28 protein-coding genes (2 of these 28 running past the window's edge) are annotated in these 57671 nt (G+C 63.2%); 20 read left to right on the forward strand and 8 right to left on the reverse strand.

Annotated features, from left to right (window positions below; translation table 11 throughout):
* Together ACOY6C_RS03915 and ACOY6C_RS03920 are read right to left on the reverse strand one after the other, a co-directional pair.
* Window positions 1–4846: the 5' portion of an SDR family NAD(P)-dependent oxidoreductase gene (locus tag ACOY6C_RS03915; RefSeq protein WP_420904168.1), read on the reverse strand. The gene continues 1709 nt to the left of window position 1, outside the view; the window shows 4846 of its 6555 coding nt (coding positions 1–4846); it begins with the start codon at window positions 4844–4846; its stop codon lies off the left edge, out of view.
* A 67-nt stretch (window positions 4847–4913) separates the two neighbouring features.
* On the reverse strand, window positions 4914–5990 hold the full coding sequence (locus tag ACOY6C_RS03920; RefSeq protein WP_420904169.1) for a KamA family radical SAM protein: 1077 nt from the start codon (window positions 5988–5990) through the stop codon (window positions 4914–4916).
* Between the two features lie 293 nt (window positions 5991–6283).
* Between ACOY6C_RS03920 and ACOY6C_RS03925 the strand changes: the two genes are divergently transcribed.
* Window positions 6284–6592, forward strand: a complete 309-nt coding sequence (locus tag ACOY6C_RS03925) for a hypothetical protein (RefSeq protein WP_420904170.1) — start codon at window positions 6284–6286, stop codon at window positions 6590–6592.
* Between the two features lie 41 nt (window positions 6593–6633).
* Here the strand turns inward: ACOY6C_RS03925 and ACOY6C_RS03930 are convergent, their stop codons facing one another.
* From ACOY6C_RS03930 to ACOY6C_RS03945, 4 genes are all read right to left on the reverse strand, one after another.
* Window positions 6634–8724: a hypothetical protein gene (locus tag ACOY6C_RS03930; RefSeq protein ID WP_420904171.1), complete on the reverse strand. Its 2091-nt coding sequence runs from the start codon at window positions 8722–8724 to the stop codon at window positions 6634–6636.
* Window positions 8725–8808: 84 nt separating this feature from the next.
* Window positions 8809–10575 carry a carbamoyltransferase family protein gene (locus ACOY6C_RS03935; RefSeq protein WP_420904172.1) on the reverse strand — a complete coding sequence of 589 codons (1767 nt, stop codon included), beginning with the start codon at window positions 10573–10575 and terminating at the stop codon, window positions 8809–8811.
* A 343-nt stretch (window positions 10576–10918) separates the two neighbouring features.
* Window positions 10919–12976, reverse strand: coding sequence for a serine hydrolase domain-containing protein (locus tag ACOY6C_RS03940; RefSeq protein ID WP_420904173.1), 2058 nt, complete (start codon window positions 12974–12976; stop codon window positions 10919–10921).
* A gap of 22 nt (window positions 12977–12998) precedes the next feature.
* Window positions 12999–21035 (reverse strand): amino acid adenylation domain-containing protein, encoded by an 8037-nt coding sequence (locus ACOY6C_RS03945; protein ID WP_420904174.1) that lies wholly within the window; start codon window positions 21033–21035, stop codon window positions 12999–13001.
* A 596-nt stretch (window positions 21036–21631) separates the two neighbouring features.
* Between ACOY6C_RS03945 and ACOY6C_RS03950 the strand changes: the two genes are divergently transcribed.
* From ACOY6C_RS03950 to ACOY6C_RS03990, 9 genes are all read left to right on the forward strand, one after another.
* Window positions 21632–22189 (forward strand): YcjF family protein, encoded by a 558-nt coding sequence (locus tag ACOY6C_RS03950; protein WP_420904175.1) that lies wholly within the window; start codon window positions 21632–21634, stop codon window positions 22187–22189.
* A 319-nt stretch (window positions 22190–22508) separates the two neighbouring features.
* On the forward strand, window positions 22509–23249 hold the full coding sequence (locus ACOY6C_RS03955) for a prohibitin family protein (RefSeq protein ID WP_420904176.1): 741 nt from the start codon (window positions 22509–22511) through the stop codon (window positions 23247–23249).
* Between the two features lie 23 nt (window positions 23250–23272).
* The gene (locus tag ACOY6C_RS03960) at window positions 23273–24616 is read left to right on the forward strand and encodes an ABC transporter substrate-binding protein (protein ID WP_420904177.1); all 1344 of its coding nucleotides are present in this window, start codon (window positions 23273–23275) and stop codon (window positions 24614–24616) included.
* Between the two features lie 64 nt (window positions 24617–24680).
* Window positions 24681–25853: an acyl-CoA dehydrogenase family protein gene (locus tag ACOY6C_RS03965; protein ID WP_420904178.1), complete on the forward strand. Its 1173-nt coding sequence runs from the start codon at window positions 24681–24683 to the stop codon at window positions 25851–25853.
* 3 nt (window positions 25854–25856) lie between these two features.
* On the forward strand, window positions 25857–26900 hold the full coding sequence (locus ACOY6C_RS03970; protein WP_420904179.1) for an HAD-IIIC family phosphatase: 1044 nt from the start codon (window positions 25857–25859) through the stop codon (window positions 26898–26900).
* Between the two features lie 88 nt (window positions 26901–26988).
* Complete coding sequence (locus ACOY6C_RS03975; protein WP_420904259.1) at window positions 26989–27849, forward strand: 3-hydroxyacyl-CoA dehydrogenase family protein; 861 nt, start codon at window positions 26989–26991, stop codon at window positions 27847–27849.
* A gap of 51 nt (window positions 27850–27900) precedes the next feature.
* On the forward strand, window positions 27901–28140 hold the full coding sequence (locus ACOY6C_RS03980) for an acyl carrier protein (RefSeq protein ID WP_420904180.1): 240 nt from the start codon (window positions 27901–27903) through the stop codon (window positions 28138–28140).
* An 89-nt stretch (window positions 28141–28229) separates the two neighbouring features.
* Window positions 28230–38015 carry a tandem-95 repeat protein gene (locus tag ACOY6C_RS03985; RefSeq protein WP_420904181.1) on the forward strand — a complete coding sequence of 3262 codons (9786 nt, stop codon included), beginning with the start codon at window positions 28230–28232 and terminating at the stop codon, window positions 38013–38015.
* 315 nt (window positions 38016–38330) lie between these two features.
* Window positions 38331–41405 (forward strand): bacteriohemerythrin, encoded by a 3075-nt coding sequence (locus tag ACOY6C_RS03990; RefSeq protein ID WP_420904182.1) that lies wholly within the window; start codon window positions 38331–38333, stop codon window positions 41403–41405.
* Between the two features lie 167 nt (window positions 41406–41572).
* On the opposite strand, the gene ACOY6C_RS03995 is transcribed toward ACOY6C_RS03990, so the two are convergent.
* Complete coding sequence (locus tag ACOY6C_RS03995; protein WP_420904183.1) at window positions 41573–43279, reverse strand: hypothetical protein; 1707 nt, start codon at window positions 43277–43279, stop codon at window positions 41573–41575.
* A gap of 233 nt (window positions 43280–43512) precedes the next feature.
* Between ACOY6C_RS03995 and ACOY6C_RS04000 the strand changes: the two genes are divergently transcribed.
* The 10 genes from ACOY6C_RS04000 to ACOY6C_RS04045 all read left to right on the forward strand — a co-directional run bounded on the left by ACOY6C_RS04000 (window position 43513) and on the right by ACOY6C_RS04045 (window position 57432).
* The gene (locus tag ACOY6C_RS04000) at window positions 43513–43803 is read left to right on the forward strand and encodes a DUF2312 domain-containing protein (RefSeq protein ID WP_420904184.1); all 291 of its coding nucleotides are present in this window, start codon (window positions 43513–43515) and stop codon (window positions 43801–43803) included.
* Window positions 43804–43819: 16 nt separating this feature from the next.
* The gene (gene rlmKL, locus ACOY6C_RS04005; RefSeq protein ID WP_420904185.1) at window positions 43820–46036 is read left to right on the forward strand and encodes a bifunctional 23S rRNA (guanine(2069)-N(7))-methyltransferase RlmK/23S rRNA (guanine(2445)-N(2))-methyltransferase RlmL; all 2217 of its coding nucleotides are present in this window, start codon (window positions 43820–43822) and stop codon (window positions 46034–46036) included.
* A 184-nt stretch (window positions 46037–46220) separates the two neighbouring features.
* Window positions 46221–47159 (forward strand): exopolyphosphatase, encoded by a 939-nt coding sequence (locus ACOY6C_RS04010; protein WP_420904186.1) that lies wholly within the window; start codon window positions 46221–46223, stop codon window positions 47157–47159.
* A gap of 180 nt (window positions 47160–47339) precedes the next feature.
* Window positions 47340–47654 (forward strand): hypothetical protein, encoded by a 315-nt coding sequence (locus ACOY6C_RS04015; protein WP_420904187.1) that lies wholly within the window; start codon window positions 47340–47342, stop codon window positions 47652–47654.
* A 217-nt stretch (window positions 47655–47871) separates the two neighbouring features.
* Window positions 47872–48639: a DUF3108 domain-containing protein gene (locus tag ACOY6C_RS04020; RefSeq protein ID WP_420904188.1), complete on the forward strand. Its 768-nt coding sequence runs from the start codon at window positions 47872–47874 to the stop codon at window positions 48637–48639.
* A gap of 9 nt (window positions 48640–48648) precedes the next feature.
* Window positions 48649–49479: a 3-deoxy-manno-octulosonate cytidylyltransferase gene (gene kdsB, locus ACOY6C_RS04025; protein WP_420904189.1), complete on the forward strand. Its 831-nt coding sequence runs from the start codon at window positions 48649–48651 to the stop codon at window positions 49477–49479.
* Window positions 49476–50546, forward strand: a complete 1071-nt coding sequence (queA, locus tag ACOY6C_RS04030) for a tRNA preQ1(34) S-adenosylmethionine ribosyltransferase-isomerase QueA (RefSeq protein WP_420904190.1) — start codon at window positions 49476–49478, stop codon at window positions 50544–50546. Before kdsB ends, queA begins: the two co-directional genes overlap by 4 nt.
* Before the next feature lie 10 nt (window positions 50547–50556).
* Window positions 50557–51696, forward strand: coding sequence for a tRNA guanosine(34) transglycosylase Tgt (gene tgt / locus ACOY6C_RS04035; protein ID WP_420904191.1), 1140 nt, complete (start codon window positions 50557–50559; stop codon window positions 51694–51696).
* Window positions 51687–53939, forward strand: coding sequence for a CHASE4 domain-containing protein (locus ACOY6C_RS04040; RefSeq protein WP_420904192.1), 2253 nt, complete (start codon window positions 51687–51689; stop codon window positions 53937–53939). The genes tgt and ACOY6C_RS04040 overlap by 10 nt, the downstream gene beginning before the upstream one ends.
* Before the next feature lie 280 nt (window positions 53940–54219).
* Window positions 54220–57432, forward strand: coding sequence for a PAS domain S-box protein (locus tag ACOY6C_RS04045; protein ID WP_420904193.1), 3213 nt, complete (start codon window positions 54220–54222; stop codon window positions 57430–57432).
* Between the two features lie 7 nt (window positions 57433–57439).
* On the opposite strand, the gene ACOY6C_RS04050 is transcribed toward ACOY6C_RS04045, so the two are convergent.
* A protein-coding gene (locus tag ACOY6C_RS04050; RefSeq protein ID WP_420904194.1) for an MBL fold metallo-hydrolase crosses the window boundary here: on the reverse strand, window positions 57440–57671 show its end. The gene runs 656 nt beyond the window's last position; 232 of the gene's 888 nt are visible here — the last part of the coding sequence; its start codon lies off the right edge, out of view — the gene reads right to left on this strand; its stop codon occupies window positions 57440–57442.

Raw genomic sequence — 57671 nt, forward strand, 5'->3', positions numbered from 1 at the left:
CGGCGGTGACGAAGAGCTCCGCGCCGCGCCACTGGGCCACCTGGATGGCGGCCAGTCCCATGTCTCCATGGGCGCCATGGATCAGAACCTTTTCCCCCGAGCCGGAATAGGAGCGGAACAGGCCGAAATAGGCGGTCAGAAAGGCCATCGGCAGCCCGCCGCACGCCGCGTCGCCGATTCCGGCGGGTCGCGGCATGGTCCAGATCGACTTGACCGGCAAGGTGACATGCGACCGGAATCCACCCGGCAGGATCGCCAGGACCGCCTCGCCGCGTTTGGGCGCGGTGACGCCGGGACCGGTGCGGGCCACCACGCCGGAGATCTCCATGCCGATGCCATCGCCGAAGAAACTCTTCGCCGAGCCGCTCTCCGGATCGCGTTGGGTCAGGCGCAACACGTCACGCATGCCGATGCCGGCGGCATGCACCTCGATTTCGATCTCGCCTGGACCGGGCGGACGCCGTTCGCAGGCGCGCAGCCGCAGCGAGGAGAGCGCTCCCGGACGTCCGATCTCCAGCGCGAAGGGGGGGCGCATGGTGGGATCGTCCGTGACCGGCTGGGTGTTCTGGGTGAGGACCGCCGACGCCTCGCGCACCATCCGGTTGACCAGCCGTTCGCCGTCGCGCCAGGCCACTTCGCTCTCCGCCGAGTCGGCCAGAACCTCTACGGCGATGGCCGCCAGGGAGCCGGTTTCCTCCCGGGGATCCAGATCGAGCACCGTGGCGCGCAGATTGGGCTGTTCGCTCAAACTCACCCGCGCCAGACCCACCAGCGCGGCTTGATGCAGACCGGAGAGGGGTGCACCGTCATGGACCGGTTGGGCTCCGCGCGTCACCACATAGAGACGCGGCGGGGGCAGGGCGCGTCCGGTCGGGTTCTCACCCTTGGTCAGGGTTTGGATCAGGCTCAACGTGTCGTTGACCGACCGGATGCCGACCGGATCGGTCGTCTGGGTCGCGTCGAAGTCGCTCCACAGGGCGATCACCGCCCGACATGGGCCGGTTTGATGGAACACCGCTTCCAGGTGGTGATTCGGGATGCGGATCAGATCCGGATGGGGGGAGTCGAGTTGGGCGAGGGTCTTATCGCGCACCACCCGCACCACCCGCGCCGCGCCGCGTCCGGTCAACTCCCTGGCCAACGCGTCGCCGGTCTGGCCGGCATCCTCCAGCACCAGAATCGGCAGATCACGCGACTCCGGCGCGAGCAGCCCCGAAGGGAGCGGTTCGGCCTGGGGCTCCCAGGCGAGCCCATGGAGCCAGGCATCCAGATGGGCGGCATCGTCCTCCTCTTGTCCTTTGGGCAGCGCCTTGCAGCGCAGCTTCTCCAGCGCCACGAAGATCCGGCCATCCCGGTCGCACAGGGTCAGGTCACACTCGATGAAACGGTCGTTGGTCTCCGTGACCAGCAAATGGCACCAGAAGGGGGTGGTCGGCGTGGCGTAAAAACGCAGACGCTGGATCCCGACCGGCAGATAGAGCCCGGCATCGGCCTTCATGGTCACCATCAATGCCTGGAAGCAGGCGTCCAGCAACGATGGATGCAACCGGTAGGCGTCATCCGCCGCGCTCCAGGCGTCGTGGGCCGCCACCTCGACCAGCACCGCGTTTTCGCAGCGCATCAATTGCTTCAATCCCCGGAACCAGGGTCCGTAATGGAGTCCCATGCCATCCAGTTGCGCGTACACCGTGTCGATGTCCACCTTCTCGGCGCAGAATCGACGAATGGCGCCCAGATCCAGATGACCGGCCTCGCCGATCCCCTCCGAGGAGATCACCCCCGAGGCGTGCAGCGACCAGCGATCCGATTGATCCTGTCGCTGTCCGTGCACGGTGTAGCGGTGCTGACCCGGATCAAAGGCGATGTGCAACTGCACGTCGCCGCTCGTCCCCAGGACCATGGCCTGATGAAAACGGAGCGACTCCAACAGGCAGGGGGCATCGTCGTTCAAGGCGCGGTGGATCGCCAGTCCGATCTCCACATACCCCGCGCCCGGAAAGACCACCGACCCTTCCACCTGGTGATCGCGCACGAAGGGCACCAGGTCGATGTTGATCTGGCTCTCCCAGGCCGGCGAGGGGGTGTTGACCCGTTGGGCCAACAGGGCATGCTCCACCTGGTAGAGCCGGTCGAACAGCGCCGCCTGGCTCTCCGGCCAGTAGCGTTCCCGCTGCCACGGATAAAGAGGCAGTTCCAGATGCTGCTCGAAAGATTCGGGATAGAGCCGGCTCCAGTCGAGGGGATAGCCGAAGGTGTGGAGCTTGCCCAGACAGTCGAGCACCGTGGCCCGCTCGGGCTTGCCGCGATTCAACGTGAACAACGTTTCGCCCGGGGCGCCGGCGTGTGTCAGACACTCCTTGATCGAGGTGCCCAGCACCGGATGCGGGCCGATCTCGATGAACAGACCGTACCCATCGGCGATCAGGGATTGAATCGCCGCCGCGAAGAGCACCGGTTCGCGCAGGTTGTCGCACCAGTAATCGGCGTTCCAGTTGGCTTGCGTCACCTGTTTGCCCGTCACCGTGGAGTAGAGCGGCAGGGTGGGCACGCGGGGATTCAGAGGCTGCAACGCGGTGCGCAGTTCCGGTTTCAAGGGGTCCATGGCCGGGCTGTGATAGGGGATATCCACCCGCAGGAAGCGGTTGAAGACCCCTCGCTCCGTAAGCTCGCTGGCGATCGCTTCGAGTGCCTCGGCATCGCCGGCCAGATTGGTGGCGTTGGGGCTGTTGATCGCCGCCACCACCACCTTGCCGCCGTGGGGGGCCAGGACCGTCGGACACTCGTCGGGTTTCAGCCCCACCGCCAGCATCCGTCCCGCGCCCACCGCCCGTTGTTGCAGGTGGCTGCGATGATAGCTCACCAGCACCGCGTCCTCCAGGCTCAAGACGCCGGCGAGATAGGCTGCCGACACCTCGCCGAGGCTGTGACCGACGATGGCCGCCGGTTCCACCCCCCAGGCGCGCAGCATGGCCACCAGACCCAGTTGCACCACGAAGTTGCCCGGTTGGGCAAACTGGGTTTCGGTAATGCGTGATTCCGCCTCCGGACGGCTCATCTCTTCCAGGATCGACCAGCCGCAGACCTTTTGCAACAACCGGTCGATGGTCTCGGCGGTCTGCCGGAAGATTGGCTCTTCGGCCAGCAGTTGCCGCCCCATGGCCCACCATTGGGGACCCATGCCGGTGAGCACGTAGACCGGGCGCCGGACCTGCCCGGCGTTGAGTTTGGTGGCGGACAGGGGCAGGGCGTCCGGAGCGGAGAACGCCTTGAGTTGCTCGATCAGGCTCGCCTTGGAGTCGGCCACGATGGCCAGGCGGCGATCCAGATGGGTGCGGTGGACGCCGGCGGCCCGTCCCAGGTGGGGCAGGGCGGGGGTGTTTTCCTGCTCCAACAGCGCGAGCCAGCGTTTGGCCAGGGCCTTAAGCCCCCCCTCGCAGCCTGCCGAAAGGGGGATCAGCCAGGGTTTGCCGTCTTCGGCGACCGTTGGACGGGCCGGAATCTCCGGGGCCTGGGAGAGGATCGCGTGGGCATTGGTGCCGCCGTAGCCAAAGGAGTTGACCCCGACGAAGGCCGGTCCGTCGCCCTCGGGAAGGGGTTGGGCGGTGCGAGCCACCTTCAGGCGCAGCTCGTTGAAGGGGATGCGCGGATTGAACTCCTGGAGGTTGGCCTGGGGCGGGATTTGACCATGGGCCAGGGTGAGGGTGGCCTTGATGAGTCCGGCGACGCCGGCGGCGGCTTCCAGGTGACCGATGCTGGATTTGACCGAACCGACGAAACAGGGTTGATCCGCCGGGCGACCCTGGCCATAGACCGCGCCCAGGGCCTTGCACTCCGTGGGATCGCCCAGGGCGGTGCCGGTGCCGTGGGCCTCGATGTAGCGAATGCGTTTCGGATCGATCCGGCCATCCGCGCACACCTTTTCGATCAACGCCTGTTGGGCCGGACCGCTCGGCACGGTGATGCCGTTGGTGTGACCATCCTGGTTGGCGCCGGTGGCATGCACCAGGGCGTAGATGTGGTTGCCGTCGCGCTGGGCCGCGGAGAGCGGTTTCACCAGCACGATGCCGGCCCCCTCGCCGCGTCCATAGCCATCCCCTCGGGCGTCGAAGCTCTTGCTGCGTCCGTCGGCGGCCAGGAACTGCCCCTTGTGCAAGGCGATGTTGTACTCCGGTCGGATCATCAGGTTGACCCCGCCGGTCACGGCCATGGAACACTCGCCGTTCCACACCGCCTGGCAGGCCTGATGGAAGCTCACCAGCGACGAGGAGCAGGCGGTATCCATGGCGATGCTCGGGCCGAGCAGATTGAAGGCGTGGGAGATGCGGTTGGCCAGCATGGCCAGGTTCACGCCGATGGCCGAGCTGTTGTTGAGCTGGAGCCGGTTCAGGGGGCTCAAGGTGATGGCGGTGAAATCCTGCATGAAGCCGCCGATGTAGACCCCGGTATTCGAGCCGTTGAGCCGCTCCATGTCCAGACCCGCGTCCTCGCATGCCTCCCACGTCACCTCCAGCAGCAGCCGTTGTTGCGGATCCATGGCCTGGGCATCGCGGGGCGAGATGCCGAAGAAGAGCGGATCGAAGCCGTCGATGTTGGTTTGCAGAAACCCTCCGTGGCGTACCGGCATTTTTCCGGGACGGTTGGGATCCGTATCCGCGAAGCGACCCAGATTCCAGCGTTCCGGCGGGGTTTCGATCACCCCGTCGCGCCCTTCGATGAGCATGCGCCAGTATTCGGCCCGGCTGTGGGATCCGCCGGGGAAGCGGCAGCCGATGCCGATGATGGCCAGAGGCTCGCGCGGCGGGCGGCGGGTGGAGGGGGTTTGGGCGGTTTGATGAGCGTTATCCATGAGCTTCCATCTCGTGCAATCGAAATTCATTCAGCGCGATGTTCCAGCATTGGTGCGCGCGGGTCTGTCACTCCGGGATCACCGGCATCTCGGTGAAGCGTCCGTCGTGGTTCTTGAGCAGATAGCGGGTCTCGTTTTTGTCCACGATCGCATCGTTGGTCAGAAGGGAGATCTTGCCGATGTTGGTGGCGATCACGTAGAGCGGCTGGGCCAGTCCGGTGGTGTGACCGCGCAGGGCATCGCGGATCAGTTCCGAGCCTTTTTCCAGCGGGGTGCGGAAGTGATCGATGCCCGGTGCCGCCTCGCAATAGAAAAGATAATAGGGACGCACGCGGATGCTCAAGAGTTTTTGATGCAGCTCGCGGAAAACCGGCACCGTGTCGTTGATCCCCTTGAGCAGCACCGCCTGATTGCCGACGTTGATCCCGCAGGTGGTCAGGTCATAGACCGCGCGGGCGGTGAGTTCGGTGATCTCGCGCGGGTGGTTGATCTGGGTGTTGACCCAGATGGGAACCTTGTGATATCCGGACAATTTTTTCATCAGCGAGGCATCGATGCGTTGCGGCAGCACCACCGGCAGGCGCGAACCGAAGCGGATCATCTCGATGTGTGGGATCTCCCGCAGCCGGCGGAGGATGTATTCGATCTCGTCGTCGTTGAGCAGCAGGGGATCGCCGCCGGTGATCAGCACGTCGCGGACCTCCGGGTGGTCGGCGATCCAGTTGAGGCCCTCGTCCACGTCCAGGCGCAGTTTGAGCACCTTGTCGATGGTCACCTCGCGCCGGAAGCAGTGGCGACAGTAGATGCCGCAGGTTTGGGTCACCGCGAAGGCCACCCGGTCGCGATACTGGCGGGCGATCGAATCGGGACGCTTCTCCTCGGTGCTCCGGTTCTCTTTCCAGACCAGATACCCTTCCATGCCCAACTCGTTCTGGAACTCGAGCATGGAGGGGATCACCTGCTTGCGGATCGGGCAGTTGGGGTCATCCTTGTCCATCAGGCTGGCGAAATAGGGGGTAGTCCCCCAGCGGGTGTGTTTGTGGGCGAGAATGGCTTCCCGTTCCGCAGGGGTGACGTTGATGAATTTTTCGAGCTTTTCCAGTGTGTTGACGTGATTTTTGAGTTGCTCTCGCCATGCGTTCATTGCGTGATTACCGCTCGTTTTTTGGGGGGGCTGGGGCGGGTGTTCGATCTGTTGGAAGGGGTTGAATGATCAAGTGTTCCCTTGCCTATTTATATTCCATGATAGACCCTTTTGCGAGGGAATTGAATCTTTTTTTTGCCATGGGTCGGGAATTGTCAATGATTATAATACTGATTCTCAATCCTTGTCGGATGGATTGTTTATCGATTACACACCAGTATTGTCAGAGCTGTCCGCCATCCAAGCAGAAGATTGGACCCATCCGTGGTCAGGGAGGGTTCAAGGGATTTGGGTTGAATGGGTTCTACCGCCAGATGGGTCTTGATCTGGCGTTCGGACAATTCGTTGCGTTTCTGTTCTGCCAACAGGTCATCGTTGAAGGTCAGGGCGCGGACCGGGTTGTCTTGCCGGATGAAAGCGCAATTTTGCCGGAGATCGGCCTTGGCTGCGTCGGCAATGACGACATCCATGTCAGCAGGTATTGCCGCATCTCTTCACGCACCTGCTCCGGCGCGGACCTGACTGGCCCTGTCGGATGGGAGCGTGATGGAGCGTTCGGCGTCTGGCATGGGCGGGTTCTGGAACACGATCATGGAAGGTGAACGCAGGTCCGATTCTAGACAACCTCAGAAAGTTTGTCCATTCATTCCACCTCCAGCGTATGGATCTCCCCCCAGGGTTGAAACAGCGAGGGGCGCAAACCCGATTCGAGGCGGTCGGCGAGCTGGTTCCAGTTGGTGGGCACGGCGGGCGGGAACGGCCAGATCACGGTGATGAGGTTCTTGCCGGGACGCAGGTGTTCGACCGGAAGCGCGATGTGCCGGGTGGTCCAGGCGGAGAGCACCGGGGTGTGGGCCACATGGGTGCCGTTGAGGGTGATCTCCACGGTGGCACCCATGGCGATCCCCTCGGCCATGCGGCAGGTGAGGGTGAGCTGGAGCGGAGCGGAGACCGCGCCCAGATAGAGCACGAATTCGCTCTCTTCGGTATGGCTGGTGAAGAAACTGGATGATTTATGCCACTCCCCACCCGGTTGGCACCAGTTGTTGATGTGCCGGTAGGGTTCGAGCAGATCCACCGGCCCGGCACCCATGCCGTGGTTGGCGATCAACCGCTCCTGGAGTTGTCCGGCCAGCTGGGGATCGTGTTTCGTGAAGGCCAGGCTCAACGCCTCGATCACCAGATCGTGGCGCCGTTCGCCCATGTCGGCCATGCGGAACACCGCCAGAGGATCGTCGAGGGCCAACACGTCCGGGAAGATGTCGCACAACGCGCCCGGCAGACAGCGACAGGCCAGATCCCCCATGAGGGTGGCCAGTTTTAACATTTCGGGGCTTTGGGCGGCCTTTTCGGCGTGATGACGCACGATCTCCCGTGACTGACCCCACGAGGCGTTGTGCAGGGCGGCGAACAGATGGGCGCGACTGATGATGGCCGCATCTGGACGCGGCGAGCGCGCCATCAGGGTTGTCCAGTCGGCATCGACCCCATCCAGGATCTTCCGCACCTCCCGCGCCATCTCTGCGGCCACCATGGAGATCCCCTCGAAGCTCAGGTGGCAGTAATCGAAAAAGATCTCCCGATCCGGCAGCGCCCCATCCCGCCAGACGGTCAACCGTTCCGCCAGATCGATCAACGTCACCTGGGGGGCGATCCGCTCCCGTTCGGCCAGCATGGCCTCCCGCACCGCATGCGGACGGCGCGGGGTCAGAAGCGGCCAGCTCCAGAGCATGGCGTCGCGGGCCTGCTCCAGACTGGCGCGCGCGCCGTGAACATCCCCGCGCGCCATCTGACAGCGGGCGGTGAGATTCCAGGCATGCGCCGTGGTGCCGTCATCAAGCTCCCGCAGCCGCGCGGCGATCGTCTCGCCCGCGACCCAATCCTGCTGTTGCAGGCGCGTTTGTGCCTCGTCCCACACCTGTTGCCACAGGGTATGGGCCTCCGGGGTGCGCATCAGCGGCGCGCCGGCCACCGCATCCGAGCCGAAATCCACCAGATTGAACTCCGGAATCACCAACAGCACCGGCACCCCTTGGGATTCGGTCAGCTTCACCAACTGGTCGAGCGTTCCCCGCACCCGTTGCCCCAGCCAGGTCTCGATCACCCGGTTGATCCCGGCCACCCCTTCGCCACGGCGCAGCGCATGGGCCATGTTGGGGCCCATCTCCTGCCACAGGGCGTTGGGTTCGAGCAGGTTGTTGCCCGCGAAGACGATGAAGAGATCCGGTTCCAGGGCCAGCGCATCGTGGGCGAGCTTGAGAAGAGCCGGCATGAACAGGCCGTTGCAGGCCAGATCGATCACTTCGTGGCCGGTTGCGCTCTCCTCGCCGGCCAGCATCGCCTCCAGGGCGAGGGCCGGGGTGAAGTGCGGTTCGAAGAAGAATCCGCGCGCCACCGACTCCCCCAGATAGACGATCCGCTTTTTGTCGCTCTTGGCCGGAATGGTTTCGGTCGTCGCCCAGCGCGAAGCGGTGAACGGATCGACTTCGCCGCGCCGGTAGTGACGTTTGCCATCCACCACGACCGGTTCCCAGATGCCGATGGGCTGGCTGTCATCCTTGACCGTCGGTTCGGGTGGGGGGCTGGCCTGTTCGGCGGGCAGATCCAGGCGTCCGTTGAAAAAACCGAGCTGACGCATGGTGTCGAGCAGACGGGGCAGATCCGCCACCTGCATGAGTCGGGTGGCGAGTTGATTGGCCAGGAGTTTGGCGGAGTCGGGCGGCGGTGTGGTCATGGTGGCCAGATTGCAGTGGAATGGAAGGGGGTCCGTGAGGTTGGGGGCATGCCCCCAACCTCTCCGCGAGCGTGAGGACAACGGTTAAAAGAACGTATAGACCCGATGGGTGATGGCCGAGGCGGACTGATTCCCTTCGACGATCTCGAGCGCCTGTTTCCAGTAAGATGGAATGGTGTTCTTGTCGATGAGAAAATCCTCCAGCACCAACAGGTCGATCCCGGCGCGCACGAAACAGGAGAGGGCGTTCTTCGGCGAACAGACGATCGGTTCGCTGCGCATGTTGAACGAGGTGTTCAAGACCAGGGGGCAACCGGTGCGCCGGTGGAAGGCGCTCAACAACGCATGGTAGCGTGGATTCTCCTCGGCATGGACGGTCTGGACCCGCGCGGAGTTGTCCACATGGGTGATGGCCGGAAGGTCGAGGGTGGAGTGGACCGGGCAGGTTTGCAACATGAACGGCGAGGTGGATTGCAACTGGAAGTGATCCCCCATTCGCTCCTCGAGCACCGACGGCGCGAAGGGACGGAACGCCTCGCGTTTTTTCACCAGGGCGTTGATGTGGTCGCGCATCAGCGGGCTGCGCGGATCGGCCAGGATGGAACGGCCACCCAGGGCGCGGGGCCCGAACTCCATGCGCCCCTGGAACCAGCCGATCACCTTGCCGTTGTCCATCGCCTCGGCCACCCGGTCGAACAGTTCCTCGGAGCGGCCACGGAAATCCTCGTATTCCAACGGGGTGGTGGCGAGCATGCGGGCGATTTCGTCGTTGGAATAGGAGGGGCCGAGAAAGACATCGCGCAGCCGGGCACGGGGCAAAGGATCCTCGCAGCGCCGGACGTGGGCGATGGCCGCCGCGCCCAGGGCGCCGCCGGCGTCGTTGGAGGCCGGTTGCACGAAGAGGTTCTTGAACGGCCCCCGGGTCAACACCTGACCGTTGGCGACACAGTTCAAGGCGACCCCTCCGGCCATGCAGAGGTTTTCCGATGGAACCCGTTCGTGCAGCCAGGTCGCCTTGGCGATCATGAGTTCGTTCAACACCACCTGGAGGCTGTGGGCGATATCCATGTGGAACGGGCCCATGTCCGATTCCGGCGCGCGCGGCGGGGCGCCGAGGGTTTCGATCAGTTTGTCCGAATACATGCGGTCGGATTTCAGGAAATCGAAATAGGACATATCCAGACGATACTGGCCGCCCTCGCCCGGCAGGATCATCGCGCGGATGGCATCCACATGCACCGGCTTGCCGTAGGGGGCCAGTCCCATCACCTTGTATTCGCCGCCATTGACCTTGAAGCCGAGATAGCTGGTGAGGGTGCTGTACAAAAGGCCGATCGAGTTGGGGAACTCCACCTGTTCGAACAGGGTCAGGGATTGGCCCGCGCCGTGGCCATAGCTGGTGGTGGCCCACTCGCCGACCCCATCCACGGTGAGGACCGCCGCCTCCTCGAAGCCGGAGAAGTGGAAGGCGCTGGCGGCGTGGGCCAGATGGTGCTCGACCCATTCGATGGGACCGTCGAAGCCCAGAATGGTGCGGATCTCCCGTTCGGCCCGTTTCGGATCCATGCGGGCCAACTCGTCGGAGCGGCGATCGCAGCCGGGCAGACCCATCCAGAGCTGACGTCCGAGTTTCTTTTCCGGCAGTTCGTAGTAGGCCACGCAATCGATGTCGGCCATGGTGAGGCCGGCCTGGCGCAGGCAGAAGCGGGTGGCTCCCTTGGGCATCGAGGGGTCGTGCTTGATGCGCGAGAAGCGCTCCTCCTCGGCGGCGGCGACAAGCTTTCCATCCCGCAACAGGCAGACCGCAGCGTTGTGATAGTGGGCGGAGATGCCCAGGACGTTGTATGACATGGCGTGCGCTCGCTGCTGGAAGGATATAAGGCGGAATCCTCGCGGAAGAATGATTGTACGTCCGCCTTCTGTCAACAAAAAAATCCCCCGGCAAGGATTTGCCGGGGGAGGGACGATACGGTTGGGATGTGGCAAGGGAACAGGATTATCGGAAGTTGTCCGGTGAGGATGGACGCACACTTCCCTTTTTTTTAAGATTACCTTGGAACTCACGTCCGGGAGGTCCAAGGTCGGGGGTGAGGGGGGATCCCCTCCCCCCCATCATGTCAAGTTGCCTTGGAACGCCCATCCGGGAGGTCCAAGGTTGGGGGGTGAGGGGGGTCTCCCCCCCCATTATGTCAAGTTATAGCGCGGTTTTGCCGTCGATCATATCCATCACCGAGTTGAGCAGCAGGGCCTGGATCTTGCCGCCGTCGTTGATGGTGGTGTTGGCGCACGCGGCGATCGGTTCCTTGACGTTGTAGCGATAGCCTACATAGCAGTCATACCCCTGCACCTGACCCGGATGGCCCACCAGTTTGCGGTCCAGGTTCTTGAAGACCGCCGGTCCCATCTGCAACACGTTCGGGATCACCTTGAAGTAGGTCTGGGTCACCATGCCGATCGGATGGGTCGGATCTTCGTATTTGCTGCCCAGATATTTGGCCCAGGTGAAGAGATCATGGACCGTGCCGGTCATGCCGCCCGCCGCGCCGTAGAAGCTGGGATGGATCTTGACCGGGTATCTGGTGTTCTGTGCGCACTTGGCGTCCACGGTTTTGCAGGCGCCGGCGAAGTTGCTGTACCAGTCGATGTAGCCCGTGGCGCCGACGGTGTTTCCGCCCGGCAGGTTGGGAGGAATGGTCGTGCCATCGAAGTTATCCAGATTTGCCAGGGCTTGCGTCGTGCCCGCGGGGCCGAACTTGGCCTTGACCGCATCCTGCCATTTGGTTCCGGCGGGTGAGAGCTTTTCGATGACCATGCCCAGCAGGACGTAGTTGGCGTTGGAGTAGTGCCACCCCTTGCCCGGTTCCTCGACGCCCAGGTCGTAGCTGATGTTGATCAGATCCTGAGCGGTGAACGGGGTTCCCTTGGTGGTCAGTTCGCTGTCGAGATAGCCTTGCAGGGCCCAGACGTTGTTGTAGTCATAATAGCCCAGCTTGTCTTCCATCTGTTGGGAAGAGGTCTGCTTGAGACCGCTCAGGTGGGTCAGCAGCTGGTAGACGGTGATCTCCTTGAAGAGGGCCAGTTTGGCGTCGGAGAGCTTGTTGTTGGGATCCACGGCGGCCTTGAAGGTGGCGGCGTTGTAGGCGCCCAGGGTTTTGGCCGTGGTATCGACCGTGAGCGCGCCCAACAGGTCGCCCAGGGTGGCGGTGGTGATGTTTTTGGTGGCGGTGTTGTAGCCATATTCGGCCACCAGATCCATGACCGTCAAGCCGGTCAGGGTCTTGGTGATGCTGCCGAGACGGAAGTGATGGGTGTCGGTCATCTTGGTGTCGTTGGTGGAGATCGACGACGTGCTCGCCCCCATGTCGGCGTAGCCGCTGGCATAGACCGTGCCCGTTTGGGTGGTGTCGTTCGGCAGGGTGACCTTGATCACCACGCCCGGCAGGGTGCCGTGGGTGGAGCCATCGCTGCTTTCGGTCATGGTTTTGAGTTTGGCCTTGATGGCCGCATCCAGGGCGTTGATACGGCTTTGGGGCCACAGATCGCTCCACATCTGCGTGCCGGTCTTGCCATCGACGGTGAGGTTCAGTCTTTGGGCCAGGCGGGTGAATTGGGTCTGTCTGATCGGCTTGCCGCTGGCGTCGAGCTTCTTGAGTTCGGTCATGAAGTGCTTGGTGGCATTGGCCACGCTGACCGGCGTGGTCAGGGCGGTATCGACGTTCAGGGTGTCGATGGAGCCGATGTTGGTCAGCGCCCCGGCGGTCAGGGTGATGCCGTTGGAAGGATCCTTGTCGCTATCCAGGGTTTGCAGAAGGCGCAGGATCTTGATGACGCGATCCGTGCTGTCCGGATCCTGCACGTTCGCCAGCGCGGTGGTGGAATCCGCCGCGAGATCCAGGGGGGTGATCTGGGTGCCGATGGCGCTTTCACCAAGGCTCAGATTGTCCACGAAGAAGCGGATGCGGGTGTCGGAGGCGGCATTGTATTGGAATTGTCCACCATTGCTGGTTTTCTTTGTGGTGGAGGCGTTGGTTTCGATGTAGGTGCCCTGGCTGTTGACCGTATAGGTCTTGTAAATCAGGCCATCGACCGGGGCGTCGGTGAAGGTGCCGGTCGTGAAGGCGGGATTGAGCGCCAGGGAGGTGTTGCTGCCGTCGCTGCCGCCGCCGCCCCCCCCGCCGCATGCCGCGCTGGTCAGACCCAAACCAATCGCGGCCAGGGCACTGAATTTTTCATTGAGCCATATCTTTTTCATCGTCACGACACCTTATGATTATTTATGAAAGAGGGGCAAGCCCGGCATGGGTTGATTGGACAAGGTTGAGCAAAAAGGATCGCATCGGGTCGAGCAGGGCCCGAATGGTCGCGGGCGGGAAGGCGCGGATGTCATGGGCCACGAAAATCTGCAATTGACCGCCCTCCACGATGGCATTGAACATCAGGTCATACAGGGCCGAGGCCCGATCGCTGGCGCGATGGGGCGCCAGATCGCCGCGTACCTTTTCGGTCAGCGCGCCGCCATCCAGGCGGTACTCCCCCAGGAAGTTGAAGCTGATCCGGGGTTTTTGGGAAAGGGTCACGCCAGGGGTCAGGTAGCGCAGAATCCCGTAACCGATGCCCTGATGCGGGATTTTCGCCAACGCCTCGCGTTGGTTCCGACACAGATCCAAGGGCGATGTCCCGGCCTCGCAGCTTGGGACGAACGGAAAGACGCTGGTGAACCATCCCACGGTGCGGCTGATATCCAGACCCGCGACCAGCGGTTCCCGGCCATGGCTTTCGAGCATGATGGGGGTCCGCGTGGTTTGTGTTAATTCACGCAAAGAGTGCGCCAAAGATGCAAGAAGCACATCGATCATTCGAAACTCCGCCCCGGCACGTCGGGTCACCGCCAGCAACGCCTCGGTCTGATCGACCGTCAGGGTGATGTTTTCGTCCACGATTTCCACCCCATACGTCGGATCCGGTTCGATGAAGCCCGGAATCGGTGGGGTGGGGAGTTCGTCCACCGCCCGCCAATGGTTCAATTCGGCCAACAGCGCCGCGCTTCGGCTGTATTCGTCAATCCCGAACGCCCACCTTTGGAACGATCCGCCCTTGGGCGGCAACACGATCGCCTGGCCGGCCACCACCTGCTCGTAGCCGCGCAGGATGTCGTCGAGCAGGAATCGCCAGGAAACGGCGTCAATAATCAGATGGTGGATGACGAAAAGCAGACGCTCCTCCCCATCCAGCCGGAACAGGCGCGTCTTGAACAGCGGCCCGCTCGACAAATTAATGCCACTTTGCAGCGACTTTGTCAATTGATCCACCCGTGCATCGACCCCATCCATTCCGCGCAGGTCGATCCGTTCGAAATCGACCGGGAGATCGACATCCTGAATCGTTTGGACAATCCTGTTGTCATCGACCCGGAAGCAGGCGCGCAGCATGTCGTGATGGCGCTGCACGGCGGTCAGCGAGGCCAGAAGCGCCCGTTCGTCCAGGGGGGTGTCGAAAAAGAGATACTCCCCGTGGTTGAAGTGGTGGTGATCGATCGGATAGTCCTGAAAGAACCACGCCTGGATCGCGGTCAGGGGGAGAACGCCCGTGACCGGTCTTTCGCTGGCCGGGTCTGTCGTCGGCGTGGGCGCGCGCGTTCCGATGGCGCGGGCCAGTGCGGCGATGCTGGGATAGAGGAACAGATCCTTGGTCTCGACGCCAAGATCGCGCAGGGCCGCCACCACCTGAATGGCCTTGATCGAATCGCCACCCAAGGTGAAAAAATCCTCTGTGATGCCGATGAGCTCCCGTCCGAGAATTCTCTGCCACACGCCGGCGATGCGCCGTTCCAGCGGCGTCGCGGGCGGGGTGATGACGCCGGACTCCCGGCACGCCTCCCGCGCCAGGCGACGCAACGCCTGCCGATCCACCTTGCCGTTGATCGACAGGGGGAGTTTTTCCAGGGTGACCCAGCGGTTCGGGATCATGTAGGCGGGCAGGCGCGGCTCCAGCCAGGCGCGCGGACTCTCGGCGGCGAGCGTCGCCGGGGTCACGAAGGCCACCAGTTCGGCGTTGCCGTCTCCATTCCGCTCCACCAGTACGGCGGCCTCTTCGACCAGCGGGTGTTGCAGCAACTGATGCACCACCTCTCCCGGCTCGACCCGGTTGCCGCGGATCTTCACCTGGTCGTCGCCCCTGCCGAGCAGTTCCAGGGAGCCATCCTCCAGCCAGCGTCCGAGATCGCCGGTGGCATAGTTTTTTTCGACGGTTTGGCCGTCTTGAATGCCGAATCGTTCGGCGGTCAGTTCCGGGCGGTTCAGATACCCCCGCGCCACCCCGATTCCGGCCACCCGGATCTCCCCCGGCACCCCGACCGGCGCCAACTCGCCGGAGCCATCCACCAGATGGATCGTCAGGTTCTCCAACGGCGGGCCGATCGGGATCTGCCCGTGCGGATAGCGCGCCGGATCCGGGAACACGCGCTGCATGCTGGCGCACACCGAGGTCTCGGTGGGTCCATAGGCATTGAAATAGTTCATCCGTCCCGCCAGTCGCAGGGCGTCTTCCAGGATGGGCGGTTCTCCGGCGGTGATCAGGGTTTTGAGAGCCAGGATCGCGGGTGGATCCCCTCCGGCGCACAGCGAATGCAGATAAACCGGCGGCAGGGTGGCCACATTCACGCCGGTGGTCTGGAAGTGGTTCAGCAACCGCGCCGGGTCGTGGATGGTGGCCAGGCACACCGGCACCAGGGCGGCGCCGGATAACAGGGCCATGAAGATCTCGGAGAGGCTGGCGTCAAAGGAGGGGGAGGCGAACTGCGCCACCCGATCCCCGGCCACCACCTCGAAGGCGCGAATCTGCGCCAGGGTCATGTTGACGAAGCCGCCGTGTTCCACCAGAACCCCCTTGGGTTGGCCGGTGGAACCCGAGGTGTAGATCACATAGGCCAGGTTGTTCGGGGCGCGTGGTGGACGGGCCACGGCAACCGGTTCTCCGTTTCTCGACGACTCGACCGCGAGCAGGGGCAGAGGCGGATTTTCGAACGATCGTTCGACCAGCAGACGCCGCGCGCCACAGTCCTGGAGCATGAAGTCGAGTCGGGCCCCAGGGGTGGCCACATCGATCGGCAGGACCGCCCCTCCGGCCTTCATGATCCCCAGCAGGCCGGCGTAAAAGGCGGCGCAGCGATCGACCAGCAGCGGGACGATCTCTTCGCTGGCCAGCCCCTCGGCCAGAAGATGGGCGGCGATCCGGTCGCTCCAGGCATCCAGCATGCGATAATCGATGCAGACGCCACACTCCTCCACGATGGCGATCGCCTCTGGGGTGGCGGCCACCTGGGCGGCGAACAGCGCGACCAGGGTGGTGCGCGGGCAGGGGGTAGTGCGCTGGTTGAACGAATCGAGCAGCTTGCGTTCCGCCTCGGGCAGGATCGGCACGCGCCCGATGGGCATCTCCGGGTGGGCCGCGACCTGGCGGATCATTTCGTTCAACTGTCCCACCAGCCGTTCGATGCGTCCTGGGCGGAACAGATCGGTGTTGTAGGTCACCGCCAGGCGCAGGGCGTCGTCCCGCTCGAAGAGATCGAACACCAGATCGAAGCGGCTGATCTGGGCATCGACCTCATAGGCCGAGATGGTCAACCCGTCGGGTTGCGGTCGTTCGGGCATCGCATCCTGCATCACCACCATGATGTCGAAAAGCGGCGAGCGGCTCATGTCCCGTTCCGGGTTCAGTTCCTCGATCAGCCGGTCGAAGGGGTAGAACTGGTGGGTGAAGGCTTCGGTGACGCTGGTTCGCACCTTGCCCAGCAGGGTCGAAAACCCTTCCGCCGGATCGATGGTGTCGTGCAGGGCCAGGGTGTTGAGATAGAGGCCGATCTGCTCTTCCAGTTCCGGGCGGTCGCGACCGGCCACCGGGGTGCCGACGATCACCGCACGCGGGTCTCGGACGCCGGCGTGGCGCCAGATGAGCCCCTTGACCAGGGCGGTGAGCACCATGAACAGGGTTGCCTGATGGGTGGCGCCGAGTTGCAGGAGTCGTTCGCGTTGTTCCGGGGCGAAGTCGTGGATGTGGATGCGTCCCTGGAAGGTCTGCACCGGCGGACGGGGGAAATCGGTGGGCAGATGGAGCGGCGGTTCGGTTGTGTCGATTTTTTCCAGCCAGTAACGGCGGGCGGCTTCGGCCTCGGAGCCGGCGAGCCGGGCGTTCTGGTGGGCGGCGAACTCCTTGTAGTGGATCGGCAAGGGGGGCAGGGCGGCGGATTGTCCGGCCATCCGTGCCGAATACAGGGTGATGGTCTCGTTTTGCAGGATCTCCAGCGACCAGCCGTCGCTGATGATGTGGTGCATGTTCAGAAGCAGCAGATGTCGCTCCGGGGCGAGCCGCAACAATCCGATCCGGTAGAGCGGACCGGTCGCCAGATCGAACGGGGTGCGCGCCTCCTCCAGGGCCAGGGCGCGGGCCGCAGCCTCGGGATCCGGGCGGTCGGAAAGATCGACCCGCATCAGTCGGGTCAGGGGTTCGGGGTGGATCTTCTGCCTGGGCAGGACGAACGGCTCTCCACCCTCGGAATCCTGGACAAAGGTGGTGCGCAGGGTTTCGTGGCGCCTGGCCACCGCATCCAGCGCGTCGGCCAGGATCTCCCCATCCAGGTGGCCCCGGAAATCGAACCACGAGGTGGTGTTGTAGGCAATGGCCGCGCTCTCCATCTGCTGGAGGATCCACAGCCGCAACTGCGCCGGGGAGACCGGATAATCGGGCTGTTCGGGCAAGAGCGGGATCGGGTCGAGGTCGGTTGTCGCGCGGCGACGGATCAGGGCGGTGAGCGTGGCGATGGTCGGGTGGGCGAAGATTTCGGTGAGGCTCACCGCGACATTGAACTGCTTCTGGATGCGCGCCACCAGGCGTACCGCCTTGAGGCTGTGTCCTCCCAGTTCGAAGAAGGAGTCGTGGCGTCCGGGATCTCCGGTTCCCAGGATCTCTTCCCAGAGTTTGGCCATCGCCCGCTCCTCGGCGCCGCGCGGCGGGGCGAAGGGGGCGGTGAGCCGTTCGCGCCGGATCGGTTCGTCCACCGGCAGGGCCTGTTTCTTCTCGCCGGTCGCATGGATCAAGGGCAGGTAGTGGGCCTGGTGTTTCAACCGGTTCTCGGGGGTGGCGCCGGGATCCCAGTCGAGCGTCCGGACTGGCCGTCCGGTGGCGCGGGTGGCGGGGCGCGCCACGGACGCGGGGGCCGGCTGGCCGGTTGGCGCGGAGGCCGGTTTCGGGGCGGCGGGCGCCTGGGTCGGCGGGGCGGCGAGAAACAGGGTGGCATGGGTCGGGGTTTCCGGCAGATTCGCCAGCGGCGCGCCGAAGACAACCTCCTCGGGGCTCTCCCGGAGAGGGTGCAACAGGGAGTCGGTGGACAGGAACTCGCGTACCGGCGCGTTCTTGGCGCTCGGACGGAACGTCGCCTCCAGGGTGTTGAGCCCCTGTTCCAGGCCGTGATGGCGCAGCGCGGAAAGAATCGCCCGTTCCACCCCGCGACCGAGCACCCGGCAGCTCAACAGGAACGTGTCAAGATGCAGGCACCCCGCCTGCCGTTCGGCCAGCACCACCCCCACCAGACCGTAATCCCCGAACCGATCGGTCACATGCACGCACCATCCGGACCATGCCGGCTGCTCCAGCAGGGCGGCGATCTCGGTTTCGCTCCGGCGGATGGTGCTCAGGTTGAACTGATTGGTGCGCTGGGTCAGTTGCGACACCCGCGCCAGATGTTCCGGGCGGATCGGCTCCAGATAGACCTTGATCTCCAGGGTCTTGAGGAAATCCTCCAGCGAGCCGGTCTGCTCCTGATGCTGGCGGCGCTTCACCTCCTCCATGTACATGGCCGCCCGTTTCTGATCCTCGGCGGTCACCTGGTGGCGGTCGAAGGCCCAGATCAGGCTCAGGAACAGCGGCAGGTCGTCGGGATCCTCCGGCAGACGCAGGGTCAACACCTCCGGGGCGTTGCGCATCATCTCCGCGCACTCCACCCCGGAGTCATCCAGGAACAGGAAACTGTCGCTCCCCAGATTCAGCTCCCTGGCCATGGCGCGCAGGTTTTCGGACTTGGGACGCCAGTTGATGCGTTCGGTCACGATGTGTTCGCGCTTCAACACCATCTCTGGGTAGTTGGCGAACACCTCCCAGACATCTTCCGGGTTGTTTTTGCTGTTCAAGACGAGCAGGAACCCTTCGTTCAACCGTTCGAGCATGAAACGCTGCAAGGCGGCGTGCCCAGGGGTGACCACCACCCCGGCGCTGCCGCCCTCGCCGCAGATCCCCTGCCACAAGGTGTTGTCGCAGTCGAGCGCGATCACCTTGAAGGGGGAGGCCTTGAGGGCATGCACCCGCCGGGCGATGGCCGCGCCCATGGCGGCCAGATGTTCGTCCGTGAAGGGGATGTGTCCGATCCGCTCCTGGCTTGGATCGAAGATTTCGGCGATGGCCTCCCGGGCGGCCAGGGTTTCGTCGAGAGGGAGCGGTTTCAGGGTGGGATGGGCGGCGAGCCAGGCGCGCAGACGGTCGTGCAGCCCGGCGATCAGGGGGAGCGCTTCGGGCATCTCCGGGATGGCGGATGCGCGTGGCAACAGTCCGATCCAAAGCGGAGCCGGATTGACGCGTCCATTCAACGCGCCGAGCAAACGGTCGAAATAGCTGTCGAGATGGGCGCGACAGGCGTCGATGCCGCTGCCGGTCAGATCGCGGATCCAGTCCTCGAAACGGACCAGAAGCAGCGCGGGTCCGGCATGGGTGGAGAGCAGAGAACGGGGGTCGAGCAGCTCCTGGAACACCTGGTTGTAACCGGCGAAGCGGGGCTCGATGGGCAGGCCGAAGGCCCGACCCCACCAGCGGATGTGCGGGGCGAGCGGCTCGGCGGTGAAGGTGGCGGCGATCGCCAGGGTGATGGCGTGGGGATCGGCTGGCGGCGCGAGGGTTTCGGGGGATGCGGCGGGGGCGGCATCCAGGGTGGGCACGCCCGGCAGGGCGATGGCGCCAAAGGGGATGGTCTCATCCGCGCTCACCTGCTCCAGGATCGCCCACAGCTCCGCCACCAGACGGTCCACCCGCTCCGGGGCGATGGCGGCACGGTTGAGGATCATGGTGATCCCCAGGCTTTCGCCGGGGACGAACTGCACGGTGAGCGGATAGTTGGAGTGGTCGCTCTGCTTGTACCCCTCCACCACGAGTTGTCCACCCCGGCCATCGTCGAGGGCGAAGTGGGACAGTTCGGCGGCGGCGTAGTTCTCGAAGACCAGGATGTGGTCGAGGGGGGCGTCGCGCAGGGGGGTGGCGGCCTGAATCTCGGCCAGGGAGTGGTGGTGGTGCTCCTGGCTGGCCAGCCCATCGTCGCCCACCTGCCGCAGCAGATTCTTGAAAGGCAGGGTGGCGGCTCCGCGTACCCGGACCGGCACGGCGTTGATGAACAGCCCCACCATCCGCTCCACGTTGGGGATCTCCGGCGGACGTCCCGAAACCGTTGCGATGAAAACCACGTCTCTGGTATGGTTATGCAGGGCCAGCAGCGTCCCCCAGGCGGTCTGGATCACGGTGTTCAGGGTCACCCGACAGCGGGCGGCCAACTGTTTGAGGCGTGTGAACCGTTCGGCGGGCAGGGCGTAGTGGCGCTCCTCGGGATCGAAGGGGGCCTCGGGCGCGGGGTGACAGTCGGGCAGGGCGACGCGACCCGTGTAGCCGGTGAGCCGCATCTTCCAGAACCGGGCCGAGGCGGCCTGATCGACCCGTTCCAGCCATTCGAGATAGCGGGCGAAGGAGACCGGCGCCGGCAGGCGTGGCGGTTGGCCGGTGAGCAGTCCGGCATAGAGGGCCAGGGCCTCCTCGTGGAGGATGCCGACGCTCCAGCCGTCGAGGATGATGTGATGAAAGCTGTGCAGCACCTCGAAGCCGTCCGCGTCCAGACGGAAGAGGGCCATGCGCATCAGACCGTCACGGGTGAGATCGAAGCCGCGTCGCCAGTCGGCTTCCATGTGGTCGCGAATGGTTTTTTCCCGCGCTTCGGGGGAGAACGAGGTCAGATCCTCGAGCAGAAACTCCAGTTTTTGCGTCTTGAGAATCACCTGACGCGGTTGGGCGACGCTTTTGTGGACGAAGCGGGCGCGCAGGATGTCGTGGCGGGCCAGAACTTGGTTCCAGGCGGCCTCGAACCGGGCTGGATCGAGATCGCCTCGCAACCGGAAGCGACACTGCTCGAAATAGGGGTTGGAGTCCTGGTCGTGCAGGGCGTGGAAAAGCATCCCTTCCTGCATGGGGGTGAGGGCAAGGATCTTGAGGATCTCTTCTTTTTTCATGATGGGAAAGAACCGTCTTGCGTCTGATTTCTGGTTCCCGTGGAACTTCCTTCAGGGAAGTCCGCGGTCGGGGGGTCAGGGGGATCTCTCCCCATCGTGCCGGTTGGTGGAAAACCTATTCCGCACGAGTATAGCCAACATGTGGAGAGAGGCAAATTTTTTTGACGATTTTGAGTTTTTCTTTGACATTTTCGTTCGATCGGCTGATACTAAGCTATGATTAAAAAGCGGTTTGTTATTTTAATCTTTATATTTTGTTGAGGTTAAATATAATGGTGTTAAAAAGAGGTCGCAGGTATGCCAATTTTCTGGCGGCCCAGGCGGAAGTCTCCACCTCGGAGGAGATCGCCCCTGATTCAGATCATCACCCCGACACGCAACATTCCGATTCAACCGCCTCGGCGCCCCCATCTTTGCCTGGGGAGCGGGGGCATGAATCCGAGGCGCAGCCGGTGGCGTCGAGTCCTGTCATGCCTGTTCCGGTTGCCGATGGGCATGCCGGTCCCATTCCATCCAGTCCCAACAATCCAGAAGCCGGCCAGGATCCGGAACGACCGGATGTAGCCCCGTCCAGCCACTCAAAGGAGTCTATTCAAATGAGCGAAACCGAAACCGTCACCGAAACCGAAACCGTTGTCGAGACCGAAGCTGTCCCCGAACCGGTCGCCAAAACCGACGCGGAGATCGAAGCCCGCCTGAAAGAGGCCCAGAACATGACCAAAAATTACATGTTCGCTTCGCTGGGCACCGGACTCGTCCCGGTTCCGACCGTTGATGTCGGCATCCTGATCGGCATCCAGACGCGCCTGCTCTACAAACTGGCCAAACTCTACGATCTCAAGTTCACCGAGGATATCGGCAAGAAACTGCTCATGTCGCTTCTGGGCGGCACTCTGCCGGTGGCCGGTGGCATGGGCGTGGCCACCATGCTCAAGGCTTTCCCCGGTGTCGGCAGTTGGCTCGGCATGACCAGCATGGCCATCTTCGGCGCTGCCTCCACCTATGCCGTCGGTCGGGTGTTTATCCAACACTTCGAATCGGGTGGAAACTTCTTTAATTTTGATCCGGCCAAAACCCGTGCTTATTTCCGCGAGGAGTTCGAGGCCGGCAAGAAGGTGGCCGAAGAGATGCGCTCCGAGCAGAGCGCGGCCTGATTCTGGAGGCGCTTCTGGTGGGTTGGTACGGCCCTGGGAATGATCAAACGTTCGTTGACTGATGCGGATTTTTGCTGATTTCTCGTTTTATGGCAAGCCTTTAGACCTTCCGCGAAGCGGCGCCTTTGTTGACTTGACCGACCTCTTGTTCCGCCCTGTTTTGGCGGGGCAAGAGGTCTTTTCATGTGAGACGACTCGGATGATGACCAAATTGTCCGCCTATTGGGGCAGTGTCCGCGATGGGGTGCGCAATGCTGGCATGACGCTGGCAGTTTATTCTTTAATATTCATTATCATCTTGATTTTCTTGTGGCCACGCATGGTGATCACCATCCAGGCGGGCGAGGGCGGGGTGATGTACAAGCGGTTCTTTGGCGGAACCGTGGTGGACAACGTTTTCACCGAAGGATTGTACGTGATCTGGCCGTGGGACAAACTCACCCCCTATGACCTGCGGTTGCAGGCCCTGGTGCGCGATTTCACGGTGCTCACCGCGGTGGGATTGCCGGTCACCTTGAAAATGTCGATCCGTTTCAAGCCGGAACAGAGCATGCTCGGCTACCTGCATCAGCGGGTGGGACCGGGCTACATCGATTCGGTGGTGATCCCGGAGGTGGAGGCCGCCTTGCGGCGCGCCATCGGTGGGTACTCTCCGGAGGCGATCTACACCACCCGCAAGGGGATGTTGCAGGAGATCATCGGCGAGGCCCTGGAGCCGGCCAGTCAGAAGTTCGTGATCATCGACGACGTGATCATCCGTTCGGTCACGCTGCCGGATCCGATCCAGCGCGCCATCGAGGAGAAGCTGGTCCACGAGCAGCAGATGCAGGCCTATGTCTACCGCCTCGACAAGGAGTTGAAGGAGGTGGAACGCAAACGTCACGAGGCTCAGGGTATCTACGAGTATCAGAAAAAGGTGGGGGAATCCCTCAAGGATCCCGAGATTCTCAAGTGGTTGGGAATCCAGGCCACCGAGAAGTTGGCTGAGTCCAACAACGCCAAGGTGGTGGTCGTGGGTGCCGGCAAGGATGGTCTGCCGTTGATCCTGGGCGGCAATTGACACGGGTGTGAATCCTTAAAGCCATGAAACGTTCGCATCTGTTCATCCTGATCGGTCTGGTGCTGCTGTTCGGAGCGGCGCAACTCTATTTCCTCGCCCCGGACAAGACCCTGGAGGTGTTGCGTCCGCTGGTCGAAAAGGTCAAGGGCGGGACGACTTCGGCCAAATCCAAACCCACCGACGAGGATATGGGGCCGATCCGCATCGGTTATGGCTACTACACCGCCAACAAGCGCGAGGCCTTCACCAACGGCATTCTCATGGCGGTCGATCAAATCAACGCCCATCCCAAGGGGGTGTTCAAAGGGCGCAAGATCGAGGCGGTCGAGGTGGATCTGCCCACCACCTCCAATCCGAACGACATGTGGGACTATGCCAAGGATATCGCCGACCAGAACTTCGTGGCCACGATCCTGGCCGCGGGCGGTGGCGGCGAGAACGCCATCATCGCGTCGGCGGTGTTCGAGAAGTATCGCATCATCAATCTCTGGCCCACCACCACCACCACCAAGCTCACGCAGCACAATTTCAAATACACCTTCCGCAACATCGCCAACAACAACGTCCAGGCTCAGGTGATGGCCAAGGTGTGCGAGGATACGGGGTGCAAGAATGTCGGCATCGTCTACGTGCGCAGCTCCACCGGCGAAGAGTTGGCCGCGCTCCTCAACAAGCACATCAACCACCTGGATGACGCGGTGGTGGCTTTCTATCAGTCCATCTATCCGGAACAGAAAGACTATTTTCCCATCGTGACCCGTCTTTTGACCAAACATCAGGCCAAGCGACTCGATGCGATCTTTTTTTCCGGCTCCACCCGCGAGGCGATCCCGTTCATCAAGATGTTGCGAGACTTCAAGCTCGACATGCCGGTGGTGCTGGGGGTTTCGCAGAACGATCCGAAGTTTCTGGAAGTGGATGTCAATGGTTTTTCTCCGGTCTACGGCTCGGTGGTGGTGGGGATTTTCGACGAGAATGAGCCGGACAACAAGCTGTTCATCAAGGAATACAGGCAGAAATTCCAAAAGAAACTCGCCTCCTACACCACCGCGGCCCAGGCGTATGACTCGGTGATGCTGCTCGTGGAGGCGATGCGTTATGCCAAGTCCACGGATCCGGACAGCATGGTCTCCTATTTGCGATACGGCGGGGCGCTGGCCATGGACAAGAAGAAAAATGCCCGCCATCACTACCAGAACGGCGAGATCATCAGCCAGGATTATTTCATGCAGATCGTCCGTCACCGCGAGGGCAAGAACGGCAAGCAGGTCTACTATTTCGATACCTATCGCAAGGATGACGAATGCATCTTCCATGTGGGGATTTCCTGTCTGGGGTGCAGGGAGTCGTCGGACGCCGCCAACTGAAGGCGGGGCCCACGGGATGTGGCTCGGATGGCGATGACGGATCATGACAAACTAAGGTGCGACCATGACGTGGACTCCGGAGCAGTTGAACGCCCAAGAGGGTTTCAGGAACTTCGTGGACGAGGCGATCGTCCCTTTCGCGGATCTGTGGGATCGCGACGAGCGTCTTCCCGAGGGGATCGTGCGCGCCCTGGCGGAACGGGGGTATCTGGGCGCGACCATTCCGACCAGACTGGGGGGGGGCGGTTACGACAGCGCCACCTTCGGCCTGTTTTGTGAAGAGATCGGACGCGGCAGCGCGTCGTTGTTGAGCCTGTTGACCGTGCATGGCATGGTGTGTCAGGCCTTGACGATCTGGGGGAGCGACGAGCAACAACAAAAATGGCTCCCGCGTCTGGCCACGGGCGCGACTTTGGGCGCCTTTGCCCTGACCGAACCCAACATCGGCAGTGACGCCAAGAACGTCGAAACCGTGGTGACCCGTCTGGAGGACGGCACCTATCGGTTGGATGGTCGCAAGAAGTGGATCTCCTGCGGTCAGATCGCGGATCTGTTCCTGGTGTTCGGACAGCTGGACAACAAGCCGGTGGCCTTTCTGGTGGAGAAGGACCGACCGGGTTTCTCGCGTGCGCCGCTTTCGGGACTGTTGGGTTTTCGCGCTGCGATGCTGGCCGAATTGACCCTGGATGGCTGCGTGGTGCCGGAAGGGAACATGGTGGGTCGTCCGGGTTTCGGCTTCACCCATGTGGCGGGCGCGGCCCTCGATCACGGGCGGTTCTGCGTGGGGTGTGGCTGCGTGGGATTGGCGCGGGGGTGTCTGGAGGCCTGTCTGGATTACACCAGCGAGCGCAAGCAGTTCGGCGTTCATCTGCGCGAACACCCGCTCATCCAACGCATGCTCACCGACATGATCACCCACATCGAGGCGGCCCGTCTGCTTTGCGTCGAGGCCGGGAGCATGAAGGATGCCCGCGATCCCCGCTCGATCATGGCCACCTCCACCGCCAAGTATTTCGCCTCGACCATGGCCGCCCGCATCTCCTCGGACGCGGTGCAGATCCACGGCGCCAACGGCTGTGGTCCGGAGTATCCGGTGCAACGTCATTTCCGTGATGCCAAGATCATGGAGATCATCGAGGGGAGCAATCAGATCCAACAGACCATCATCGCCAAGTTCGGCCATCTGGATCACGTCCGGGATCAGCGCGTCCGGTCGCGCAAGGGCGCGCGGAGTTGAACCATGGCCAAGGAACACAAGATCAAGTGCGTGGTTTGGGATCTGGACAACACGCTCTGGGAGGGGATTCTGTCCGAGAACGACCAACTGGTGCTGCGCGAGAATGTGGTGCGGGTGATCCGGATCCTGGACGAGCGCGGCATCCTGCAATCCATCGCCAGCCGCAACGACGCGGATGCCGCCCTGGCGAGGCTTGAAACGTTCGGACTGGAAGAATTTTTTCTCTATCCGCAGATCCATTGGGACTCCAAGGCCGACTCGATCGAACGGATCGCCAAGACCCTGAACATCGGTATCAACACCTTCGCCTTCGTGGACGATCAACCCTTCGAGCGCGACGAGGTGCGTTTCGCCCATCCGGAGGTGTTGTGCATCGATGCTGCGGACGTGGACGGGATCCCGGATCTGCCGGCCATGATGCCCCGGTTCATCACCGACGATTCGCGCAAGCGCAGGGCGATGTATCGCAGTGACCAGTTGCGCAACGAACGGGAGGCGGAGTTCAGCGGTCCCAAGGAGTCGTTCCTGGCCACCCTCGAGATGGTGGTGACCATCGCGCCGGCGGTGGAGGAGGATCTCAAGCGCGCCGAGGAGTTGACGGTACGCACCAATCAGCTCAACGCCACCGGCTATACCTACGGTTACGAGGAGTTGCGCGCCTTCAGCCAATCGCCGGACCATCGCCTGTGGATCGCCGGGTTGGATGACAAATACGGCACCTACGGCAAGATCGGGCTGGTGCTCATGGAGACCAGCGCCGACACCTGGGTGATCAAGCTGTTGTTGATGTCCTGCCGGGTGATGGCGCGTGGCGTGGGGTCGATTCTGATCTCTCTGATCCGTCAGCAGGCCAGCAAACACGGGGTGCGTCTGTTGGCCGAGTTCGTGCCCACGGATCGCAACCGCATGATGTACATCACCTACAAATTCGCGGGTTTCAGGGAGATCGGCGAGGATGCACGCGGGGTGACCCTGTTGGAGAACGATTTGACCCGGATTCCGCCGTTTCCGGAGTATGTGCGGATGCGGCTGACCGGGATGGCATAGAGGGCGTGGCGCGGAATCCTGGGCGTAACGGGGGTCCGGGCGGCGTGACGGAACAATCAATCTTCATGAACGCGGATCGAAGATGACGATGGACATTCAAACGGCAGGCGTGGTGGGCGCGGGGGTGATGGGCGTGGGCGTGGCCCAGAACCTGGCCCAGTGTGGCATGGATGTGGTGCTGGTCGATATCGCGGAGGCGGTCCTGGAGCGCGCCCGTATCGAGATCGGCAACAACGTGCGCTTTCAGGGGTTCTTCGCCAAGGAGAAGAACGGTCCGACACCCGAGGAGGTGCTGGGTCGGATCACCTTCACCATCGAGCCGGAAAAACTGGCCGACGTGGACTACCTGGTCGAGAACGTGGTGGAGAAATGGCCGGTCAAGGAGGAGGTCTACCGCCGCATCGACGCCATTTGCAAACCTTCGTGCGTCTTCGCGGCCAACACCTCGGCCATCTCCATCACCCGCATCGCCTCGGTGACCCGACGTCCGGACCGGGTGATCGGCATGCACTTCATGAATCCGGTGCCGATGAAACCCCTGGTCGAGGTGATTCGTGGCTTTCACACCTCGGAGGAGACCATCGAGTTCTCGAAGTTCTTCTTGAAGAAAATGGGCAAGAGCTGCGTGGTGGTCAACGACTCGCCAGGTTTCGTCTCCAACCGGGTGTTGATGCTTACCGTCAACGAGGCGGTGTTCCTGGTCCAGGAGGGGGTGGCCAAGGCTGAGGAGGTGGACCGGATCTTCAAGAGCTGCTTCGGCCACAAGATGGGGCCTCTGGAGACCGCGGATCTGATTGGCCTGGATACGATTCTCTATTCGTTGGACGTGCTTTACGAGAGCTTCAACGACTCCAAGTTCCGGCCCTGTCCGCTGTTGAAAAAGATGGTCGATGCCGGACTGCATGGCCGCAAGAACGGACGTGGCTTCTACAACTACCCGGTGTTGTGAGCCGGGATCTCCCTTGATTGCAATTCTTGTCTGAAAGATGCGTGGTGAAACATGGATACGATTGCCAAAATTCGGGAATTTCTGGAAAAATTCATTCGCGATGCGGATGTGGCCGACGACGAGGATCTCTTCGCCACGGGACTGGTCACCTCGCTGTTCGCCATGCACCTGGTGCTTTTTTTGGAAAAGGAGTTTGGGGTGAAGGTGGACAATCGTGATCTGGATTTCGATAATTTTCGAACCATCAACGCCATCGTGGCTTTGATCGAAAAGAAACAAGCCTCGGCCTGATGTTCGCATCATCCACGCTGGTGCCGCTGCTCGGGCAGTGAGGGGCGTTGGGGTGATTTTTCTGCTTCAGGCTTGATCGGAGAAGCGGCATGGCGGATACGACCCTTTCGGCGACGTTGGCAAAGCAACTCTCGGCGTTGGCGGTGCTCATGGCGACCGGGGATGGGGAGGCGCTCGGCGCGGCCCGGAACTCCCTGAACGACATCCTGGGCCAGCAGGGACTCTCCCCCGAACAGGTCAAGGCGGTTGGCGAGACCCTGATGGGGAATCTCCTGGCCGGCTTGGAACGTGGGGACTCTCCGGAGCAGGCGGCCCAGGAGGTGGCGTCCGGCGCCCGGAATCTGGTGCAAACGGTGCAACAGGCGGATGCCTACGCGGCCCAATCCCTGGAGAGCGCCCTGGCGAGCGGTCAGGATGTTGGACAGTTGAACGCGGCGGCGGAGAAGGGCGGGCAGACCGAGGCTTTCCAGAGCGCCCTGATCCAGGCGTTGCAGAACGGGCAACCGCTGAGCGTGGCGCTCAAGCAGGCCAAAGCGTTGCAGAAGGCGGCGCTCGCCCAGGAGGCCGAGTCGCGCGAGCAGGAGTCCAGGGAGCCGGTTTCGGACAGTCGGTTGCTGGAGACCATGCTGGCCGGCATGAGCGAGGAGCAGGCGGCGCTCTTCTTGAAGGCCTATCAGGACGCCATGGCACACGGACTCGACCCGCGCGCCGCCTTGACCCAGGCGGGTCAGGTCGCCGAGCAACACGCGCGCATCCAGGCCGAATCCCATGTCGAGGTGCCGCCGGCCATGCGGTTGGCCCAGGCCCTGGCGAGCGGCCAGGATACCCAGAAGGTGCTGCGCGAGGCTGGGGTTTCCCAGGGAGAAGGGCAATCGGCCACGGCGGATGGGTTCACCAAGGCTTTGGTGTCGGGCGCGGATCCGCTTCAGGCCGCGTTCGTGCTTCAGCAGGTTCAGAGCGCGTTTGCCCACCTGGAGAGCCAACAGAGCGTGCCGATTTCGGCGGCGGATCGTCTGGCCATGGCCCTGGCCAATGGCGCCGAGGCGCAGAATACCCTCAATGCGCTCAATCCTTCCGGCGGGCAGGGGAACCAGGCGTTTCTCTTCGCGCTTACCCAGGCGCTTTCCCAGGGAGCGCCGGTGACCGCCGCCATGCAGAACGCCCAGAGCGCCGGCAACGCCTCCACCGCCCTGGCACAAAGCGCCAGCGTGCCGGTCAGTGCGGCGGATCAACTGATGGCGGCTCTGGCCGCCGGGGGATCCAGCGCCACCACAGCCATCGCCCAGGCCAGCGGCGGTGGGGGCGCGGAGGCGTTCGCCCATGCGCTGAACCAGGCCCTGAGCCAGGGTGGCGGGGATGCGGCCTCGGCGGTCCAGGCGGCCCAGGCGGCCCAGGCGGCGGCAACCACGCTGGCCGCTGCCAGCACCGTTCCGGTGAGCGCCGAGCAGCAGTTGATCATGGCCATGGCCGATCCGAGCCAGGCGACTTCCGAGTCGTTCAAGGCGCAGGTGTCCGCCGGGGGCGATCAGGCTCTTGGAGCGATTGTGAATGCCGCCCTCGGAGGAGGGGGCGAGCCGGTGGCGGCGAAGACCGTGGCAGCCGTCGCGGCTCCTGGAGAGGTTGCCCAGGCGCCCGTTGGCGCGGAGAGTCCGCCCGTCGTCGCCAACGCTCCCGCCCCAGCCGCCTCCGCCCCAGCCGCCTCCGCCCCAGCCGCGGACAAACCTCCGGCGGCGCAAACGGTAGCCTCGTTGGCATCTCCCGTGGCGTATCAACCGGCACCGGAACCATCGCTCCCTCAGGTGGTGATCGCATTGCCCCCCGCAGTCCCGGAGACGCCGGTCGAGAAGACGGTCGAGAGCCAATCAGAGCCACCTCAACCGGTCAATACCGCTCCCTTTATCATTCTGCCGGACTCCCAGACTGCGGACGAAGATCGTGTGCTCAACATCGTTGGGATCGTTCTCGACGATGCCGAGGCCGACTCTTTGACCGTCAGCGTGCGGGTGGGACACGGCACGCTGACCCTGGCGCAAACCGAAGGGCTCTTTTTTATCACGGGGGATGGGGTTGGTGATGCTTATGTGAGTTTCAAGGGTGCGATCTCTTTGATCGACGCCGCGTTGAATGGTGTGGGCTATCAGGGGGAGAGCGACTACAACGGCTACGATACCCTGGAGATCAGCACGGACGATGGCGGGGAGTATGGCATTGGTGGCGTGATGAGCGCCTTCAATTCGCTGGAGATCGTCGTGAACGCGGTGAACGACGCGCCGACGGTGTCGCTGGCTGTTGCGAGCGTCGCGGTGGACGAGGATGACAGCCTGGTCTTCGCGGCGGGCAACGGCAACGGGATCGAAGTTGACGATCTCCATGATACCGGCCAGGGTGGTTCGGTGGATCATCTGCTGACCGTGGTGAGCGTCTCCCACGGCACGTTGAGCGTGACCACCGGGGGTGGAGCGACGGTGACGGCCAACGGTTCGGGGAGCGTGACGATCAGCGGCAGCGCCGCCGGGGTGAACGCCGCCCTGGAGGGGATGGTCTACGCGCCGACGGCGGATTACAACGGTGCGGACACGCTGGTGATCGTGACCCACGATGAGGGATACAACGGCATCGGCGGCACGCTCACGACGAGCGACGCGATCGCCATCACCGTAAATCCGGTGAACGACGGGCCGACGGTGGCGACGGCTGTTTCGAACGTCGCGGTGGACGAGGATGCCAGCCTGGTTTTCGCGGCGGGCAACGGCAACGGAATGGTCGTGGGGGATGCGACGGACACCGGCCAGGCCGGTTCGGTGGATCATCTGCTGACCGTGGTGAGCGTCTCCCACGGCACGTTGAGCGTGACCACCGGGGGTGGGGCGACGGTGACGGCCAATGGTTCGGGAAGCGTGACGATCAGCGGCAGCGCCGCCGGGGTGAACGCCGCCCTGGAGGGAATGGTCTACGCGCCGACGGCGGATTACAACGGTGCGGACACGCTGGTGATCGTGACCCACGATGAGGGATACAACGGCATCGGCGGCACGCTCATGGCAAGCGACGCGATCGCCATCACCGTAAACCCGGTGAACGACGGGCCGACGGTGGCGCTGCTGGCTGTTTCGAGCATCGCGGTGGACGAGGATGCCAGCCTGGTTTTTGCGGCGGGCAACGGCAACGGAATGGTCGTGGGGGATGCGACGGACACCGGCCAGGCCGGTTCGGTGGATTATCTGCTGACCGTGGTGAGCGTCTCCCACGGCACGTTGAGCGTGACCACCGGGGGTGGGGCGACGGTGACGGCCAACGGTTCGGGGAGCGTGACGATCAGTGGGAGCGCCGCCGGGGTGAACGCCGCCCTGGAGGGGATGGTCTACGCGCCGACGGCGGATTACAACGGTGCCGACACGCTGGTGATCGTGACCCGCGACGAGGGGTACAACGGCATCGGCGGCACGCTCATGGCGAACGACGCGATGGTCATCACCGTGAACCCGGTGAACGATGCGCCGACGGTGGCGACGGCTGTTGCGAGCGTCGCGGTGGACGAGGATGACAGCCTGGTTTTTGCGGCGGGCAACGGCAACGGGATCGACGTCGGCGATCTCCTCGACACCCATGAAGCCGGTTCGGTGGATCATCTGCTGACCGTGGTGAGCGTCTCCCACGGCACGTTGAGCGTGACCACCGGGGGTGGGGCGACGGTGACGGCCAACGGTTCGGGGAGCGTGACGATCAGCGGCAGCGCCGCCGGGGTGAACGCCGCCCTGGAGGGGATGATCTACGCGCCGACGGCGGATTACAACGGTGCGGACACGCTGGTGATCGTGACCCACGATGAGGGGTACAACGGCATCGGCGGCACGCTCATGGCAAGCGACGCGATCGCCATCACCGTAAACCCGGTGAACGACGCGCCGACGGTGGCGCTGGCTGTTGCGAGCGTCGCGGTGGACGAGGATGACAGCCTGGTTTTTGCGGCGGGCAACGGCAACGGGATTGAGGTCGGCGATCTCCTCGACACCCATGAAGCCGGTTCGGTGGATCATCTGCTGACCGTGGTGAGCGTCTCCCACGGCACGTTGAGCGTGACCACCGGGGGTGGAGCGACGGTGACGGCCAACGGTTCGGGGAGCGTGACGATCAGTGGCAGCGCCGCCGGGGTGAACGCCGCCCTGGAGGGGATGGTCTACGCGCCGACGGCGGATTACAACGGTGCGGACACGCTGGTGATCGTGACCCACGATGAGGGGTACAACGGCATCGGCGGCACGCTCATGGCAAGCGACGCGATCGCCGTCACCGTGAATCCGGTCAACGACGCGCCGACGGTGGCGACGGCTGTTGCGAGCGTCGCGGTGGACGAGGACGACAGCCTGGTTTTTGCGGCGGGCAACGGCAACGGGATCGACGTCGGCGATCTCCTCGACACCCATGAAGCCGGTTCGGTGGATCATCTGCTGACCGTGGTGAGCGTCTCCCACGGCACGTTGAGCGTGACCACCGGGGGTGGAGCGACGGTGACGGCCAACGGTTCGGGGAGCGTGACGATCAGCGGCAGCGCCGCCGGGGTGAACGCCGCCCTGGAGGGGATGGTCTACGCGCCGACGGCGGATTACAACGGTGCGGACACGCTGGTGATCGTGACCCACGATGAGGGGTACAACGGTATCGGCGGCACGCTCATGGCAAGCGACGCGATCGCCATCACCGTGAATCCGGTCAACGACGCGCCGACGGTGGCGCTGGCTGTTGCGAGCGTCGCGGTGGACGAGGACGACAGCCTGGTTTTTGCGGCGGGCAACGGCAACGGGATCGACGTCGGCGATCTCCTCGACACCCATGAAGCCGGTTCGGTGGATCATCTGCTGACCGTGGTGAGCGTCTCCCACGGCACGTTGAGCGTGACCACCGGGGGTGGAGCGACGGTGACGGCCAACGGTTCGGGGAGCGTGACGATCAGCGGCAGCGCCGCCGGGGTGAACGCCGCCCTGGAGGGGATGGTCTACGCGCCGACGGCGGATTACAACGGTGCGGACACGCTGGTGATCGTGACCCACGATGAGGGGTACAACGGCATCGGCGGCACGCTCATGGCAAGCGACGCGATCGCCATCACCGTGAATCCGGTGAACGACGCGCCGACGGTGGCGCTGGCTGTTGCGAGCGTCGCGGTGGACGAGGACGACAGCCTAGTTTTCGCGGCGGGCAACGGCAACGGGATCGACGTCGGCGATCTCCTCGACACCCATGAAGCCGGTTCGGTGGATCATCTGCTGACCGTGGTGAGCGTCTCCCACGGCACGTTGAACGTGATCACCGGGGGTGGGGCGACGGTGACGGCCAACGGTTCGGGGAGCGTGACGATCAGCGGCAGCGCCGCCGGGGTGAACGCCGCCCTGGAGGGGATGATCTACGCGCCGACGGCGGATTACAACGGTGCGGACACGCTGGTGATCGTGACCCACGATGAGGGATACAACGGCATCGGCGGCACGCTCATGGCAAGCGACGCGATCGCCATCACCGTGAATCCGGTGAACGACGCGCCGGTCATCACTCCGACCGCCTCCAGCGTGGTGGTGAACGAGGATGGCACCGTGTCCGTTCCGGCCATCACCGTTACCGATGCCGTGGATACCAGCCAGGCCGGCGCCACGGATGCGCTCTCCACCGTGGTGTCGGTCGCGCATGGCACCCTCGCTTTCGCCGCCACGGGCGGGGCGTCGATATCGACGGTCAATCTGTCGAGTTTTACCCTGACCGGCACCGCGGTCCAGATCAGCACCGCCTTGAGCTCCCTGAGCTACACCCCGACGGCGGATTACCACGGTTCCGACACCCTGACCATCACCACCAGCGATCTCGGCCATACCGGCGGCGGGGTTCTGAGCGACGTCGAAACGATTGGCATCACCATCAATCCGGTGAACGACGCGCCGACGGTGGCGCTGTCTGTTGCGAGCGTCGCGGTGGACGAGGACAACAGCCTGGTTTTCGCGGCGGGCAACGGCAATGGAATGGTCGTGGGGGATGCGACGGACACCGGCCAGGCCGGTTCGGTGGATCATCTGCTGACCGTGGTGAGCGTCTCCCACGGCACGTTGAGCGTGACCACCGGGGGTGGGGCGACGGTGACGGCCAACGGTTCGGGGAGCGTGACGATCAGCGGCAGTGCCGCCGGGGTGAACGCCGCCCTGGAGGGGATGGTCTACGCGCCGACGGCGGATTACAACGGTGCGGACACGCTGGTGATCGTGACCCACGATGAGGGATACAACGGCATCGGCGGCACGCTCATGGCAAGCGACGCGATCGCCATCACCGTGAATCCGGTGAACGACGCGCCGGTCATCACTCCGACCGCCTCCAGCGTGGTGGTGAACGAGGATGGCACCGTGTCCGTTCCGGCCATCACCGTTACCGATGCCGTGGATACCAGCCAGGCCGGCGCCACGGATGCGCTCTCCACCGTGGTGTCGGTCGCGCATGGCACCCTCGCTTTCGCCGCCACGGGCGGGGCGTCGATATCGACGGTCAATCTGTCGAGTTTCACCCTGACCGGCACTGCGGTTCAGATCAGCACCGCCTTGAGCTCCCTGAGCTACACCCCGACGGCGGATTACCACGGTTCCGACACCCTGACCATCACCACCAGCGATCTCGGCCATACCGGCGGCGGGGTTCTGAGCGACGTCGAAACGATGGGCATCACCATCCATCCGGTCAACGACGATCCGGTTGCCATCGACGCAACCCTCAACCTGAACGAAGACGTGTCCGTGAACGGTACCCTGAATGGGAGCGATATCGATGGGGATGCGTTGACCTTTGCCCTCGTCACGGACGGGAGCCGAGGGCATGTGACCATCACCAATGCCGCCACCGGAGCCTATATCTACTCTCCCTATCCGAATCAGAACGGCTCGGATTCGTTCACCTATTCGGTCGGCGATGGCCTTTCCACCGTCTTTGCCACGGTCACGGTCGGGATCGCGCCGGTGAACGACGCGCCGGGCGCCAATGACGACACCTTGACAACCGTGATAAACACCGGGGTGTCCGATACGCTTTCCGGCACCGATACGGAAGGGAGCGCCCTTACCTTCACGATCGTCGATACACCCGACCATGGCACCTTGACGGCCTTCAATCCCGCCACGGGGGCATACACCTATACACCAAACAGCGGTTACACCGGCTCGGACTCCTTTACCTTCACGACCAGCGACGGGGCGTTGAACTCCCCGGTCGTGGGCACGATCTCGATCACCGTGAACGCGGTCAACATCGCGCCGGTCATCACCCTGCCACCCTCGCAGATCAACTTGCCGACCAATACGTTTGATGTCAGCACGGCCTTGACCGGCTATTTCACCCAGGGGACGTCGGCCACGGGTTCGGTCACCTGGTCGAACACCGCGGGTCTGAGCGGTGGTGGTGGCGTGGCGATCGCCGCGAACACCGATCAGGTCTGGACCTTGAACTCCGGGATCCCGGTTGGGGTGGGCAATACGTATGTCCTGACGGCCTTCGTGGAGAGTGGCGGCAACTCGGGCTACGGCGCGTTGGGTTTCACCACTGCGTCACCCTCGTCGAGCGCGGGCAACTACGGCGCCCCTGCCGGGTCGCATGTGGGGGTTCTGTTCCATGGCGGCGGCGGTGGCTTCTTGAGTAATGGCGCGGTGGATGCCAATGGCAACGCCACGAGCAACAGTCAGATCATCACCTGGAACAATGGGGGGATCTCCCCTTCCAATGCCTGGTACAACGTCATTCTCACGGTCACCGATCTGGGCAGCAACCATTTTTACATGAAATTCGAGGTGTACAACGCCGATGCGAATGGGAACATCGGATCCCTTGTCACCCAGCACTCCATGACCGATGTGATTTCCGACCCCCTGCGTGCGGGCGTTGCCGTGACCAACAGTGCGGTCGCCACCGCCACCACGCTCTATCCTTTCATCTCCAACGACGGTTACCGCATCATCGCGGTGGACAATCTCGGTCTTTCCTATTGGGGCCAATCCACGCCGAACTACACCGAGAACGGCGCGCCCGTCACCTTGCACGGCACCCTGTCCATCTCCGATGTCGATGATGTCAATCTGACCGGCGCGTCGGTTTGGATCAGCTCCGGCTTCACTGGTGGCGATAGCTTGAACTTTTCCGCTCCGATCGGCATCGCCGGAGCCTACAATCCTTCCACCGGCGTGTTGACCTTTTCGGGAGCAGCCTCGATCGCCGATTACATGGGGGCCTTGAACAGCGTCACCTTCTCTTCGACCAGTGAGAATCCGACCGCCCTTTCCGCTTCGCGCACCATCTCCTGGCAGGTGACGGATACCAACTCCGTGGGTAACGGGGGTATCCTGACCAGCTCGGTCGTCACCTCGCAGGTGAGCGTGACCGGGGTCAACGACGCCCCGACCGCCGCCAATCAATCCCTATCCATGCCGATCAACACCGATTACACGTTCAATGCGAACAGTTTTGGTTTCTCGGACGTAGACAACAACACGCTGGCATCGATTCGGATCGTGAGTGGCAGCGGCCATCTCAGCTATTTCGATGGTAGTTTCTGGATTCAGAGTCCAAACAACCTCGTCATCTCCAGCGCCAATCTGGGCAATTTGCATTTCAATGCCAATGTGGCCGGCTCCGAGACGTTTACATTCCGGGTCAGTGACGGCATCACCGAAAGCCTCTCCACCTATACCATGACCACGCTGGTCACCCAGGACGTGCCGGCCAATGTCAACACCTCCTTTCAGGTGGCGTTGAATGGATCGGTGAGCGATACCCTCGAAGTGGCTGGCGATCAGGACTGGTTCATCGTCCATCTGACCGCGGGCAACATCTATCAGTTCAACGCGAACGGTATCAGCCTGCCCGATCCGTATTTGTGGTTGCTGAATTCCGTCGGGGGGGTATTGGTGGAGAACGATGATGCGAATGGCGTTCTTAACTCTCAACTCTCCTACACCGCAACTTACACAGGTGTTCATTATCTGGCGGTTGGGGGGTATGGTGGAACCAATACCGGATCTTACAATCTTCTGACGACCTGCATTTCCGGGGATCCCCTGGTGCTCGATCTGGATGGGAACGGGGTGCGGTTGACCTCTGCCGGGGACGGGGTGCGCTTCGACATGAACCAGGATGGCGCCACCGAGACCACGGGGTGGATCTCGAGTGGGGATGGTCTGCTGGTGCTGGATGCCGATCACGATGGCCGTATCCAGGGGATCGCCGAACTGGTGTCGGATCAGGCGGTGCCGGGCAGCGGGTCGAGCCTGAACGCCCTGGCCAGCTTCGATCTCAACCACGATGGTCGCGTGGACGCCGATGACGACGCCTATTCCCGCTTGCAGGTGTGGCGGGATCTCAACCACGACGGCGTATCCGACACGGGCGAGTTGCACGGTCTGGCGCAACTCGGCATCGCGGCCCTGAATCTCACCCCGACCGGATCGGCTGGCATCGAAACCCAACAGGGCAACACCCTCACCGCCCGCACCACCTTCGAATGGAACGACGGCAGTCTTGGCAGCATGGCCGAGGTTGGTTTCCGGTTCGTTCCAAACGATGGGGTCCAGCCTGTTTCATCCGTCGATCCCTGGCAGCTTGCCCGGCAGGGGGTGAAGACGCTTTTGGACGATGGCGCGCCCCATTCGGTCATCCCGATCACAACGGCCACCACCAGCGCCGACGCGGCCAATACCCTGCCATGGCGTAGTAGCGATTACCACGACATGGTGTTGGGCGACGCTTCGCAAGCGGGGAGCCTGTCGCCAGATGCCGCCACCTTGGCCGGAATCACCTCCCAACCGCACGATTTTGTCTCCTCCTGGGCCTTGGATTCCCACCATCCGCCTGTCTGATTCACGACGGCATTCATTGTCGGAGTGCTTTTTTTTCAAGCTGTTCCACGCATGCACGGATCCTCGGCAGCCCGACTTCGGGCTGTCGGGCGTTGGGTGTTGCCAAATTCTCATGCAATGCTCTTGACAGGGGTGCGTCCGGGTTGATACAAGACCATCATGCTCCTCATCCTGTCTTTCGGGTGCGTCATAAGCATATGTTTGTTAATATCTTATCTTCACTTTTGTCGTAATACCACTGATTTTGGTGATCGGACTTGATCCATGATTTTTCTTGTCAGTCGTGCAATGCGTAACAAAATATGAGATGCCGAGATGATGCAAACGATCGATGACATGAAACTCGGACACAAGCTGGCGCTGGTCGTCGGCCTGCCGATGCTGTTGCTCGCCCTGGCGGTGTGGCAATACGGTTCGACGCTGCAACGGGTGTTGGATGGTTATGACCATCTGCTCAACCGGGTGAATCGGGAGCGTGGTCACTCCGCGGCCATCGGACGCTGGATGCTCGAGGCGCGACGTTCGGAAAAGGATTTCCTGCTCCGCCTGGAACCCAAATATGCCGAGCGCGTCGGCGAGATGGTCGAAAAGGCCAGGAGTGAGGCCAGGGCGCTCGCCAAGGTCGATGATGCCGGTCCGGAGACTGGCAACAAGATCGTCATGCTGCTGGAGTCCTATCAGCGCGCCTTCCAGGGGGTGGTCGAGGCGTGGAAGGAGCGCGGATTGAACCACGAATCCGGTTCCCAGGGCACCTTGCGCAAGGCGGTGCATACCCTGGAAACCGAGGCCAAGAAGGCGCGCGCCCAGTCGGTGCAGGGGCTTGGGAATCTGGAGCGGGATATCCTGACCCTGCGACGCCATGAGAAGGATTATCTGTTGCGGCTCGACAAAGCCTATGTGGGCAAGGCCCATGAGAGCCTGACCGGCATTCGGAACGTGATCGAGGCCAGCGGATTGGCCCCGGCGGACAAGGAGGGGGTGTTGAAGCTCTTGGAGACCTATCGCGTCTCCTTCATGCAACTGGTGGCGGATAACGAAAAGATCGCCGTGCAGTCCGAGGAGATGCGCCAGGTCGTTCATGCCATCGAGCCGCTCATCGATGACAATATCAAACATGCGGACGAGGTTCTGGAGGCGTCAAACCAGAAGCTGAATGAATTGGCCCGTGGCTGGAGTCTCATGGCCATGGGGATGGCGGTGATCGCGCTGCTGTTGGGGTCGCTTTTCGCGTTTCTTCTGACGCGCCGCATCGTCTCCACCATGGCACGGGTCACCCAGGTGGTGGGGCGCATGAGCGACGGTCAGATCACCGCGCGGTTGACCGGACGCATCCCGGGCGACGAGATGGGCCAGATCGGCGAGCGGATCAATGCGATGGGCAGGCATCTGCAATGGATCATCCGTCAGATGGTGTTGCAGACCGGGAACATGATCGCCACATCCCAGCAGATCATTCGCATTCGCGATCTGGTGAGCCAGGATACCGAGACTTCGCACCAGGTGGTGCAAGCGGTGACCGACGAGAACCAGAAGCTCGGGGCTGAACTGGTGGAGTTGGAGCAGGGGGTGGATCGCACGGTGGACAACGTGCAGGCGATCTCCGTGAGTTCGATACAACTGTCGCAGAACATGAACACCATCGCCAGTGCTGCGGAGCAGACCAGCAACAACATCTCCACCATGGCTTCGGCTGCCGAGGAGATCTCCAGCAATCTGCGCGAGGTGAACCGCAACCTGGAACAGGTCAACCATTCGGTGAGTCTGGTCTCCCACTCCATCCAGGATATGAATGGCAGTCTGGCCCAGGTCAACGATCGTTGTCAGGCGGCCAGTCGCGAGTCGGAGCAGGCGGAACAGGCGGCCCAATCCAATTATGCGGTGATGGATCGGCTGTCGGGTTCGGCGCAGGAGATCGGCAAGGCGGTGGAGATCATTCGCGGCATCGCCGAGCAGACCAACATGCTGGCCTTGAACGCGGCCATCGAGGCGGCGGGGGCCGGGGATGCGGGCAAGGGATTCGCGGTGGTGGCCAACGAGGTGAAGGAGTTGGCACGTCAGACCGGGGCGGCCACCGAGATGATCTATCAGTTCATCGAGGAGATCCAGACCCACACCAAGCAGGCCAACGAGGCGATGGATTCGATCGCCGGGATCATCGCCAACATCAACCAGGCCAACGCCGAGATCACCCAGGCCGTGGATGGGCAGACCCTGGCCACGCGCCGGATCGCCGACTCCATGAGTCAGGTGTCGCACGCCGCCGACGAGGTGACCCGTTCGGCCATGGAGTTGAACATCGCCTCCGAGGAGGTGGCGCGCGCGGCCATGGAGGCGGCCACCGGAACCCAATCCGTGGCGCATGCCGCCTCGGATGGCGCGCGTAGCGCCGAGGATGCCGCCCGGCGCAGCCAGGATGCCCTTGTCGATGCCCAGGCGATGCGTCAGGCGGTCGGGGTGACCGGTGAGGTGTTTCACACGGTGCGCGAGAAGATGGGCGAGGCGATGCGGACCGTGGCGTTCCTGCGGGCGGCGGTGGGTCATTTCGATCGCATGGGCAGGGTGTTGCAGAAGCGGGGAGAGATGCTTTATTCCGCGCAGTTGGAGTTGGATTCCGGGTTGCCGCCGTTCAATGTGCGCAAGGTGATGGACGGTCATTATGGGTATCATATGCAGTTGCTGAACGCCGTGGAGGGACGCATCACGTTGCCGAGCAGCGAGGTGACATCCGCCACGGCATGCGCATTGGGGCAGTGGATCGAGGAAGTGGGACGTCAGGGTTACGGCGATCGTCCGGAATTCATGGAGATGGATAAGGTTCACCAGGCGTTGCACGCCCTGGGCAAACAGATCCTGGTGGACCACGAAGCAGGCCGGAGTGATCTGGCGCATCAGGAACTGGGTGAGTTCGACCGGATGCTGAAGGTTTTGTTTGCGCACCTGGATGCCCTGTACATGGAGGGGGAGCTGGACGAGGAGCGGGATATCTTCCCGTGGAACGACGCGCTGTGCGTGGGGGTCGCGCAGTTCGACGACGACCACAAGAAGCTGGTGCGGATGGTGAACGATCTGGCGCGGGCGATGCGCAGCCAGGACGAGGGGCAGTCCGAGGTGCGCAGTTCCATCCTCAAGGGACTGGTTGAGTACACGGTCGAGCATTTCGGACGCGAGGCGGCCCTGTTCAAGCAGCACGGCTATCCGGAGACCGAGGCCCATTTGCGCGCCCATGACAAGCTGGTGGCCAAGGTGCTGGAGCTGGTCAAGGAGTACGAGGGGGGCAATTCCACGGTGGGTACGGATCTGTTGGTGTTCGCCAAGAACTGGCTGGTGGAGCACATCATGGGCACGGACATGAAGTATCGGGAGTTTTTCATGTCGCGCGGGGTGCGTTAGGGCGTGTTGACATCGGAAGGCGCGCCGCGTTCAGACAAGGGGCGACGACCCGCGCCGCATACACGGTCGTATGTGAGTCGCGCATACACGGTCGTATGTGAGCCGCGAAGGGGCGTCGCAACGCCGTATCAAGGTCGCGGACGTACTCTGTCAACACGCCCTGGGACTCAAAACAGCTCGATGCCGTCCTCCTCGTCCGCCGCATCGTCGCCCCGCCCCAGCAGGGCCGCATGCACCCGCCGTTCGCTCTCCATGGTGTAGAGCGTCCACAACCCCTGAAAATCCTCCACCATGGCCGCGCAGTCGTCCACAAGCGTGGGCAGGAAGGCTCCTGCCTCCCGCTGTTGAATCTCGCGCAGTTCCACGATGATGCGCGAGGCTGAGGCGCGGATTTCGGTGTGAAAGGTGATGTCCGAGGTCAACAGCATGATCTGGTTGTAGGTTGCCTGGGTCTCGGCCAGCGATTCCGAGAAGATGGTGGCCAGATCGGCGTTGCTCATCTCCAGCCGCCGGATGGTGAGGGGCACGCGGCGCAGCATCACTCCGGCGTTCATGATCTTGGGCGCCACCTGTTCGGTAAAATCGCTGTTGATCACCTGGATTGCCTCGGCGGCGTTGAGCAAGGTTTCGGCCCGTTGCCGCCCCTCGTCGTGAACCCGTCGCGCCAGTTCCTGGATCGCTTCGGCCAGGGTCTCCAGCCGGCTCTGGCCACGGGTGTTGATCTCTTTCGCCAGGCCGTTCAGCCGTCCGGAGGTTTTGTCCAGGGTCTCCATCGCCTTGTGGGCCATGAAGAGGATGTTTTCGGTCTGGGACAGGGTTTTGAGAATATCCGAGAGCAGTGCATCCTCGAGGATCGGCAGTTTGAGCATCGCCGCCAGGTGATACGACGCCTCGGAGAGATCCTGCTGGAACTCCATGCTGACGTTGCGGGCTGCGAAAATGGTTTTTTTCTGGGATTCGGCCAGATCGGTGATGCCGGTCAGGTGGCGATGCATCTCCTGCACCGCTCCCACCAGATCGTTGGCGCTCTCCTCGAGTTGCTCGGCGGAGAGGCGCGTCACCATGGCGAACCAGCGCAATCCCGCGGCATCCCCCTCGGCGCCGGCGAGGCGGTCGCGGGCCTGACGGGTGGTCTCGACGACGTGGGCCAGACGTTGCACGCTGATGTCGTCGTACTGCATGGTTTGCATCATGTTGAACAACACCCCATGATTGGCCTCGGCATGGCCCTCGATCTTCTGGCAGGCCTGGTCGATGGCGCCGATCGACTGTCCCATGCGACCGAGCACCTCCTTCAGGCGGCTCTTGAGAGCCCGCAACCGGTGGCTGGAGAGGTCCATGTCGGCCACCAGACGGCGCGACAACTGCTGCATCAGGGTGGAGGACTCCTGTAACGAGGCGGTCAGATCGTGGATCAGCGGCCGGATCTGGCGCATCAGACTGTCGATGATGGCGCATTGGGTCTGTCGCTCCAGGGAGTCGCTTCCCTGGCTCAACAATTGATCGGCCATCAGCGGCAGATAGGCATCCTGTTCCAGGGTGAGGGACCAGAGAATCAGTTCGTCCGTGGTCTGGATGAAGGCGCGGGTCTGACCCAGCAGGGTATCCATTTGTTTCAACGAGGCATCGACCTCGCGGTGGATGCGGGTGAGATCGTTCTGGAGCGGGGTGAGTCCCTGGCTCTTGCCCTTGACCGAATGGCGTTCGCGAATCGCCGAGGCGCGGCTGGCGCTGGCCGCGAAGCTGGCCGAAAAGCCTCCCATGTGCTCGACGATGGCGTGAAAGCCGCTGGAGCAGAGCCGTGGCATCCGGTCGAGGGTGGCGACGATTTTATCGAGTTGCGCGAGGGTGGGGCGGGTTTCGGATGCGGACATGCGCGGAACTCCCTTGGGGGGTGTGAAGAGATTTGCATAAATTGCAAATGTTTCTAATTATTTATAGTGTACCAGCGGTTGGTTGAGCAGGCAATCCATGAGCTTGGGGATCATCCTTGGCTCGTGTGGCCTCCGTGTGGCGCGCCACGGCAGGACTGGTCAAGCGGTGTGGATTGGGGCTATGCTGTCGTGTTGGGCTGAATGGAACCGTTTCGAGGTTGGGGAGCGATGCGATGAATTTGAAAGTGGTGGAACAGGGACAGCCGGTGCCGGCGGATGACGTGGGTGGGATCTCCAGTGAGGAGTTGCGGCGCGTGGTCGAGCGGATCGAGCGGCTCGAGGATGAGAAGCTCGGCATCGCTGCGGACATCCGGGCCATCTACGCCGAGGCCAAGGCCATGGGATTCGATCCGAAGATCCTGCGCAAGATCATCCGTCTGCGCGCCATGGAGCCGCATCAGATCGAGGAGGAGGAGACTCTGATCGATCTGTACAAGCGTGCTCTGGGCATGCCGTTGTCATAAGAGGGGTGACCAAACCATGAATCCGGCCTGGATGCGTCTGTTCGCCTCGTCGCCGCGCGGGGTCGAACCTCTGCTCGCCGACGAGTTGCGTCTGGCCGGGGGGCGTCGGGTGCGTCCGTTGACCGCCGGGGCCTCCTTCGAGGGGGATCTGGCGGTGATCGGGCGGGTTTGTCTTCATGCGCGGGTGGCCAGCCGTCTGCTGCTGCCCCTGGCGCGGGTGCCGGCGGATCGGCTCGAGGGGTTTGACGCGGGGTTGCGCGAGATCCCCTGGGAAGATCATCTGCGCGCGGATGGGACGCTGGCGGTGGATTTTTCCGGCACCAACGCCATCATCCGCCATACCCGCTTCGGGGCCATGAAGGTCAAGGACGCGGTGGTGGATCGCCTGCGGGAGCGGTGCGGGAGCCGTCCATCGGTGGATTTCGACCGTCCCGACGTGCGCATTCATGCCCGTTTGAGCGAGGAGCGCGGCGTGGATATCGGCATCGACCTCTCCGGCGAGGCGTTGCACCGGCGCGGCTATCGGGTGAATGCCGGTTCCGCCCCGTTGAAGGAGAACCTCGCCGCCGCGATCCTGCTTCTGGCCGGATGGCCCGAGATCGCCCGGAACGGCGGCATGCTGCTGGATCCGATGTGCGGTTCCGGGACCTTTCTGATCGAGGCGGCCTGGATGGCCGGGGACATCGCGCCTGGTTTGGCGCGCGGTCATTTCGGGTTCATGGGGTGGTCGGGATTCGATCCCAACGTATGGAATCCGCTTCTGGCCGAGGCCCGTGAACGGGCCCGCGCGGGTCGGAGCGCGATTCCGGCGCTGTTGGGGTTCGATCAGGACGGCAAGACCCTCGAAGCGGCCCAGGAGAACGTGGTCCAGGCCGGGGTCGCGGACCGGATCGTTCTGGCGAATCGGGATCTGGAGCGTCTGGAGCGACCGATCGGGGTGGCGGGTCTGATGGTGGTCAATCCCCCCTACGGCGAGCGGCAGGGGGAGCTGGAGCGGTTGGAGCCGCTCTACCGGCTGCTTGGCCAACGGTGGCGCACCCGTCTTGGCGGGTGGAAGGGGGCGGTGTTGACCGCGGCCCCGCGTCTGGCCGAAGCCCTGGGGGAGAGACCGGGCGCGAGCAAGACCCTGTACAACGGTCCCATCGCCTGCCGGTTGCTGCTTCTTGACGCGCCCGCTCCGGCGCGGGTGGAGCGGGATGTGCGGAGCGGTCGTCCGGACGATTCCTCCGTTGACGTGGATCCGCCGCCCGTGCCGGGGGATCCGGACTCTCCTGGCGCGGTGATGTTCGCCAACCGCTTGAAGAAAAACCGCCGGCGTCTGGATGGCTGGCTCAAGCGCGAGGGGGTGAGCTGCTATCGGTTGTACGATGCCGACATCCCGGAGTATGCCGTGGCGGTGGATGTGTACGGCGCCTGGATCCATCTTCAGGAGTACCGTCCGCCGGCGGGGGTCGATCCCGAGGCGGCGCGGCGTCGGCTCGGCGAGGTGCTGGCGGTGTTGCCCCGTGCCTTGGGGGTCGATCCGGACAACATCCACCTCAAGACCCGTCATCGCCAGTCGGCGGGATCGGGCGGACAGTATGGCCGACTGGGGGAGGGCCGCGCCTGGGCCGAGGTGGACGAGGGGGGCTTGACCTTTCTGGTCAACTTCACCGACACCCTGGACGTTGGATTGTTTCTCGACCACGCGCCGTTGCGGCGCATGATCCGTGCGACGGCTTCCGGCAAGCGGTTCTTGAACCTTTTCGGCTATACCGGCAGCGCCACCGTTCACGCGGCGGCGGGTGGGGCCCGTTCCACCCTCACCGTGGATCTCTCCCGTCACTATCTGGAGTGGGCTGGGCGCAATCTGGCCGCGAACGGTTTCACCGGCCTCGATCATCGGCTGGTGCGCGCCGACTGCCTGGAGTGGCTCGCCCAGGCCGCCGAAACGGGCGACGAGGGGAAGTTTGACCTGATCCTGCTCGATCCACCCACCTTTTCCAATTCGGCGCGCATGCAACGCCCCTTCGAGTTGCAACGCGAACATCCCAATCTGATCACCCAGGCCATCCGCCTGCTTGCTCCGCAAGGGGTTCTTTATTTTTCCAACAACGCGCGTCGTTTTCATCTGGACGCGGAGGCACTGCCCGCCGGACTCGGGATCCAGGAGATCACCCGCCAGACCATTGGCCCCGATTTTGCCAATCATCCCCCCATGCACCACTGTTGGCGATTCACTTGGTTGATGTGAATGGCATGATGCAATTTTTTTTGGTGTTCGCTTTCCGAATCGGAAAAATTGGTATAAAGTTGACCACGCGCGATGTTGGAGTGTCGCGCTATGAGTTGTCGTCGAACCTGGCCGGGACGTTGCATGTCCAATCCGGGTCGTGTCAATCGCTCGTGTTGAAGGCATTCGTCTTTGGAGGTGTGGAATGAGTGGCAAGGAAGAGTTTCGTCTGGTGACGCGGAGCGATTTCGACGGCCTCGTGTGCGCGGTGTTGTTGAAAGAGCTGGAATTGATCAACGACATCAAATTCGTGCATCCCAAGGACATGCAGGATGGCAAGATCGCGATCACCGATCGCGACATCACCACCAACCTCCCTTATGTCCAGGGTGTCCATCTGGCCTTCGACCACCACCTCAGCGAAACCATCCGTCGGGGTGGGGAGAGGCCGGACAACCACATCATCCATCCCGATGCCCCTTCGGCGGCGCGGGTGGTGTATGACTACTATGGCGGCGCGGCGACCTTTCCGCGCATCTCCCAGGAGCTGATGGAGGCGGTGGACAAGGGCGATGCCGCCCGTTTCAGCCGCGAGGAGATTCTCGACCCCACCGGCTGGGTGCTGATGAACTACCTGATGGATGCCCGCACCGGCCTGGGACGGTTCCGCAGCTTCCGGGTTTCCAACTACCAGCTCATGATGGAGCTGATCGACCACTGCCGCGAAATGTCCATCGAAGAGATCCTGCAACTGCCGGATGTCAAGGAGCGGGTCGATATCTATTTCGAGCACGAGGTCAAGTTCAAGGAGCAGCTGCAACGCTGTTCCAAGGTATACGGCAACCTGGTGATTCTCGATCTGCGCGACGAGGAGACCATCTGGGCCGGCAACCGGTTCATGATCTATGCCCTCTATCCTCAGTGCAACATCTCGATCCATGTGCTGTGGGGGTTCCAGAAACAGAACACCGTGTTCGCCATCGGCAAATCGATCCTGGATCGCACCTCGAAGACCAATGTCGGCGAGCTGGCCTTGAGCTACGGCGGCGGCGGTCACCAGAACGCCGGCACCTGTCAGGTGCCCAACGACCATGCCAACGAGAAGCTCCAGGAGATCATCGCCAAGATCAACGCCGACGGTTGATCTGGAACCTGCCGCACCCGCGAGGGGGATCTCCCATCAGGCGGGTTTCGTAACGATTCAGGCCCCAGTCGTTGCCCGTCAGGGCCATGGAGGGGGCGAATCGCTCGCGGAAGACGATCGCCTTCGGCGGGCTTGTTTCGGGTCATGTTCGCGGCATCGTTTCGCCAAAGGCGCGAAACGATGCCGAAAATCCCTTCGGATCACCGCTTCGAGGGGGTGCCGGACCAGGGGGGGCGAGATGCTCTCCCCCTCGACGGCGCGCAAGGACCGGCTCCTGAAGCCGGCGGTCTGCATCCGTCACGGGGGGCTTTTGCTGGCTGGTCGATCCGTTGCCCGCATCGTGGAGGTGTTCCGGCTCGTGGAGGGACGCTGGCTGCTCGGGAAGGGTGCATGGGCGATGCCGACCGCATGCGCGCGGTTTCCTTCGATGCCGTGGAGATGGATCTCTCCTTGTGGTGGTATCGATTGATTGTTTCGACGGATTCCTCTCAGTGACTCCTCTCTCGTATCTCCCGAGTCGTTTCTGACTTCCTGTAATTAAAAAAAACCGATCCTGTGCGTCCGATCCGTTCAAGGGCGATCCGGGTCATGCTAGAATGATGACTTTGCAAGCGGAAACGTTTGCCAAGGTCGTGGCTTCAAAGGGATCGGGAAACGATCGCGGAAGGGATGCATGAAGCGTGGATTGGTGGGTTCGCTCCTGAGAAGGGGCGTGGTTGGGTTGCTTGTGGCCCTGCCGGGGCTGGCGTGGGCGGGCGGCGCCGGCTCGTCGGCGCTGGGGGGCGTGGTCGGTGAGCGGTTGCGCTACAACATCCACTGGATGGGCGTTCCGGCGGGCAAGGCCTATATGGAGGTTCGACCGGCCAAGGAGGGGCACTATGCCCTGGTTTCGGGGGTTGAGTCGATCGGCATGATCCGCATGATGTATCCGGTCAAGGACGAGTTGCACTCCGAGGGGGAAAAGACCCCGCACGGGCTCTCGGCGCGCTACTACGCCAAGCATCAGCAGCGGGGGGATCAGAGCCGTCTGATCGAATACCGTTTCGATCGCGAATGGGGCGAGGCGCTGCGCACCCAGGAGGGGGAGGAGCCGATGAGCATCCACGGCGTCACCCCCGGCGTCCACGACATGATGACCGGGTTTTATGCCTTGAGGGCCTGTCCGGAGCTGACGCCGGGCACCGAGGTCTACATTCCCATGCTGGATGGCAAGAAGATCTATCAGGTGGCGGCCAATGTCGGCATGGTCGAGCGTTTGACCACCCCGTTGGGTTTTTTCGACGTCATGCCGCTCACCATCATGATCGGCAACTCCGATCTGTTCCGGGTCAAAGGGTCGATCGTCGTCTGGCTGACCCATGACGAACGGCGGTTGCCGGTCCGGGTGGAGAGCCGGTTGGATCTCAAGAGCATCTCGGCGGATCTGATCGGTTACGACGACGGTCGCGGCGAGCGGCGCGAAGCCAGAGAGAGCCGATAGGAGCGTGCCATGACGAAGGGATTCGCGGTGATCATTCCGGCCCGTTTCGCCTCGACCCGTCTGCCGGGCAAGCCCCTGGTGGATCTGGGTGGCAAGCCGATGATCCAGTGGGTGTGCGAGGCTGCTGCCCGTTCCGCCGCCACGACGGTGCTGGTGGCCACCGATGATGCGCGCATCTTCGACGCGGTGACCGGTTTTGGCGGTCGGGCGGTGATGACCTCCCCGGATCACCCCTCCGGGACCGACCGGGTGGCCGAGGCCGCTTTGGGGGTGATGGAGACGGTGATCGTCAACGTGCAGGGGGATGAGCCGTTTCTGGATCCTCGGCTGATCGATCGGGTTGCGGCCCCCTTGCTCGACGATCCCGCGTTGCCCATGTCCACCCTGGCCCACCCCCTGACCTCCCCGGACGAGGTGTTCAATCCCAACGTGGTCAAGGTGACCTGCAACCGGCGCGGGGATGCGCTCTATTTCTCCCGCGCGCCGATCCCCTGGGAGCGGGATCGGTTTGGAAGCGGTGGATTGGATTTTACCGTGGGACTTCCGAAGGGCGATCCACGGTTGGGGGGTGAGGGGGAGCGCACCCCGTCATGCAGGTTTGTGCCGGAGGGGATGTTGCGGCATGTGGGGTTGTACGGTTTTCGCGCCGATTTTCTGCAACGGTTCGCCACCCTCGCGCCGACCCCGCTGGAGCGGATCGAGAAGCTCGAACAGTTGCGCGTGCTCGAGCATGGCCATGCCATCCGGGTGGTGGTGGCCGATGTGGCGGCGCGCGGCGGGATCGATTCCCCGGAGGATCTGGAGCAGGCGCGCCGCTTTGTGGCTGCGGAGCGGTCATGAGCGGGACGGATGCGCCGCCGGCCCGGGCCTGGCGTTTGAGCGATTTTGATTATCCCCTGCCCGAGGCGTGCATCGCCCAGCGACCGGTCACCCCGCGGGATGCCGCCCGTCTGCTGATCAGTCGCCCGGAAGGGATCGAGGAGGGTCGTTTTTCCGATCTCACCCGGCTGTTGCGCGCCGGGGATCTGCTGGTACTCAACGACACGCGGGTGATTCCGGCCCGGCTTTTCGGTCACAAAACCACCGGCGCGCGGGTGGAGATCCTCCTCTCCCGTCCCGTGGCGGAGGGGGAGAACCTCTGGGAGGCGTTGGTTCGCGCCAATCGACCGGTGAAGATTGGCGGGGCGATCGAGCTGGGCGAGGGATTTTCGGCGCGGGTCGAGGGGCGCGAGGAGGGGTGTTTCCGGGTACGGCTCCACGCCGCCGATGGGGATGTCGAAGGGGCCCTGGCGCGACACGGCACCTTGCCGCTCCCGCCCTACATCACCGGTTCGGACCCCGAAGAGAACCTGGATCGCTATCAAACCGTCTTCGCGGCCCAACCGGGCGCGGTGGCCGCGCCCACCGCCGGACTCCATTTCACTCCCGCGCTGCTCGAGACGTTGCGCGCCCAGGGGGTGGAGGTGGTCATGGCCACCCTGCATGTGGGCCTCGGCACCTTTCAGCCGGTCCGCCACGACAACCTGGCCGAACACCGCATGCATCGCGAGTTCTTCACCCTCTCCGAGGCGGTGGCGACCCGGATCAACGCCACCCGGTCGGCGGGTGGACGGGTGGTGGCGGTGGGCACCACCGTCACCCGCATGCTCGAATCCGCCGTGGATGCGTCGGGCCGGGTACGCGCCATGAGCGGGGATACCGCGCTTTTCATCCTGCCGGGATACCGCTTCCGGGTGGTGGATCTGCTGATCACCAACTTCCATCTGCCCAAATCCACCCTGTTGATGCTGATCGCGGCCTTCACCGGCAAGAGCCGCCAGGAGCGCGATTACGCTCATGCGGTGGCCTCTGGATACCGATTCTACTCCTACGGCGACGCCAACCTGCTCTTTCCGGATCCGGGATGAAACCTGCTCGATGAAGCGCACCTTCTCCTTCGAACTCCTGCATACCGACCCCTCCGGCGCGCGGCGCGGACGGGTGAATACCCCGCGCGGGGTGATCGAAACCCCGGCCTTCATGCCGGTGGGCACCGCGGCCACGGTGAAAACCGTGGATCCCGAGGAGGTCAAGGCGAGCGGCGCGCAGATCCTGCTGGCCAACACCTACCACCTGTTCCTGCGGCCCGGACACGAGAGTGTCGCCCGATTGGGGGGGCTGCACACCTTCATGGCCTGGGAAAAGCCGATCCTGACCGATTCCGGCGGGTATCAGGTCTTCAGCCTGTCGTCGTTGCGCAAGATCACCGAGGAAGGGGTGGCGTTCCGGTCGCATCTGGACGGCTCGGCGCGGTTTCTGAGCCCCGAAATCGCGGTGCGCGTCCAGGAACGGCTGGACTCCGACATCCTCATGCAGCTCGACGAATGCCCTCCCTATCCGGCGCAACGGGACTATCTGGCCCGCTCCATGGAGCTGTCGTTGCGCTGGGCGGCGCGCAGCAAGGCGGCGCGCAGCGACGCGGAGGATGGCCGCGCCCTGTTCGGCATCATGCAGGGGGGCATGGAGCGCGATCTGCGTCAGATCTCCGCGCAAGGGTTGATCGAGATCGGCTTCGACGGCTACGCCCTGGGCGGGCTTTCGGTCGGCGAACCCAAACCCCTCATGGCCGAGGTGCTCTCCTACGCCCCGGAGTTGCTGCCCAGACAGCAACCACGCTATCTGATGGGCGTGGGCAAGCCGGAGGATCTGGTCATGGCGGTCGAGCGCGGGGTGGACATGTTCGACTGCGTGTTGCCGACCCGCAATGCCCGCAATGGTCAGCTTTTTACCCGGCGTGGCGCGTTCAACGTCAAGACCGCCCGCTTTCGCGAGGATCCCGGACCCGCGGATCCGGAGTGTCGCTGTCCGGCTTGCCGGCGTTTCAGCCTCGCCTATCTCCACCATCTGTTCCGGGCCCGGGAGATTCTCGGTCACCGTCTGATGACCTTGCATAATCTCCAATATTATCAGGATCTCATGGCCGAAATGCGCCAGGCCGTGGCCACGGACCGCTTTGCGGAGTTCAAACGGAATTTCCATGCCCGACGCGCGGAGGGAATGGCCGAGCCATGTCCCTGAATGGCAAGCTCCTGCGCGTTGTGCTGCTGGTGGCCGTGTTGTTCATCGGCATCTCCGGGTTGGTGCAGCGGTTCGTGATCTATCCGAGCTTCGAGCGGCTCGACGAGGAGCATGCCCTGGAGAACGGACGGCGCAGCGTGCAGGCCATCCATCGCGAACTCCACCATCTCGGGCTCATGGCCCAGGATTGGGCCTTCTGGGATGACACGTACCGGTTCATCGAGGATCAATATCCAGAGTATCTCTCCAGCAATCTGGCCCCGGAGATCTTCGCCAACGTCCATGTGGATGTGTTGTTCTACTACAACCAGGCCGGGGATGTGGTGTGGGGGCATGTGATCGACGACAGGAAGGATATCCACGTCTGGCCGGAGTTCCCGGTCAACCGTCCCGATCACCCGTTGCGGAACCATCCCGATCCGCTGGAGGGCCATCGTTCCATTCTGGTTACCGAGCGAGGTCTGTTGCTGGTGGCCACGTTCGCCATCCTCACCAGCGATCGCAAGGGGCCGGCGCGTGGCACCTTGCTGATGGGGCGTTTCCTGGACGAGGATCTCGTCAAGACGTTGCGCGAGCAGACCGGCGTGGCGTTTCAGCTTTGGGGGGTGAGCGAGGGGCTCGCGGAACCGGAGCGACTGGTGGTCAATCAATTCATGGGGGACGAGAAGAGCAGCCATCTGTTGCGGATCGCGCCGATGGTCAGCCACTTCTACACCCTGCTCCCGGATGCCGACTCCAGGCGAACCATCCTGCTGCGCGCCGACTCCCATCGGGACCATGCCGCGCTCGGGGGACGGACCATCCACTGGGGTCTGGCCTTGCAGTTGAGTTCGGCCATGGTGGTGCTGGTGGTGTTGATGGTTTATCTGCGCCGGATCATCATCCGCCCGATCCGGGCCTTGACCGAGCGGATTGAGGCCGGGGATCTCTCCGGCATGCCGGCGGGCGCGGATGGCGGTGGCTCGCGGGATGAGATCGACATCCTCGGACACTACAAGAACGCCCTGGAGAAGACGATCGACGAGCGCACCCATGAGTTGCGCGTTGCCCGCGACGAGGCGTTGGAGGCGGCGCGGGCCAAGGGGGAGTTTCTGGCCACCATGAGCCACGAAATCCGCACGCCGATGAACGTGATCCTTGGCTTTTCCGAAATCCTCGAGCAGCGTGCCGCCCTGACCGCCGAGGAGCGTTCGTTTCTCTCCGCGATTCGTCAGGCCGGTGGCTCCCTGCTCGGGTTGATCAACGATATCCTCGACCTGGCGCGGGTCGAGTCCGGACGGTTCGAGTTGGAACAGAGCCCTTTTGCTCTGCGGGAGTTGATCGAGGGGGTGCATGGCCTGTTTGTCCGAATGGCGAAGGAGAAGGGGTTGTCGATGCAGAGCCGCATCCACCCCAAGGTTGCCCCCTATCTGGTTGGAGACCGGATGCGCCTGCGCCAGGTTCTGGTCAATCTGGTGGGCAATGCGCTTAAATTCACCGACAGCGGTCGGATCGTGGTGCGGGCCGCGGAGCTGACCCGTTCGGAACGGACGGTGGTGGTTGATTTCACGGTCGAGGATACCGGGATCGGCATTCCCGAGGAGAAACGGCAGACGATCTACGAAATGTTCACCCAGGTGGACTCCTCGTCCACCCGTCGTCACGGGGGGAGCGGGTTGGGGTTGGCGATTTCGATCCGTCTGGCTGGGATGATGGGTGGGGTGATCTGGTCCGAGGATCAGCCGGATGCGACCGGGACGATTTTTCATTTCGTGGTGCCGTTGCGGATCGATACCACCGATTATGTGGTGGCGGGCGAGGAGGAGGGATCCTTCCGGCGCGCGGGGCAGGGCGTGCCGATGACCATCCTGGTGGCCGACGTCGCACCGGAGAACCGTCGGCTGCTCGCCACCATCCTGAGCCAGGAGGGTCATCGGGTCGAGGAGGCCCGGAACGGGCGCGAGGTGCTGGATCGACTGACACGCGGCGCGCGGTTCGATGCGATTCTCATGGATCTTCAGGAACCGGAAGGGGGAGAGACGATCCGGGCCATTCGTCGCCTCGAGTCGGAGCGGGAAGGGGCGGTCGCTTCGATCATCGTTTTGACCGCGCACGCCTCGAACGGCGCTCGTGAAGGGTGTCGGGTGGCCGGTTGTGATCGGTTCCTGACCAAGCCGATCCGACGCACCCGGTTGCTGGCCGAGATCGATGCGCTGATGGCGGATGACGGTCGTACGATTCTTTCTGACCATGAAACCGGATGATGGGAGCTATTTTTGTATTGCTTATGGCGACATTATCCCATATTATGCTCCAATGGTGACATAACATTGAAGTTGAAGCAGTTTGTTTCTGTTCCGACAGGAGCGTTCCGGTTGGTTGTTTTCTGTACTTGACCAGGCCCATGGATAACTTTCGCATCTCCCTTATCGGGGTTCGGGCTGACGAGACCTTTTGCCTCGCGTGGCTTGGGGACGGTGCGGGGTTCGGGCGTGCGTCGGGTGGGGAGCGGATGCGCGGCACGCGGCGAGGGAGGAAAACCCCATGAGGGAACTTCTTCTGGATCGCCGCTACTGGGTGGTGCCGTTCATTGTCTGGAGCGTCCTGTTGTTCTTCTCCTACAACTGGAACCGTGACAATCTGGACCGTCAGGGGTTGGATCTGGCGGTCAACCAGGGGCGGGTGGTGTTCCAGTTCGTGGAGACGGTCCGTCTCTGGAACGCCCAGCACGGCGGCGTCTACGTGCCGACCACCGGGGAGACCCAGCCCAATCCCTACCTTCCCAACAAACGGGAACTGGTCACCGACGAAGGGACCCATTTCACCCGACTCAATCCCGCCTACATGACCCGGCAGATCGCCGACGTGGCGTTGCAGACCGGTTACATGTCCCTGCACCTCACCAGCTTGAAGCCCATTCGTGCCGAAAACGCGCCGGATGCCTGGGAAACCGAATCGTTGCAGGCTTTCGAGAAGGGGCTGAAAGAGCGGATCGCCCTGCTCGAGGGGGAGTCGATGCGCTTTCGTTTCATGGCCCCCCTGGTGACCCGGGCCGCCTGCCTGGCCTGTCATGCCCAGCAGGGCTATCGCGAAGGGGATGTGCGCGGTGGGTTGAGCATCACCTTCTCTGCCGGAGATATCCTTCAGGCCATCACCGATCAGAAACAACTGGTGTTGACCTACCATCTGGTGGCCTGGCTGCTCTGGTCCGGGATCTCCCTGTTCCTGCTGGTGCAGATGCGCGCGGCGATGCTGCGGCTGCAATCCGATAACGAACGTCAGGAGTCGCTGGTGGCCATTCGCACCGCGGAGCTGGTGACCGAGATGCGTCATCGCCAGCATGCCGACGAGCAGCTGCGCACCATCACCGAGGCGTTGCACGATGCCATCGTGTCGGTGAGCGCGGAGGGTCGCATCGTCTTCTGGAATCGCGCCGCCGAGACCATCTTCGGCAGGAGTCGCGCGGAGGTGCTGGGGCAATCGATCGATTTCCTGGTGCCGGAACGGTTTCGCGTCAACCATGGGCGCGGCATGGCGTTGATGGGCGCCACCGGGGCGCCGATGTCGTCGGGACGGACCTTCGAGGCTTTCGGATGTCATCGGAACGGCACCGAGTTTCCCATCGAGGTGTCGCTCTCCTCCTGGACCGACAGCGACGGAGCGTTGTTCTTTGCCGCCGTGCTGCGTGACGTCACGGAGCGCAAGCGGGCCGGCGATGCCCTGCGCCGGAGTCGGGAGAATCTCGCCAAGGCCCAGGAGCTGGCCCATCTGGGCAGTTGGGAGTGGGAGATCGAGGCCGATCGGTTGAGCTGGTCCGACGAGGTGTTCCGGATTTTTGGCCTGCGGAATGGCGATCTGGTGCCCGACTATTCCGCCTTCGAGGCTGCCGTCCATCCGGAGGACCGGATCCGGGTGCGCGACGCGGTGGCCCGTTCCCTGGAAGATGCCGAGGTGCCCTATGTGGTCGAGCACCGCATCGTTCGACCGGATGGCACCATCCGCGAGGTGATCGAGGTGGGCGAGGTGCATCGCGATGCCGGGGGACGTCCGGTGCACATGGTGGGCACGGTACAGGACATCACCGATCGCAAGGCGATCGAGGAGGAGCTGCGCCGCGCCAAGGAGGAGGCCGAGGCCGGCAACCGCGCCAAGAGCGAATTCCTGGCGGTGATGAGCCATGAGATCCGTACCCCGATGAATGCCATCATCGGTTTTTCGGACATGCTGGCCTCGAGTCAACTGGATGCCGAGCAGCGCGAATGGATCAATGGCGTGCTCACCGCCGGACAGGGTTTGGTCGGACTGATCAACGACATGCTCGAGTGGGTGTTGTCGAGCGCCAATGGCGGGGCGCCCGAGGGGTCGGTGTTCGAACTGGAGCGGCTGGTGAACGAACTGCTGGCCGCCACGGGTGTTCAGGCCAGGCGCAAGGGGCTCAAGCTCGAGCATCGGGTCGCCACCGAGGTGCCCAACCAGGTGCGTGGCGACGAGAAGGCGTTGCGTCTGGTGTTGCGCAATCTGTTGGGCAACGCGGTCAAGTTCACCAGTCAGGGCGGGGTCAAGCTCGAGGTCGCCCTGGAGGACGATCCGGGACGTGGCGCACGCATCGTGCGTTTCGCGGTGCGCGATACCGGCATCGGCATCCCACCGGACAAACTGGCGGTGATCTTCGCCCCCTTCACGCAACTGGACTCCTCCCATTCGCGCAGGTTCGGCGGCACCGGGTTGGGATTGGCCATCTGCCGGCGTCTGGTGGAACGGGCCGGGGGCCGGTTGTGGGTGGAGAGCTGCGAAGGCGAGGGGAGTCTTTTTTCGTTTACCCTGCCGTTGGAGGACGCACCCCAGGATGAGACCATCCAGGTTGCCAGGAGCGTCGTGTCGCCGACTCCCGCGCCGGAGGCGACCTCGGCCCCGCAGGTGAGTTTCGGGGCTTTTGGTCCCAATCTGCGCCTGTTGCTGGTCGAGGACGATCCGATCAACCGCAAGGTGATCAGCGTGATGTTGCGCAAGGTGGGGCTGGAGTTCCAGAGCGCCGAGAACGGTGTCGAGGCGTTGGAGAAGTTGCGCGGCAACCGATTCGATCTGGTGCTGATGGATTGTCAGATGCCGTTGATGGACGGTTTCACCGCCACCCGCGAGTGGCGCAAGTGGGAGGAGTCCAAAGGCCTCTCCCGTCTGCCGATCGTGGCCGTGACCGCCTTTGCGTTGCAAGAGGACAAGGAGCGCTGTTTTGCCTCGGGAATGGACGATTATTTGGCAAAGCCTCTGAATTTTATCGATTTCGAGGCGACTTTGGTCCGCTGGCTTCTGGGGCGGGAGATGGGGGCTGGCGGCGCGGCGCGTCAGGCGGCCAAGCCGGGTGGCGGCGAGAGTCTCGACGCCAAGGTGTTGCGGCAGTTGCGCGAGGTGCTCGGCGAGGATGCGGTGCGTGACGTGGCCCGCGCCTTTGTCGAGGTGCTGCCGGAGCGGTTGGCGGCGATTCGCGAGGCGTTGGCGGGCGGGGATCCGGAGGGTGTCCATCTGGTGACCCATCCGCTGAAGAGCCCGTCACGACAGTTGGGCGCGACCCGGTTCGCGGCGTTGGCCACGGAGTTGGATACCTTGGCCCGGCAGGGTTCGTTGCAAGGTGCGGCGGATCTGGTGGCCCGCCTGGAGGAGGAGTCGGTGCGGCTCACGGCGGTTTTCGAGGTCTTTTTTGGTGCGGGTCGGGGTGAGAAGCGCTTTCTGAGCCGGGTTCTGTCGCGGGATGAGGGGTGAGGCGGGTTCACACCTCGATCACCAGCCCCTCGCGCGCCAGCAGGTACTCCGGATCCCCGGCTTCCCTGGGATGGCGCGCCAGCGACTCCTGACAGACCCTTTCCACGGCATCGTCGGAACGGGTCGGCTCGTGATGGGTGAAACAGAGCCGCTTCACCCCGGCCTGACGCGCCAGGGCGATGTTGCCGTCGAAGGTGCCGTGTCCCCACCCCTTTTTGGCCGGATAGTCGCTGACGATG

The sequence above is a fragment of the Candidatus Magnetaquiglobus chichijimensis genome, assembly GCF_045865675.1.
GTDB lineage: Bacteria > Pseudomonadota > Magnetococcia > Magnetococcales > Magnetaquicoccaceae > Magnetaquiglobus > Magnetaquiglobus chichijimensis.

What these genes read in the sequence shown, in the direction of transcription:
- ACOY6C_RS03920 (WP_420904169.1), bottom strand. Translation starts at nt 5,990, where the DNA reads ATGAACGCATGGCGAGAGCAACTCAAAAATCACGTCAACACACTGGAA.
- ACOY6C_RS03930 (WP_420904171.1), bottom strand. Translation starts at nt 8,724, where the DNA reads ATGACCACACCGCCGCCCGACTCCGCCAAACTCCTGGCCAATCAACTC.
- ACOY6C_RS03935 (WP_420904172.1), bottom strand. Translation starts at nt 10,575, where the DNA reads ATGTCATACAACGTCCTGGGCATCTCCGCCCACTATCACAACGCTGCG.
- ACOY6C_RS03940 (WP_420904173.1), bottom strand. Translation starts at nt 12,976, where the DNA reads ATGAAAAAGATATGGCTCAATGAAAAATTCAGTGCCCTGGCCGCGATT.
- ACOY6C_RS03945 (WP_420904174.1), bottom strand. Translation starts at nt 21,035, where the DNA reads ATGAAAAAAGAAGAGATCCTCAAGATCCTTGCCCTCACCCCCATGCAG.
- ACOY6C_RS03950 (WP_420904175.1), top strand. Translation starts at nt 21,632, where the DNA reads ATGAGCGAAACCGAAACCGTCACCGAAACCGAAACCGTTGTCGAGACC.
- ACOY6C_RS03955 (WP_420904176.1), top strand. Translation starts at nt 22,509, where the DNA reads ATGGTGATCACCATCCAGGCGGGCGAGGGCGGGGTGATGTACAAGCGG.
- ACOY6C_RS03960 (WP_420904177.1), top strand. Translation starts at nt 23,273, where the DNA reads ATGAAACGTTCGCATCTGTTCATCCTGATCGGTCTGGTGCTGCTGTTC.
- ACOY6C_RS03965 (WP_420904178.1), top strand. Translation starts at nt 24,681, where the DNA reads ATGACGTGGACTCCGGAGCAGTTGAACGCCCAAGAGGGTTTCAGGAAC.
- ACOY6C_RS03970 (WP_420904179.1), top strand. Translation starts at nt 25,857, where the DNA reads ATGGCCAAGGAACACAAGATCAAGTGCGTGGTTTGGGATCTGGACAAC.
- ACOY6C_RS03975 (WP_420904259.1), top strand. Translation starts at nt 26,989, where the DNA reads ATGGACATTCAAACGGCAGGCGTGGTGGGCGCGGGGGTGATGGGCGTG.
- ACOY6C_RS03980 (WP_420904180.1), top strand. Translation starts at nt 27,901, where the DNA reads ATGGATACGATTGCCAAAATTCGGGAATTTCTGGAAAAATTCATTCGC.
- ACOY6C_RS03985 (WP_420904181.1), top strand. Translation starts at nt 28,230, where the DNA reads ATGGCGGATACGACCCTTTCGGCGACGTTGGCAAAGCAACTCTCGGCG.
- ACOY6C_RS03990 (WP_420904182.1), top strand. Translation starts at nt 38,331, where the DNA reads ATGATGCAAACGATCGATGACATGAAACTCGGACACAAGCTGGCGCTG.
- ACOY6C_RS03995 (WP_420904183.1), bottom strand. Translation starts at nt 43,279, where the DNA reads ATGTCCGCATCCGAAACCCGCCCCACCCTCGCGCAACTCGATAAAATC.
- ACOY6C_RS04000 (WP_420904184.1), top strand. Translation starts at nt 43,513, where the DNA reads ATGAATTTGAAAGTGGTGGAACAGGGACAGCCGGTGCCGGCGGATGAC.
- rlmKL (WP_420904185.1), top strand. Translation starts at nt 43,820, where the DNA reads ATGAATCCGGCCTGGATGCGTCTGTTCGCCTCGTCGCCGCGCGGGGTC.
- ACOY6C_RS04010 (WP_420904186.1), top strand. Translation starts at nt 46,221, where the DNA reads ATGAGTGGCAAGGAAGAGTTTCGTCTGGTGACGCGGAGCGATTTCGAC.
- ACOY6C_RS04015 (WP_420904187.1), top strand. Translation starts at nt 47,340, where the DNA reads ATGCCGAAAATCCCTTCGGATCACCGCTTCGAGGGGGTGCCGGACCAG.
- kdsB (WP_420904189.1), top strand. Translation starts at nt 48,649, where the DNA reads ATGACGAAGGGATTCGCGGTGATCATTCCGGCCCGTTTCGCCTCGACC.
- queA (WP_420904190.1), top strand. Translation starts at nt 49,476, where the DNA reads ATGAGCGGGACGGATGCGCCGCCGGCCCGGGCCTGGCGTTTGAGCGAT.
- tgt (WP_420904191.1), top strand. Translation starts at nt 50,557, where the DNA reads ATGAAGCGCACCTTCTCCTTCGAACTCCTGCATACCGACCCCTCCGGC.
- ACOY6C_RS04040 (WP_420904192.1), top strand. Translation starts at nt 51,687, where the DNA reads ATGTCCCTGAATGGCAAGCTCCTGCGCGTTGTGCTGCTGGTGGCCGTG.
- ACOY6C_RS04045 (WP_420904193.1), top strand. Translation starts at nt 54,220, where the DNA reads ATGAGGGAACTTCTTCTGGATCGCCGCTACTGGGTGGTGCCGTTCATT.